Annotated in this window: 53 protein-coding genes and 1 pseudogene (1 of these 54 only partly in view); 31 read left to right on the forward strand and 23 right to left on the reverse strand. The window is 65.3% G+C overall.

Translation table 11 applies throughout. From position 1 onward, the window contains the following. Positions 1-71 precede the first annotated feature (71 nt). From J7I92_RS15220 to J7I92_RS15245, 6 genes are all read right to left on the reverse strand, one after another. Complete coding sequence (locus J7I92_RS15220) at positions 72-917, reverse strand: DUF427 domain-containing protein (protein WP_214841789.1); 846 nt, start codon at positions 915-917, stop codon at positions 72-74. A 78-nt stretch (positions 918-995) separates the two neighbouring features. Then, the gene (locus J7I92_RS15225; protein ID WP_214841791.1) at positions 996-1,601 is read right to left on the reverse strand and encodes a TetR/AcrR family transcriptional regulator; all 606 of its coding nucleotides are present in this window, start codon (positions 1,599-1,601) and stop codon (positions 996-998) included. A 460-nt stretch (positions 1,602-2,061) separates the two neighbouring features. After that, a complete protein-coding gene (locus tag J7I92_RS15230; protein ID WP_214841793.1) occupies positions 2,062-2,736 on the reverse strand; it encodes a haloacid dehalogenase type II in 675 nt (224 codons plus the stop codon). A 34-nt stretch (positions 2,737-2,770) separates the two neighbouring features. Then, on the reverse strand, positions 2,771-4,126 hold the full coding sequence (gene paaK / locus J7I92_RS15235) for a phenylacetate--CoA ligase PaaK (RefSeq protein WP_214841795.1): 1,356 nt from the start codon (positions 4,124-4,126) through the stop codon (positions 2,771-2,773). 7 nt (positions 4,127-4,133) lie between these two features. Further along, positions 4,134-4,601 (reverse strand): hotdog fold thioesterase, encoded by a 468-nt coding sequence (locus J7I92_RS15240; protein WP_214841797.1) that lies wholly within the window; start codon positions 4,599-4,601, stop codon positions 4,134-4,136. A gap of 130 nt (positions 4,602-4,731) precedes the next feature. Then, positions 4,732-5,052 (reverse strand): hypothetical protein, encoded by a 321-nt coding sequence (locus J7I92_RS15245; RefSeq protein WP_214841798.1) that lies wholly within the window; start codon positions 5,050-5,052, stop codon positions 4,732-4,734. A 223-nt stretch (positions 5,053-5,275) separates the two neighbouring features. Between J7I92_RS15245 and pta the strand changes: the two genes are divergently transcribed. Continuing rightward, entirely contained in the window at positions 5,276-7,387 is a 2,112-nt protein-coding gene (pta, locus tag J7I92_RS15250) for a phosphate acetyltransferase (RefSeq protein WP_214841800.1), read from the forward strand. Positions 7,388-7,557: 170 nt separating this feature from the next. On the opposite strand, the gene J7I92_RS15255 is transcribed toward pta, so the two are convergent. Continuing rightward, the gene (locus J7I92_RS15255; protein ID WP_214841801.1) at positions 7,558-8,889 is read right to left on the reverse strand and encodes an MFS transporter; all 1,332 of its coding nucleotides are present in this window, start codon (positions 8,887-8,889) and stop codon (positions 7,558-7,560) included. A gap of 227 nt (positions 8,890-9,116) precedes the next feature. Between J7I92_RS15255 and J7I92_RS15260 the strand changes: the two genes are divergently transcribed. The 6 genes from J7I92_RS15260 (at position 9,117) to J7I92_RS15285 (ending at position 16,216) form a co-directional block, all read left to right on the forward strand. Continuing rightward, a complete protein-coding gene (locus J7I92_RS15260; RefSeq protein ID WP_311380382.1) occupies positions 9,117-9,839 on the forward strand; it encodes a GntR family transcriptional regulator in 723 nt (240 codons plus the stop codon). Between the two features lie 166 nt (positions 9,840-10,005). Beyond that, positions 10,006-11,352, forward strand: a complete 1,347-nt coding sequence (locus tag J7I92_RS15265) for an L-fuconate dehydratase (RefSeq protein WP_214841802.1) — start codon at positions 10,006-10,008, stop codon at positions 11,350-11,352. Beyond that, entirely contained in the window at positions 11,349-12,902 is a 1,554-nt protein-coding gene (locus J7I92_RS15270) for an aldehyde dehydrogenase (NADP(+)) (RefSeq protein WP_214841803.1), read from the forward strand. The genes J7I92_RS15265 and J7I92_RS15270 overlap by 4 nt, the downstream gene beginning before the upstream one ends. Then, entirely contained in the window at positions 12,899-14,104 is a 1,206-nt protein-coding gene (locus J7I92_RS15275; RefSeq protein ID WP_396020397.1) for a fumarylacetoacetate hydrolase family protein, read from the forward strand. Before J7I92_RS15270 ends, J7I92_RS15275 begins: the two co-directional genes overlap by 4 nt. A 14-nt stretch (positions 14,105-14,118) precedes the next feature. Continuing rightward, the gene (locus tag J7I92_RS15280; protein WP_214841804.1) at positions 14,119-15,186 is read left to right on the forward strand and encodes a LacI family DNA-binding transcriptional regulator; all 1,068 of its coding nucleotides are present in this window, start codon (positions 14,119-14,121) and stop codon (positions 15,184-15,186) included. A 34-nt stretch (positions 15,187-15,220) separates the two neighbouring features. Continuing rightward, on the forward strand, positions 15,221-16,216 hold the full coding sequence (locus J7I92_RS15285; RefSeq protein WP_214841805.1) for an aldo/keto reductase family protein: 996 nt from the start codon (positions 15,221-15,223) through the stop codon (positions 16,214-16,216). Between the two features lie 14 nt (positions 16,217-16,230). Here J7I92_RS15285 and J7I92_RS15290 read toward each other — a convergent pair whose 3' ends face one another. Further along, a complete protein-coding gene (locus J7I92_RS15290; protein ID WP_214841806.1) occupies positions 16,231-16,449 on the reverse strand; it encodes a hypothetical protein in 219 nt (72 codons plus the stop codon). A 123-nt stretch (positions 16,450-16,572) separates the two neighbouring features. On the opposite strand from J7I92_RS15290, the gene J7I92_RS15295 reads away from it, so the two are divergent. Next, positions 16,573-17,745, forward strand: a complete 1,173-nt coding sequence (locus J7I92_RS15295; RefSeq protein ID WP_214841807.1) for an acetate kinase — start codon at positions 16,573-16,575, stop codon at positions 17,743-17,745. 93 nt (positions 17,746-17,838) lie between these two features. Here the strand turns inward: J7I92_RS15295 and J7I92_RS15300 are convergent. Further along, a pseudogene (locus tag J7I92_RS15300) lies at positions 17,839-18,162 on the reverse strand (pyridine nucleotide-disulfide oxidoreductase); the annotation flags it as partial. 174 nt (positions 18,163-18,336) lie between these two features. Between J7I92_RS15300 and J7I92_RS15305 the strand changes: the two are divergent. Then, complete coding sequence (locus tag J7I92_RS15305; RefSeq protein ID WP_214841809.1) at positions 18,337-18,894, forward strand: GNAT family N-acetyltransferase; 558 nt, start codon at positions 18,337-18,339, stop codon at positions 18,892-18,894. A gap of 9 nt (positions 18,895-18,903) precedes the next feature. Here the strand turns inward: J7I92_RS15305 and J7I92_RS15310 are convergent, their stop codons facing one another. The 3 genes from J7I92_RS15310 to J7I92_RS15320 all read right to left on the reverse strand — a co-directional run bounded on the left by J7I92_RS15310 (position 18,904) and on the right by J7I92_RS15320 (position 24,354). Next, positions 18,904-21,327: a hypothetical protein gene (locus tag J7I92_RS15310; protein ID WP_214841811.1), complete on the reverse strand. Its 2,424-nt coding sequence runs from the start codon at positions 21,325-21,327 to the stop codon at positions 18,904-18,906. A 6-nt stretch (positions 21,328-21,333) separates the two neighbouring features. Continuing rightward, complete coding sequence (locus tag J7I92_RS15315; protein ID WP_251039979.1) at positions 21,334-21,996, reverse strand: peptidoglycan-binding protein; 663 nt, start codon at positions 21,994-21,996, stop codon at positions 21,334-21,336. Positions 21,997-22,119: 123 nt separating this feature from the next. Beyond that, complete coding sequence (locus J7I92_RS15320; protein WP_214841813.1) at positions 22,120-24,354, reverse strand: S9 family peptidase; 2,235 nt, start codon at positions 24,352-24,354, stop codon at positions 22,120-22,122. A 384-nt stretch (positions 24,355-24,738) separates the two neighbouring features. Between J7I92_RS15320 and J7I92_RS15325 the strand changes: the two genes are divergently transcribed. Next, the gene (locus J7I92_RS15325) at positions 24,739-25,116 is read left to right on the forward strand and encodes a metalloregulator ArsR/SmtB family transcription factor (RefSeq protein ID WP_214841814.1); all 378 of its coding nucleotides are present in this window, start codon (positions 24,739-24,741) and stop codon (positions 25,114-25,116) included. Next, positions 25,113-26,150 carry a cation diffusion facilitator family transporter gene (locus J7I92_RS15330; protein WP_214841815.1) on the forward strand — a complete coding sequence of 346 codons (1,038 nt, stop codon included), beginning with the start codon at positions 25,113-25,115 and terminating at the stop codon, positions 26,148-26,150. Before J7I92_RS15325 ends, J7I92_RS15330 begins: the two co-directional genes overlap by 4 nt. Here the strand turns inward: J7I92_RS15330 and J7I92_RS15335 are convergent. Beyond that, a complete protein-coding gene (locus J7I92_RS15335; RefSeq protein ID WP_214841881.1) occupies positions 26,131-27,114 on the reverse strand; it encodes an arsenic resistance protein in 984 nt (327 codons plus the stop codon). The genes J7I92_RS15330 and J7I92_RS15335 overlap by 20 nt on opposite strands. 297 nt (positions 27,115-27,411) lie before the next feature. Here J7I92_RS15335 and J7I92_RS15340 point away from each other — a divergent pair, with 297 nt between their 5' ends. After that, positions 27,412-27,681, forward strand: coding sequence for a hypothetical protein (locus J7I92_RS15340; protein WP_311380386.1), 270 nt, complete (start codon positions 27,412-27,414; stop codon positions 27,679-27,681). Between the two features lie 152 nt (positions 27,682-27,833). Here the strand turns inward: J7I92_RS15340 and J7I92_RS15345 are convergent, their stop codons facing one another. Both J7I92_RS15345 and J7I92_RS15350 read right to left on the reverse strand, forming a co-directional pair. After that, positions 27,834-28,970 carry an LCP family protein gene (locus J7I92_RS15345; RefSeq protein ID WP_214841816.1) on the reverse strand — a complete coding sequence of 379 codons (1,137 nt, stop codon included), beginning with the start codon at positions 28,968-28,970 and terminating at the stop codon, positions 27,834-27,836. Between the two features lie 52 nt (positions 28,971-29,022). Continuing rightward, positions 29,023-29,631 (reverse strand): low molecular weight phosphatase family protein, encoded by a 609-nt coding sequence (locus J7I92_RS15350; RefSeq protein WP_214841818.1) that lies wholly within the window; start codon positions 29,629-29,631, stop codon positions 29,023-29,025. Between the two features lie 333 nt (positions 29,632-29,964). Between J7I92_RS15350 and efeO the strand changes: the two genes are divergently transcribed. The 8 genes from efeO (at position 29,965) to J7I92_RS15390 (ending at position 38,082) form a co-directional block, all read left to right on the forward strand. Next, a complete protein-coding gene (gene efeO, locus J7I92_RS15355; protein ID WP_214841820.1) occupies positions 29,965-31,149 on the forward strand; it encodes an iron uptake system protein EfeO in 1,185 nt (394 codons plus the stop codon). Beyond that, on the forward strand, positions 31,146-32,507 hold the full coding sequence (efeB, locus tag J7I92_RS15360) for an iron uptake transporter deferrochelatase/peroxidase subunit (protein WP_214841822.1): 1,362 nt from the start codon (positions 31,146-31,148) through the stop codon (positions 32,505-32,507). The genes efeO and efeB overlap by 4 nt, the downstream gene beginning before the upstream one ends. Next, a complete protein-coding gene (locus J7I92_RS15365; RefSeq protein ID WP_251039981.1) occupies positions 32,504-33,157 on the forward strand; it encodes a hypothetical protein in 654 nt (217 codons plus the stop codon). Before efeB ends, J7I92_RS15365 begins: the two co-directional genes overlap by 4 nt. A gap of 246 nt (positions 33,158-33,403) precedes the next feature. Then, positions 33,404-33,991 carry a hypothetical protein gene (locus tag J7I92_RS15370; RefSeq protein WP_214841824.1) on the forward strand — a complete coding sequence of 196 codons (588 nt, stop codon included), beginning with the start codon at positions 33,404-33,406 and terminating at the stop codon, positions 33,989-33,991. A gap of 2 nt (positions 33,992-33,993) precedes the next feature. Continuing rightward, a complete protein-coding gene (locus tag J7I92_RS15375) occupies positions 33,994-34,275 on the forward strand; it encodes a PqqD family protein (protein ID WP_214841826.1) in 282 nt (93 codons plus the stop codon). 33 nt (positions 34,276-34,308) lie between these two features. Further along, entirely contained in the window at positions 34,309-35,511 is a 1,203-nt protein-coding gene (locus J7I92_RS15380; RefSeq protein WP_251039982.1) for a hypothetical protein, read from the forward strand. 28 nt (positions 35,512-35,539) lie between these two features. After that, positions 35,540-37,135, forward strand: a complete 1,596-nt coding sequence (locus J7I92_RS15385; RefSeq protein ID WP_214841828.1) for a polysaccharide biosynthesis tyrosine autokinase — start codon at positions 35,540-35,542, stop codon at positions 37,133-37,135. Positions 37,136-37,143: 8 nt separating this feature from the next. Then, the gene (locus J7I92_RS15390) at positions 37,144-38,082 is read left to right on the forward strand and encodes a nucleotidyltransferase family protein (RefSeq protein ID WP_214841830.1); all 939 of its coding nucleotides are present in this window, start codon (positions 37,144-37,146) and stop codon (positions 38,080-38,082) included. Between the two features lie 58 nt (positions 38,083-38,140). Here J7I92_RS15390 and J7I92_RS15395 read toward each other — a convergent pair whose 3' ends face one another. Both J7I92_RS15395 and J7I92_RS15400 read right to left on the reverse strand, forming a co-directional pair. After that, on the reverse strand, positions 38,141-38,749 hold the full coding sequence (locus J7I92_RS15395) for a hypothetical protein (RefSeq protein ID WP_214841832.1): 609 nt from the start codon (positions 38,747-38,749) through the stop codon (positions 38,141-38,143). Positions 38,750-38,776: 27 nt separating this feature from the next. After that, positions 38,777-39,925 carry a zinc-dependent alcohol dehydrogenase gene (locus J7I92_RS15400; protein WP_214841834.1) on the reverse strand — a complete coding sequence of 383 codons (1,149 nt, stop codon included), beginning with the start codon at positions 39,923-39,925 and terminating at the stop codon, positions 38,777-38,779. A gap of 243 nt (positions 39,926-40,168) precedes the next feature. Here J7I92_RS15400 and J7I92_RS15405 point away from each other — a divergent pair, with 243 nt between their 5' ends. Further along, positions 40,169-40,723, forward strand: a complete 555-nt coding sequence (locus J7I92_RS15405; protein ID WP_251039983.1) for a DUF2243 domain-containing protein — start codon at positions 40,169-40,171, stop codon at positions 40,721-40,723. Positions 40,724-40,799: 76 nt separating this feature from the next. After that, positions 40,800-41,978, forward strand: a complete 1,179-nt coding sequence (locus tag J7I92_RS15410; RefSeq protein WP_214841836.1) for a glutamate--cysteine ligase — start codon at positions 40,800-40,802, stop codon at positions 41,976-41,978. A gap of 54 nt (positions 41,979-42,032) precedes the next feature. Here the strand turns inward: J7I92_RS15410 and J7I92_RS15415 are convergent, their stop codons facing one another. Further along, a complete protein-coding gene (locus J7I92_RS15415; RefSeq protein WP_214841838.1) occupies positions 42,033-42,779 on the reverse strand; it encodes an ABC transporter permease in 747 nt (248 codons plus the stop codon). A 127-nt stretch (positions 42,780-42,906) separates the two neighbouring features. Between J7I92_RS15415 and paaA the strand changes: the two genes are divergently transcribed. From paaA to J7I92_RS15445, 6 genes are all read left to right on the forward strand, one after another. Continuing rightward, complete coding sequence (paaA, locus tag J7I92_RS15420; RefSeq protein WP_214841840.1) at positions 42,907-43,938, forward strand: 1,2-phenylacetyl-CoA epoxidase subunit PaaA; 1,032 nt, start codon at positions 42,907-42,909, stop codon at positions 43,936-43,938. Then, entirely contained in the window at positions 43,935-44,348 is a 414-nt protein-coding gene (paaB, locus tag J7I92_RS15425; RefSeq protein WP_214841842.1) for a 1,2-phenylacetyl-CoA epoxidase subunit PaaB, read from the forward strand. Before paaA ends, paaB begins: the two co-directional genes overlap by 4 nt. Then, the gene (gene paaC / locus J7I92_RS15430; RefSeq protein WP_214841843.1) at positions 44,345-45,265 is read left to right on the forward strand and encodes a 1,2-phenylacetyl-CoA epoxidase subunit PaaC; all 921 of its coding nucleotides are present in this window, start codon (positions 44,345-44,347) and stop codon (positions 45,263-45,265) included. Before paaB ends, paaC begins: the two co-directional genes overlap by 4 nt. Then, positions 45,262-45,801: a 1,2-phenylacetyl-CoA epoxidase subunit PaaD gene (paaD, locus tag J7I92_RS15435; protein ID WP_311380388.1), complete on the forward strand. Its 540-nt coding sequence runs from the start codon at positions 45,262-45,264 to the stop codon at positions 45,799-45,801. Before paaC ends, paaD begins: the two co-directional genes overlap by 4 nt. Before the next feature lie 15 nt (positions 45,802-45,816). Next, positions 45,817-47,043, forward strand: a complete 1,227-nt coding sequence (paaE, locus tag J7I92_RS15440; protein WP_214841844.1) for a 1,2-phenylacetyl-CoA epoxidase subunit PaaE — start codon at positions 45,817-45,819, stop codon at positions 47,041-47,043. A 102-nt stretch (positions 47,044-47,145) separates the two neighbouring features. Further along, on the forward strand, positions 47,146-47,928 hold the full coding sequence (locus J7I92_RS15445) for an enoyl-CoA hydratase/isomerase family protein (RefSeq protein WP_214841845.1): 783 nt from the start codon (positions 47,146-47,148) through the stop codon (positions 47,926-47,928). Positions 47,929-47,954: 26 nt separating this feature from the next. Here J7I92_RS15445 and J7I92_RS15450 read toward each other — a convergent pair whose 3' ends face one another. Continuing rightward, complete coding sequence (locus tag J7I92_RS15450) at positions 47,955-48,914, reverse strand: hypothetical protein (RefSeq protein ID WP_214841846.1); 960 nt, start codon at positions 48,912-48,914, stop codon at positions 47,955-47,957. Positions 48,915-49,093: 179 nt separating this feature from the next. Between J7I92_RS15450 and galU the strand changes: the two genes are divergently transcribed. Then, on the forward strand, positions 49,094-49,987 hold the full coding sequence (gene galU / locus J7I92_RS15455; RefSeq protein WP_214841847.1) for a UTP--glucose-1-phosphate uridylyltransferase GalU: 894 nt from the start codon (positions 49,094-49,096) through the stop codon (positions 49,985-49,987). 6 nt (positions 49,988-49,993) lie between these two features. Here galU and J7I92_RS15460 read toward each other — a convergent pair whose 3' ends face one another. From J7I92_RS15460 to J7I92_RS15475, 4 genes are all read right to left on the reverse strand, one after another. Beyond that, positions 49,994-50,491: a VanZ family protein gene (locus J7I92_RS15460; protein ID WP_311380389.1), complete on the reverse strand. Its 498-nt coding sequence runs from the start codon at positions 50,489-50,491 to the stop codon at positions 49,994-49,996. A gap of 136 nt (positions 50,492-50,627) precedes the next feature. Next, on the reverse strand, positions 50,628-51,230 hold the full coding sequence (locus J7I92_RS15465; RefSeq protein ID WP_214841848.1) for a peptidase: 603 nt from the start codon (positions 51,228-51,230) through the stop codon (positions 50,628-50,630). 169 nt (positions 51,231-51,399) lie between these two features. After that, positions 51,400-53,283, reverse strand: a complete 1,884-nt coding sequence (locus J7I92_RS15470; protein WP_214841850.1) for a DUF4012 domain-containing protein — start codon at positions 53,281-53,283, stop codon at positions 51,400-51,402. Positions 53,284-53,332: 49 nt separating this feature from the next. Beyond that, positions 53,333-54,745 (reverse strand): sugar transferase, encoded by a 1,413-nt coding sequence (locus tag J7I92_RS15475; RefSeq protein ID WP_311380390.1) that lies wholly within the window; start codon positions 54,743-54,745, stop codon positions 53,333-53,335. A 328-nt stretch (positions 54,746-55,073) separates the two neighbouring features. Here J7I92_RS15475 and wecB point away from each other — a divergent pair, with 328 nt between their 5' ends. After that, entirely contained in the window at positions 55,074-56,267 is a 1,194-nt protein-coding gene (gene wecB, locus J7I92_RS15480; RefSeq protein ID WP_214841854.1) for a non-hydrolyzing UDP-N-acetylglucosamine 2-epimerase, read from the forward strand. A 132-nt stretch (positions 56,268-56,399) separates the two neighbouring features. Further along, positions 56,400-57,379, forward strand: partial view of a UDP-N-acetyl-D-mannosamine dehydrogenase gene (wecC, locus tag J7I92_RS15485; RefSeq protein ID WP_311380391.1) — the 5' portion only. 310 nt of this gene lie beyond the right edge of the window; 980 of the gene's 1,290 nt are visible here — the first part of the coding sequence; its start codon is at positions 56,400-56,402; the stop codon falls past the right edge of the window.

The following is a 57,379-nucleotide window of genomic DNA, read 5'->3' on the forward strand; positions in this document are numbered from 1 at the left end:
TCAGCGGGACGCCTTATCTTTGCCCCGTCACCGATTCCCGCACCGGCTCGCCGTCATTGGCTGGCCCCCTGTCACTGACCCGCCTTCACCGACCACGGCGTCACCGGCCGCTCCTGGCGGACGCCGTCCACCGTAATGTCCACACGTTCGTTGAAGAAGCACACCAGCCCGTGGATCTGGGCGGCATCGCGATACCTCTGGTCATACATCCATGCAATGTTTTTCCCGTTCTCGGCAAGCGGGTAGGTCCAGTAGCTTGCCACCCCTTTGTACGGGCACACGGTCTTCTTGGGGCTGGGGTCCATCAGGTCCAGCCGGACGTCCTCCGGCGGGAGGTAGTAGCGCACCGGCAGCATGGTCTCGTACAGCAGCTGGGCGCCGTTCGTGGTGGCCAGTGTGACGTCGTCGAGCCTTACATCCACCGTGAGCGACGACGCCCGGACGTCCACCCGGTGGAACGGATCGCGCGGGTGGCCGATGATCTCCTCGTCGTCCTCCAGCCAGTCGAACGCCTTGAAGTCCAGCACCACATAGCCGGCGATGTCCGGGTCGGTCGGCCGGAAGGCTGCGCGGGGCAGCCTCGCGCCGGAGGTCACGACGTCGAGCTCCTCGCCTGGCGTGGTGTGCTTGCCGAAGCCGGTGCGCGGATCCAGCGACGGCGGGGCGTCCAGCATGATCTTGACCCCGTATTCGGGCACGTCGCCCGCCTGCTGCCCCGGCGGTGCCAGCTCGCCGCGAACGTCGACTTCCGGGACTGCATAGACGGGCGTGATGCGCTTGGGCTCCCACACGAGCAGCGCGTAGAGGGTGTCGACGACGACGTCCCCACCAGCCATGGCACGCACCCTTTTGGCGGTGGGCTGGTAGCGCAACTGGGAGAACGTACCGAAGAGAACTTCGGACAATTTGGTGGCCATGACTACAGGGTGGGCCCCCCTCATCCCGCCGTCAATGACTGCCCGCGCTGCTCGTTTTCAGGTGTGAGAGAAAAGGGCCTAGCGTGCTGCGTTCAGTCCCCTGAACGCCATAGTGATGACGTCGTCAGCCAGTTTTTCCGGCGACAGCGAGCCGCCCGGCTTGTACCATTCGACGATTGAGTTGATGGTGCCGAACAGGAGCCGCGTGACCGTGCGCGGATCGATGTCCTCGCGGAGCGAGCCTTCATCACGGGCAGCGGAGATCAGGGCCGCCACCTTGTGGTCGAAGGTGCGCCGGCGTTCCATGGCGTCGCGCTCGATGTCCGTGTTGCCGCGCAGGCGCAGGAGCAGCGTGACGAACGGAAGCCGCTCCACCAGCACCGAAATTGTTTGCCGGAGCACGAATTCCAACCGGGCTTCGGCAGTTCCGGTCCGGGCCTGGGGCTGGTCGAGAATGGCCTCCAGTCCGCCCAGTGCGTGCTCCAGGGCGAGCTTGAGGAGGTCCCCCTTGGACGGCACATGGTGGTAAATTGCCGACTTGGAGATGCCCAGGTTTTCGGCGAGGATGCCCATGGACGTGGCGTCGTAGCCGTGGCGGTTGAAGACTTCGACGGCGATCTGCAGCACCGACTGCTGGTCGTATCCCGGGCGGCCGCGCTTGGTGGGTGCATCAGTTGTGGACATAACGGCTATTTTCTCATGAACGTTCGGTCAATTGGTGTAACCGGCGTCATATACCCGAAAACCCTTGCTTGAGCGTGGCCCGGGTGCTAGAAAATTTGTAGGAGTAAGTACCGGTCCTGGGACCGGGTTACAGCTTCGATTAGCTTCTAATTCAAGGGGTTTCGGAACCGGGACTTCAAAGACCGGGACGGGATCAGGCACATTGGGCTGCCCTATTTGGCGGTTAGCCATTGGCACGTCGCAGCGCTGTCGCGCATTGGCAGCAGTGCACTGAATGCCTCCCGCAAAGATGGTCCCCGGCTATGCAGCCGGGGACCATCCCCGTGTCCGGAGCCTCGCCATGGACCGCCCAGCAGAGCGCGAACGGACACTTGGGGCCCTGGTCCGGCGGGCCCCAAGTGTCCGTTCGCGCTGGGAAGCAGGCCACAAGTGTCCGTTCGCGCTGGGTGGCGGGGCGGGTTCAGGCTTCCAGGGCTGCCGGGAGTTCGGGTAAGGCGTTTATCGTGATGTCCGGGGACTGGAAGTACGACGGGTAGGCGGCGCCTGTCCGGTTCAGCCATGCCGTCCGCAGTCCGGCCTTGGCCGCCCCGTGGATATCCCAGGGGTGCACGGCGACGAGCAACATTTCCGCAGCGCCCGCTCCGGCCGAAGCCGCAGCATACTCGTAGGCCGCCGGGGCCGGTTTCCATGCCGGGGCGTCCTGGACCGAGAGCAGCAACTCGAACTCGTCCCGGATCCCGCCCTCGTTGAAGAGCCTTTCGGTCATGGCGGTTGCGCCGTTGGTCAGGGTGATCAGCCGGTATCCAGCGCCTGTGAGTGCCCTGACCCCCTCGGGGACATCCGGGTGCAGGCCGAGGTCCCGCATGCCTTTCATCACGTGTTCGACTGCCCGGTCCAGGTCTCCGGTGGTCCCTTCCGCAACCAGCAGTCCGCGGAGGGCCTCCGCTCCCAGGACTGCGAAGGAGCCGTTGTCTCCGCTGGCTGTAAGCGCGAATCCGTCGCGCAGCAGGCTGGCAAACCACAGCTTTACCAGTTCCTTCGGGGCGCCCACTTCGGCGAACCGGTTCCCGAGCGGGGCCATGTCCGAAAGGGTTTCATTCACGTCAAAGACAATGACAGATATGGCCGTGCTCATCGATTCTCCTTCAGCGGTCCGGATTCCCCTGACCCTACCCCTTGGGGCGCATGTCGTAGATCCGGCGGAGCTTGCCGTTTGAACGCTCCAGCGAGCCCGGCTCAACCACGTCCACGGTGCATGAAGAACCCACGTGGATCTTGATCTGTTCGCGCAGGGTGCGTGCCGCCGTCGAGCTTTGCTCGGGGGTGACGGCGTCCCGGCGTTCGATCCGGACGGTCAGCTGGTCCATCCGCTGGCCCTCGGGGCGGGTGAGCTCCAGCTGGAAGTGCGGGCTCAGCTCGGGGATGCGCAGTGCGATCTCCTCGATCTGCGAGGGGAACAGGTTCACGCCGCGCAGGATGATCATGTCGTCGCTGCGGCCGGTGATGCGGCCCATCCGGCGGTGTGCGGGGCGGGCAGTGCCGGGCATCAGGCGGGTGAGGTCCTTGGTGCGGTAGCGGATGATGGGCAGCGCTTCCTTGGTGAGTGATGTGAACACCAGCTCGCCGTGTTCGCCGTCGCCCAGGACTGAGTCCACGCCGACGGCGGGATTGAACGCGTCGATGATCTCGGGGCGGAAGTGGTCCTCCCAGATGTGGCTGCCGTCCTGGGTCTCCACGGCTTCGCCGGCCACGCCGGGGCCCATGACCTCGGACAGGCCGTAGATGTCGCAGGCCTTGATGTTCATGGTGGTTTCGAGCTCGTGGCGCATTTCCTCGGTCCACGGCTCGGCACCCAGGACGGCGTACTTGAGCGAAGTGGAGGCCGGGTCGATGCCCTGCTTCATCATCGCGTCGGCAATCGTCAGCAGGTAGGTGGGGGTGGCCAGGATCGCGTCGGGCTTGAAGTCCTGGATGAGCGTGATCTGGCGTTCGGTCTGTCCGCCGGAGATGGGGATGACGGTGCAGCCGAGGGCTTCGGCACCCGCGTGGGCACCCAGGCCGCCGGTGAACAGGCCGTAGCCGTAGGCGTTGTGAACCTTCATGCCGGGGCGGATGCCGGAGGCGCGGAAGGAACGTGCCACGAGCTTGGCCCAGTCGGCGAGGTCCTTTTTGGTGTAGCCCACCACGGTGGCGCGGCCGGTGGTGCCGGAGCTGGCGTGGATGCGGGCCACCTCGTTCTGGGGCACGGCGAACATGCCGAAGGGGTACTCCAGCCGGAGGTCCTCTTTGGTGGTGAAGGGGAACTGGCCCAGGTCGGACAGCTCGCGGAGGTCGGTGGGGTGCACCCCGGCCTCGTCGAACTTGCGCTTGTACAGCGGGACGCGGTCGTAGGCGTACGCGACGGTGTGCTGGAGTCGGCTGAGCTGCAGCGCCTCCAGCTCGTCGCGCGACATGGTTTCTTCGGGGTCCAGTCCGGCGCCTGTTGGAGCGGTGGGGGTAGGGGTTTCGGGGGCATGCAGGGTCATGGTTTACCTACTTCTTGGAGATGGTGCGGCTGCGTCCGCGGAACTCGGCGATGAGCTCGCCCGGATTGCCGGAGTCGGGGCCGGAATCCGGCTGGGGGGCGGCGGCGAAAATCTGGATGTCGTACAGGCCGCTCCGCCCGGCGGTGGAGCGGCGGTCCGCGACGGCGGTGATCACCTGCCCGCGGTAGGCGGGCTTGAGGAAGTTGATGTCGACGCCGGCGGCAACGGTGATGTTGTTTTCCTCGCCGGGTGCCGGGTTGACCGGGTTGCAGGCCAAGGCAAAAGCGGTGTCGCCGAAGGCGAAGATCATTCCGCCATGGGCCATGCCGAAGCCGTTGAGCATTTCCTGCCGGAGGGTCATGCGGATGGTGGCGTGACCGTCGCTGAGGGCGAGGACCTGGATGCCCATCCACTCGGAGGCATAATCGTTTTCAAGGATGGGGTGGGTGGCCCCGGAGATTGTTGCTTCAGCCATGCGTCATTGCCTCCAGCTTTATTTACCGAATGTTCATTAGGTAATCCCATTTTGGGGCATGCTGTCAAGAGCAGGGGCCCGCTGAGTGCCGGATCGGGGGCCGGATCGAGTGCCGGATCGAGGGGCCCGATCAGGGTTCCGGATCGGGGCGCTCGAACGTCAGGGACCACGGATTGCTTCCGGCACCCGTCTGGACCCAGCCGTCCTGTTCGATCTGGCGGATGAGGTGCTGGACGGTATGGGACATGACGTGCGTCCACGCCGCCTCAGGTGCCGAGGGCGACACGGGCGTGGGTGTGGTGATGGTGTCGCTGGAATACCGGATCTCGCTGCCCACGCGGGCAACGAACCTCAGCAGCGAACTGCCTTTTGGCGAGGAGATGGCGGCGAGCAGGCGGGCCCACCAGGACGTGCCGCCGACGTCCTGGAGCTCAACCTGAAGAGTTTCCAAGGTGTCCTCTGTTTCCTCGTCTCTCCAGCATGACGGATGACACCCGGGCGCGAAAGTGTCAAAGGTCCTGACAGGACGCCCGCCCCGCAGTCACACCCCCGGTCCCGGAGAGAAGGCCCGGAGAGAAGGCGGCGGGCAGAAGCCCGCATGGAGAAAATCGCCGCAACAAGTGAAAGTATGGACGGACGGAAAGCACCACTACGTCACAACCTAAGGGCGGACCATGGCCAAGGGGATATACGTCAGCGCGACCACACCGGGATCCGGAAAGTCGCTCATTGCGCTGGGGCTGGCGGACACGCTGCACCGGCACGCGGACCGGATCGGCTTCTTCAAGCCCGTGGTCCACGGAAACGACGCGGCGGCGGATCCCATGGTTTCCCTGATGAAGGCCAGGTTTGACCTCGACGACCAGCGCTGCCGCGGCGGCCTGACCTTCGCCGAGGTCCGCGGCCTGCTGGCCGAAGGGAAGCGGGCCGAGATCGATGCGCGCTGCGTGGAGATCTTCGCCGAGATGTCGCGCCACTGCGATGTGGTCATTGTCGAGGGCACAGACCTCACAGGCCACGACGCCGCCGTCGAATTCGACCTCAACGCCCGCCTCGCGAACAACCTGGCCGCGTCCGTCGTGGCCGTGGTGGGCGCGAAGGGGCTCACCGTCGAGGAGGCGGCCGACGCCGTCGAGGTTGCCCGCAAGGAACTGGCGGCCGAACGCTGCAGCCTGCTGGCCATCATGGTGAACCGCGCCGACCCGGAAGATGTGGACGGCATCGTCGCCGCCGTGAAGCCCGGCGCGTCCGGCCGGCCCGTGTATGTGTTCCCGGAGCTCGAGGACATTGCCCGGCCCACCACCGGTGAAGTGGCCACGGCCCTGGGGATCCGCCAGGTGGCAGGCCGCTCGGACATGGAACGCGATGTCCACGCCATCCGGGTGGCGGCCATGAACGTGGCCAACTTCCTGCACGTGCTCGACGACGGCGCGCTGGTGATCGTCCCGGGCGACCGTGCGGACGTGATGGTTGCGTGCCTCGCATCGTCGTTCTCGCCCGAGTTCCCGGTGCCGTCGGCGCTGATCCTTACCGGCGGCCTGGCCCCCGACCCGAACATCTACTCGCTGCTGGCGCAGGCGCCGTTCCCCGTGTTCGCAGCCGAGGGCGATACCTACACCACCGCCAAGCGGGTGTCCGAGGTGCGCAGCGAAATCTGGTCCGGGCACCGGCGCAAGGTGGCCTCGGCCGTGGGGCTGTGGGCCAGGCTGGTGGACGAGGCGGAGCTGGTGGAGCGCCTGCACCTGCCGCGGCTGGAGCGGATGACGCCGCTGCGTTTCCTGCATGATCTCATTGAGCGGGCCAGGCTGCAGCGCCGGCACATCGTGCTGCCGGAGGGGAATGACGTGCGGATCCTGCGTGCCGCGGAAATCCTGCACCGGCGGGACGTTTGCGACCTCACCGTCCTGGGCAGCGAACAGGACGTGCGGGAGCTGGCGTCCACCCAGGGCATCGATCTTGCCGGCATCCACATCGTGGACCCCGCCACCTCGGAGCTGCGCCAGCAGTTCGCCGAGAAGTACGCGGAGCTGCGGGCGCACAAGGGCGTGGACCTGGCCCGGGCGCTCGAAGTGATGCTGGACGGCAGCTACTTCGGCACCATGATGGTGCAGCTGGGCGTGGTGGACGGCATGGTCTCCGGCGCCGCGCACACCACCGCCCACACGATCCGGCCGGCGCTGGAGTTCGTGAAGACCCGCGACGGCGTGAAGATCGTCTCCTCGGTATTCCTGATGCTGATGCCGGACCGCGTCCTGGTGTACGGCGACTGTGCGGTTAATCCGGATCCGAACGCGGAGCAGCTCGCTGACATCGCGCTGGCATCGGCCGAAACCGCCGGGCAGTTCGGCGTGGACCCGCGGGTGGCCATGCTGTCCTACTCCACCGGCGGGTCAGGGTCCGGGCTGGCAGTGGACAAAGTCCGGGAGGCCACCGAAGTGGTGAAAACGCGCCGGCCGGACCTCGCCGTCGAAGGTCCCATCCAGTACGACGCCGCCGTGGACGCCGCAATCGCCCAGTCCAAGATGCCCGGCTCGTCCGTCGCAGGGCAGGCCACCGTGTTCATCTTCCCGGATCTCAACACCGGCAACAACACGTACAAGGCGGTGCAGCAGTCCTCGGGTGCGGTCGCCGTCGGGCCTGTCCTGCAGGGGCTCCGCAAGCCCGTGAATGACCTGTCGCGCGGCTGCACCGTGGAGGACATCGTGAACACAGTGGCCATCACCGCGGTCCAGGCCCAGTCCGTGGAACCCGCCGCCGAGCCGGCCGCCGCCGCTGCCCACGCTTAGTCAGCCCACGCTTAGTCAGCGGCACGAGGCGCGTTCGGGCACGCGAAGTGCTGGCGAAATCCGGGCAGGCGCGGAAAGATCCCGGCAGCTCGGGGCTGCCGGGATCTTTCCTGCGCTGGATCGGTGCGCGGGATCTTTAAGGGGCGGGCAACGCCCGGGCGTTCGCCTTGCTAGACGCTCTCCTTCACCTTCAGCGGCTCGATTTTGCCCATGATGAACAGGTAGTTGACGGCGCCGAGGAGTGAGACGGCGCCGATCACGGCCAGCGGTGCCACGAACGATCCGGTCTGGTCAACGAGGACTCCGATCAGGATCGGAGTGAAGATGCCGGCCAGGTTGGAGGCGAAGTTCTGCAGGCCGCCAATGGAGCCCACGTGGCGCGAGCTGGGTGCGACGTCGGCTGGCAGCGACCAGATGCCGGTGGCGGCGACAGTCAGGCTGGAGTAGGCGATCGACAGCAGCGCGAGTGCCATCCAGGCTTCGGGAACCAGTGCCGCAAACATGATGATGGAACCGCCCGCCAGGCCGCCGGCAATGGCGGTCTTTCGGACCTTGCTCACGGGTGAGCCGTTCCGGACGGCGCGGTCAGCCAGGTACCCGCCGAGCCAGCCGAACAGGACCGCGCAGATGCCGGGAATCGCGCCGAACATGCCGAGCTTGAGGAGGTCGAAGCCGCGTTCCTTGACGAGGTAGCTCGGGAAGAACGTGATGAAGAAGTAGATGGCGCTGTTCAGGCAGAAGAAACCGAACATCATGCTGAGGATGGTGCGGTATTTGAAGAGTGAACGCCACGGCAGCTTCGCTGCGTTGGCATCGTCACTCCCCTCACCGCGGGCACCGCCTTCTTCAATGTAGGTCACCTCGGCCGCGTTCGCGCCGGCGTGCTCCTGGGGGCTGCGGTACACCTTCCACCAGACGGCGGCCCAGATGATTCCGGCGAAACCGATGATGATGAAGACCGCGTGCCAGGACGTCAGGGCAACGATGAGCGTGACAACAGGCAGCGCGATCACCGCACCCACACGGGACCCCGAGTCCCAGATGCTCGTGGCGAATGCCCGTTCCCGGACCGGGAACCAGGTGGCCACTACCTTGGCGGCAGTGCTCGGGGCGGGGCTTTCGCCCACGCCCAGCAGGAACCGGGCGGCGAACAGGGACCAGAAGCTGGAGGCGGCGGCGGTGACCATGGTGAAGACGGACCACCAGAGTGCAGCCAGGGTGAATGACCGGCGCGGGCCGACCTTGTCCACGTACCAGCCGGCTGCGAGCTGACAGAAGTCGTAGGCCCAGAAGAAGGCTGCGAAAATCAGGCCCTGCTGGGTGGCGGTGAGTTCGAAATCCTTGCCCATAAACGGCAGGGCAACGCTGAGGCTGGAGCGGTCCAGGTAGTTGATGCTGAGGCCAATGAAGGCGAGCCAGATGATGACCCAGCGCTTCCGGGTCATCAAACGCGGTGGTGTAGGGGATGCCTTTGTGGCGGTCTTGTTGCCGAGCGTAGTCATGCGGTCTCCTTCGACGTGAACATGGCTTTGGGTGCCTGAGGCACCGGCGGGGGAGGGACGACGCCGGAGAGTACGACGCCAAATCATATAGGAATATGCTCAATCATATAGATTTTGTGATCTGGATCAAGTCCCATGCTGAAAATGTCCTTTCTGATGGCTCGGGCGGGGAAGTGGCTTATGATTCCCCAACGACTCCCTTCCGCTTTCGAACCAGAGGTCTGCGCGTGCCCCCACGTCCATCGTCCGATACATCCCGCAGCAAAGTCGCCGTCACCGACGTCTACGCTTCCATGCGCGCCTCCATCCTCGAAGGCGGCATCGCTCCTGGAACGCGGATCAACATTGACGCCGTCGCCCGCAGCCTGGGCGTCTCGCAGACGCCCGTGCGGGAAGTTTTGCAGCGGCTCGAGGGCGACAATCTCGTGGTCTATAACCCCGGACGCGGCTACAGCACCACCCCGCTGCTCGACCTGCCGGAACTGCGCTCGCTGTTTGAGTTCCGCCTCCTGGTGGAGCCCTGGGCTGCGCGGGCGGCGGCTGTGGACCGGCTGGCGAATCCGGCGGCGGCCCTCGAGAAGGAGCTGGCCGGCTTCCGCGACACCATGAAAGCCACCAAGGACCTGCGGCAGGACCTGGTGGCGCATGACACGAGGTTTCACGACACCATCCTGGCTGCCTCGGGAAACCCGGTGGTGCGCAACGCCTTTGCCCAGACGCACTGCCACCTCCACACCTTCCGGCTCTACCCGGCGGACGTGGACGGGGCCATCACGGTGGCTGAACATTCGGCCGTCCGCGAGGCGATCGAGGCCTGTGATCCGGAGCGGGCCGAGGCTGCCATGACCACGCACATCCGAAACTCCTTTGACAGGTTTGCCCAGGCTTTCGAGGGCGAACTCGCTCCCTTGGAGGACGGCGGACCGCCCCGCAGGCACATCGTCAAGTAGACGCCCCACGAATCGCCCCGGCCACCCATGGCCGGGGCTTTTTTGCGCCCCAAGGAGTTTCGGAATGGGGCAGCCGACTTGACCTGGATCACAAGTCATATATGATTATCCAAATTCATATAGGAAAACCTCGTTCAGTTCAGCACGTCACCGAAAGAAGAGATCCATGCCTTCCATCACCTCCATCAAGACCCAGGACGTCCGCTTTCCGACGTCCCTGGAGCTCGACGGTTCCGACGCGGTCAACGTTGACCCCGACTACTCCGCCGCTTATGTCGTCATCCGCACGGACGCGGGCGACGAAGGCCACGGCTTCATCTTCAGCTGCGGCCGCGGCAACGAAATCCTGACCGCCGCCATCGACGCCTACGCCGGCCTGCTGGTGGGACGTGACATCGATGAGCTCATCTACGACCTGGGCGGCGCGTCCAAACTCCTCATCCACGACTCCCAGCTGCGCTGGCTCGGGCCTGAGAAGGGTGTGACGCAGATGGCCTGCGGCGCGCTGGTCAGTGCCCTGTGGGATATCCGGGCCCGCCGGGAGAACAAGCCGCTCTGGCTCCTGCTCAGCGAGATGACCCCGGAAGAACTCGTAAGCGTCGTTGACTTCACCCACATCCGTGACGCCCTCAGCCCCGAGGAAGCGCTGGACATCCTCCGCGCCGGCCAGGACGGCAAGGCCGGGCGCATCGCAGCGCTCAAAGCTGACGGTTTTCCCGCCTACACGACGTCGCCGGGCTGGCTTGGCTACAGCGACGAGAAGCTGGTGCGGCTGAGCAAGGAGGCTGCGGCCGAGGGCTTTTCCATGATCAAGCTGAAGGTGGGCGGGGACATCAACGATGACCGCCGCCGCATGGCGCTGGCCCGCGAAGCCGTGGGCGGACTGCCGATCGCGATCGACGCAAACCAGCGCTGGGAAGTGTCCGAGGCCATTGAGTGGGTCAACCAGCTCGCGGAGTTCAAGCCGTACTGGATCGAAGAGCCCACCAGCACCGACGACGTCCTGGGCCACGCCGAGATCCGGAACGGTGTGACCCCCGTGCGGGTGGCCACCGGGGAGGCCGTGGCCAGCCGCATCGTGTTCAAGCAGCTTCTCCAGGCCGGGGCCATCGACGTGCTCCAGCTCGACTCCACCCGCGTGGGCGGCGTCAACGAAAACGTCGCGATCCTGCTGCTCGCGGCCAAGTTCGGGGTTCCCGTCTGCCCGCACGCCGGCGGTGTTGGCCTCTGTGAGCTCGTCCAGCATTTCTCGTTCTTTGACTACGCCGTGATCGGCCGCAGCCAGGAGAGCCGCATGATCGAATACGTCGACCACCTGCACGAGCACTTCGCTGAACCCGTGCGGATCGCCGACGGCCGCTACGCCGCGCCGGAACTCCCGGGCACGGGCGCCGAGATGCTCAGTGCCTCGCGCACCCGCTGGGAATTCCCCGACGGCGCGGGCTGGCAGGAAGTGGGCAACCGCGCCGCCGTCACGGGCGGGTCCCTCAGCGCGGCAGGAGCCGGCCGATGACCGCAACAACCGAAGCGGCCGCTCTAACCCCAGCGGGCGCTCTAACCCCAGCGGGCGGGGTCACCTCTGCGGAGCACGTCAACGCAGCCGTCGAAGCCGCCCAGACCGCCTTCGAACAGGGCCGCCAGGCGGACCCGAACCAGCGTGCCGCTTGGCTCGAGGCCATCGCCTCGGGGCTGGAGCAGGACGCCGCAGCCCTCGTGGAGATCGCCGTCCGGGAGACGCACCTCGGTCCCGCCCGCCTGGAGGGTGAGCTGAAACGTACCGTCTTCCAGCTGCGGCTCTTTGCGGACGAAATCCGCCTCGGCGAGCACTTTGACGCCACCATCGACCATGCTGATCCCGCCTGGGGCATGGGACCGCGGCCGGACTTGCGGCGCTACAACGTTCCGCTCGGTGTGGTCGGCGTCTTCGGGGCCTCCAACTTCCCCTTCGCGTTCAGCGTGATGGGCGGCGACAGCGCCTCGGCCCTGGCTGCAGGCGGCGCGGTGGTGCACAAGGCCCACGACGCGCACCGCGAGCTGGCGGCCCGCACCGCCCGGACGGTGACGTCCGCGCTGGAAGCTGCCGGGGCGCCGTCGGGCCTCTTCTCACTGGTGACGGGGCGCCAGGCCGGCGAGGCCCTCGTCGACCATCCGCTGGTGAAGGCCATCGGCTTCACGGGCTCGACGGCGGGCGGACGGGCGCTGCTCAACCGCATCGCCGCCCGGCCGGAGCCCATCCCCTTCTTCGGCGAACTGGGCGGCATCAACGCCGTCTTCGTCACCGGCAAGGCCTGGGCAGCCCGGCGCGAGGAGATCCTCACCGGCTATGCGGGCTCCTTCACCCTCGGAATGGGCCAGTTCTGCACCAAACCCGGGCTGCTGTTCGTCCCGGCGGGGCAGGCTGCAGAAACCCGCGGGCAGCTCGAAAAGGCGCTGGCAGGCGTGGCGCCGGCCAGGCTGCTCAGCGAGCGGCTGCATGCCGGTTACGCCGACGCCGTCCGCGGGCTCCGGGACAGCGGCGGCGTGGACGTTCTGGTCGAGGGGGACTTTGCCGAGGCTCCCGCGCCCACCGTCCTGCGCACCACGGCCGCGGCAGTCCGGAAGAACCCGGACATCCTGCGGCAGGAGATGTTCGGCCCGGCGAGCCTCGTGGTCGAGTACGGCGACGAGTCGGAACTGCCCGGACTCGCTGGACTGCTGGAAGGGCAGCTGACCACCACGCTGCAGGCCGAAGAGGACGACGACGTCACCGAGCTTGCCGCCCGGCTGACGGACATCAGCGGCCGCGTCCTCTGGAACGGCTGGCCGACCGGCGTCACCGTCAGCTACGCGCAGCACCACGGCGGACCGTATCCGGCCACGACGTCGGCCACCACCTCGGTGGGGACCGCGGCCATCCGCCGCTTCCTGCGGCCGGTGGCGTTCCAGTCGTTCCCCGCCTCCCGGCTGCCGGAACCGCTGCAGGACGGCAATCCCTGGGACGTCCCGCAAAGGGTCGACGGCGTCTGGCGGCGGCCGTCCGGCGCCCGCCACGAGCAGACCTCCGGCAAGGAGGACCAGCGGTGATTGCCCCGACCACCACAACAGCTGACGTTCTGCCGGAGGACCATGAGCGGGCACTGCTCATCGGACGCGTCTGGGATCCGGCGACAGGAGGCCCGCTCGTGGTGGCCCTCAGTCGCGGGACGGTCTTTGACCTGCGCCGCCTGGCCGGCACGGTCTCGGAGCTGCTGGAGCTGCCAGACCCGGCGGCCGCCGTCCGCGCAGCCCTTCTGGATCCGGAACTGGCCGAACCGCGGTGGGCGGCTGCCGACGTCGTGGGCGCTTCCCTGGCAGGGGAGGCCTCCCGGCCGCACCTGTTGGCACCCGTTGACCTTCAGGTCATCAAGGCCTGCGGCGTGACCTTCGTGGACAGCATGATCGAACGGGTGATCGAGGAGCGCTGCGCCGGCGACGCCGGACGGGCCGCCGAAATGCGCGAGCTCGTGGGCCGCGCACTGGGCGGGAGCATCGGCAAAATCCGGCCCGGTTCGCCGGAAGCAGCCGAGGCCAAGAAAGTCCTGATCGCTGAGGGCCTGTGGTCGCAGTACCTGGAGGTGGGCATCGGTCCGGACCCCGAGGTGTTCACCAAGGCGCCCGTCCTGTCCTCGGTGGGGCTCGGTGCGGGGATCGGCATTCCGTCCTTTTCCTCCTGGAACAACCCGGAACCGGAGCTGGTGCTGATCGTCACCTCAACCGGCAAGGTGGTGGGTGCGACCCTGGGCAACGACGTCAACCTCCGCGACGTGGAAGGCCGCAGTGCACTCCTGCTCGGCAAGGCCAAGGACAACAACGGCTCCAGCGCACTGGGGCCGCTGATCAGGCTGTTCGACGGCGGGTTCACGCTGGAGACGCTCCGCGACGAGGAGATCCTGCTGCGCGTGGAGGGGCCGGACGGCTTCCAGCTGGATGGGCGGAACACCGTGGCAAGGATCAGCCGGCCCTTTGAGGAGCTGGTGGCGGCCACGCACGGAAAGCACCATCAGTACCCGGACGGTTTCGCCCTCTTCACCGGAACGCTGTTTGCGCCGACGCAGGACCGGGACGAACCGGGACAGGGCTTCACCCACAAGCACGGGGACGTGGTGACCATCCGCAGCCGCCATCTTGGCGCGCTGGTCAACCGGGTGGGCGCCTGCGAGGAGCTGCCGGAATGGACCTTCGGTTTGCGCCAGCTGTTCGCTTACCTCGAGGCTACGCAAGCGCTTGCGTTAACGCCGCGCGGGTAATAACGTGAACCCTCGTGAGTGCAGGGATCGACGAGGTAGCTGAGCGAGCAGGGGTGGCGACCTCAACAGTGTCGCGCGCCCTCCGCGGTCTCCCGGGGGTTTCCAAAGCCACCAGGGTGAGGATCCGGAAGATCGCCGCGGACCTGGGCTACCAGGCTTCCCCCAGTGCGTCCCGGCTGGCGACGGGAGTGACCGGAACCGTCGCCGTCGTCGTTCCCGACGCCACGAAGTGGTTCTTCGGCCAGGTGATCTCCGGCGCCGGTTCGGCCATCCGTGCAGCAGGCCGGGACGTGCTCCTGTACGAACTGGGCGACAGCGAGGGCCGCCGCCGGTTCTTCAGCCAGCAGGTGCTCCGCGGCCGCGCCGACGCCGTGATGGTGCTGTCACTGAGCCTGACGCAGCAGGAGGCCGGCATGCTGCAGGCCCTGAACTTGCCGGTGGTCCTGCTGGGCCACAGCTCGGAATACTTCGGCAGCGTCAGGGTGGACGAACGAGCGGCGGCACGGACCGCCGTCGGGCACCTGGTGGACCTGGGTCACCGCCGGATCGGACTGATCGGCATCGATGATGAACGGGAGGCCACCGCCGGAAGTGCGGCCCCGCCGTCCCGCGTGGCCGGATCCCGGCAGTCTTTGCTCGCAGCCGGGATCCCGCTGGAGGACGCGCTTCAGCAGTTCGGCCCCAACTCGGTGGACGGCGGCGCCGCCGCAATGGAGCGGCTGCTGTCCGCTCCGGTACCGCCCACCGGCGTCTTTGTCAGCTCCGATGAAATGGCGTTCGGGGCCATGGAAGCTGCGCGCGCCGCCGGCCTGGACATCCCGCGGGACATGTCGCTGGTCGGTTTCGACAACCACGATCTGGCCCGCGTCATGGACCTCACCACCATCGACCAGGACGTCCGGGGGCAGGGCGCGGCCGCGGCGGAACTGCTGCTCCGAGCCCTGGAACCACCGGGCTCCGGCGCGGCAAGGCAGACGAGGATCATCAACACGCACCTGGTAAAGCGGGGCACTACCTCCGCCCCGGCCACCGCGGCCACCCGCTCCGCCCGGCCCAGCCGAAAAACCCGGCAACAACCGTAACCAGTCCGCCAGCAACTACGAAGGAAGACAACTGATGGAATACCGCAAGCTCGGCTCATCCGGCATGTACATTAGCTCCCTGGCCTACGGCAACTGGGTCACCCACGGTGAACAGATCGACCAGGAGGCCGCAACAGCCTGTGTCCGCAAAGCACTGGACCTTGGCATCACCACGTTCGACACGGCGGACGCCTATGCGGGAACACGCGCTGAATCGGCCCTCGGGGAGGCGCTGCGCGGAACCCGGCGCGAGAGTACGGAAATCTTCACCAAGGTCTACTTCCCCACGGGAGAAGGCAAGAACGACCGGGGCCTGTCCCGGAAGCACATCATGGAATCCATCAACGGATCCCTGTCCCGGCTCGGCACAGACTACGTCGACCTCTACCAGGCGCACCGGTACGACTATGAAACGCCGCTGGAGGAAACCATGCAGGCCTTCGCGGACATAGTCCGCGCCGGCAAGGCACTGTACATCGGCGTCTCCGAATGGACCGTGGACGAGATCCGGGCGGGCGCCGCCCTGGCGAAGGACCTGGGAATCCAGCTGATCTCCAACCAGCCCCAGTACTCCATGCTCTGGCGGGTCATCGAGGAAGAAATCGTGCCCACCAGCGTTGAGCTGGGCATCGGCCAGATCTGCTGGTCGCCGCTGGCCCAGGGCGTCCTCACCGGCAAGTACCTGCCCGGGCAGGCCGCCCCCGCACAGTCCCGGTTCGCCGCGGAGGACGGGTCGCTCAAAGAGAACCGCTACCTCACCGAGGACGTCCTTGAGCGCGTGCAGAAGCTCAAACCCGTTGCCGAGGAGGCAGGCCTGTCCATGGCCGGACTCGCCGTGGCCTGGGTTCTGCAAAACAGCAACGTTTCCGCCGCCATTGTGGGCGCATCCCGGCCCGAGCAGCTCGAAGACAACGTCAAGGCCGCCGGGGTAACACTCGACGCATCACTGATGGACAGAATTGACGAGCTGATGCTTCCCGTGGCTGAACGCGACCCGCAGAAGGTCGAATCGTTCAAGGAACGCGTCTAGCCCGGACAGGATCCTTACTCGGGCGGGGCGTCGGGCGCGGTGAGGTCCAGGTCTTCCGGATTCTCAGGCGGCTCGGGAGCTTCTCCCGTTTCGCGGGCCTTGATGTGGCCGGTGTCGTCCAGGGCCGGGTTGGCACCCTCGACGCCGGCGGGGTCCGGCTTCTTGGACCCGCCGCCGGGCTTTGTGCTCTCAACAGGCGCAGTGCCGCCCGGCTCGGTTGGGGTATCAGTCATGGAAAGGCCTTCCGTGCGTTGTCCAGCTGGTCCGCCGACTCTAAGCGCCTGCAGAACCTTTCGCAATGGCGCTACGATCGAACTTCCACCGACCACCGCAGCAGCCACGGCTTAGGAGGCCCAGTGCTCGTCCTCGTCATCAACTCCGGCTCATCCTCGCTCAAGTTCCAGGTGCGGGACGTGGCATCCCACAGCATCCTCACCGAGGGACTGATCGAAAAGATCGGCATGGGCAACGGCGGGGAAGGCGACGGCGAGATCGAGGGCCCGCGCGACCATGCGGAGGCGCTGGAGCAGGTGGACGCCGCCATCCACGAGGTGCTGGGCGACCGGAAGCTGGACGCTGTGGGCCACCGCGTGGTGCACGGCGGCGAGCGCTTCGGCGAGCCCGTGCTGATAGACAACGAGATCACCCGTGCCATCGAGCGGCTCAACCCGCTGGCCCCGCTGCACAATCCCGCCAACGTGCTGGGCATCCGCGCCATCGCCAGGAAGTGGCCGGACATGCCGCAGGTTGCCGTGTTCGACACCGCCTTCCACCGCACCCTGCCCGAGCAGGCGTGGCGCTACGCCGTGCCGGACTCGCTCTACACGAACCACGGCATCCGCCGCTACGGCTTCCACGGCACCTCGCACGAGTACGTGACACATCAGGCGGCTGCGCTGCTGGACCTTCCCGTGGAAGAGTTCGACGGCGTGATCGCCCACCTGGGGAACGGCGCCTCCGTCACCGCCCTCCGCGGCGGAAAATCCGTGGACACGTCCATGGGCTTCACCCCGCTGGAAGGCCTGGTGATGGGCACACGCTCGGGCGACCTGGACCCGTCCATCCTGGTGTTCCTGGGCCGGACCGGCTGGTCAACCGAGGACATCGACTCCCTGCTCAACCGCGAATCCGGGCTCAGGGGACTTGCCGGCAACAACGACATGCGCTCGGTCGTGGAAGCCTCTGAAGCCGGTGACTCCCGGGCTGCCACCGCGCTCGCCGTCGCGTCCTACCGGCTGGCCAAGTACATCGGCGGGTACCACGTGGCAGTCGGCGGGGCGAAGGCCCTGGTGTTCACGGCCGGCATCGGCGAGAACTCGCACCAGTTCCGCACGCTGGTGGGGGAGAAGCTGGGGGCGCTGGGCATAGAGCTCGACGCCGGGCTGAACAGTGAGCGGTCCAAGGAAGCGCGCGTTATTTCCACCGCCGCGTCGCTGATCCCCGTCCTGGTGGTTCCCACCGACGAGGAACGCGCCATCGCGGAGGCGACGGCCGCCGTCGTAAATTCCTCCGGACGCTCTCTCACTTAACGTCGCCTAAATCCGGACGCTCTCTCATTTTACGTCGCTCTAATCCGGACGCTCTCTCACTTAACGTCGCCTAAATCCGGACGCTCTCTCAGATCAGGCCCTGCCTTTGAGGATCAGGTTCCAGTACACCTGCGGGAAGATGTCGCGGTCCACCACCCAGGACGCGCGGCTCTCCTTCCAAGTGGGGACTTTCGGGATGGTGGGCATCGGCTGGTACTGGTCGTCGAACTCGGCGAAGACCACGGTTGAGCGGGAGACGGTGAACGGGCACTCCGCGTAGCCATTGTATTTCTCCGGGGGAAGGTTCCCTTTCCGGGCTGCCATCAGGTTTTTGGCCAGCACCTTGGTCTGCTTGCGCAATGCCCCGCCGCACTTGGAGTTGGTGGTGGCGGCGGCGTCGCCCAGGGACCAGACATTCGTTCCATTCCACGGCGGTTCCCTTTTTCAACGGCATGACTGCTCCTTCGGTTGGATCCCGGGTGGAAACGGAGTGCCACGTAATAGTAAGCAGGATTAGTTTCCCCGGTCACGGGTTCGGGGTCCCGGCTTGGTGCCGACTCGCGCGGTCAGCTCAGCGGGTACGCTCAGACCATGCCGGACATCAGACTGCCGATCCGCACCGCGCGCCTGGTCCTGCGCCGCTTCGAGGCCGCCGACCTGGAAGCCTTCCACGCGTACCACTCGCAGCCCCGGACGGCACGGTTCCTGCCCGGTGAGGCCAAGAGCTACACGCAGTGCATGGAGCGGGTGGGCAAGTACGCCAACTTCGTGTTCCAGAAGGAGGGCGACTGGGTGGCGCTCGCCGTCGAGGTGGCGGATGCGCCCGGCCTGATCGGCGAAGTGGTGCTCAAGTGGCTCCCGGGCTACGGCCAGGCGGAGGTGGGCTGGAGCCTGGCTCCGGGTGCACGGGGGCACGGATACGCCACCGAGGCAGCCGAGGCCATGCTGCGGCTCGGGTTCGAAGCCTTGGCCTTCCACCGGATCGATGCCAAGCTGGACGAGCTGAACACAGCCTCGGCTGCCATCTGCGAGCGGCTGGGCATGCGGCTCGAGGCCAGGCACGTGGACAAATGGCGGTACAAGGGGGAGTGGGCAACCGAGCTTGTCTTCGCCATGCTCCGCGACGAATGGACGGACCGGGGGCGGTGACTGGGCGCCCTAGCCGCCGGTCGGGGCGGGAAGCGGCGTGGTCTCCGCCTTGGGCGGCGCTTCAGTGGGAACGTACGACGGCGACGGGTCGCCGGGCGCAGGCTCATCGGCCGGGGCAGTTGCAGCCCCAGTGCCCGCTGTCAACGTTTCTACCGGGGCAGGTACTCCCGCCCCCGGCGTCGCGGGATCAGGTACGCCGCTGCTGCCCGCTGGTGCGGGCGTCCCGGCCGGGCTGGGCGTTCCCGAAGGCGTGGGCGTTCCGGTGGAGGTGGTGGTTTGCGTGGCGCTGGGGTCGGCCTTGATGATGGCCGTGATCTGATCCTTGTACGCGGACAGTTTGGCCTGGATTTCCGAGAGCGGCACGTTCCGGATGTTGCGCCCGTACTCGGCAATTTCAGCCCAGAGAGCTGCCAGCCGGGCCATGCTGTCCCCGCCCAGCGGGCCGTCCAAGGTAAGCACCAGTTGGCTGGCCAGCGCGTAGGTAAGGCAGTCCAGGCAGTTGTAGTTGGCGGCGGCGGAGAGGTTTTCCGGGACAATGACGTCCGCCTGCCCCACGATGAGGATCACCTGGAAACCCACCGCCACCGCAGCACATCCGGTGCAGCTGGCGAACGCATAGGCCTCGTTGGTGGTGTCCACGGATTCGCCGTCCTCGGCCCATACCAGTGCGAACGCCACGCTGTACGTGACCGAGCCGTCCGTGGTGTTCACCGCAAGGGCCTGGTTGCCGTCTGCCTCAGGGGCCGAGGGACGGTCGAACGGGAACACCCACGACGGCGCGGCGGAGCCGGCGGCAGCCGTGGCGCCGGAAGCGGAAGTATCCGACGAACCCGAGGAGCCTTCCACGGGCACCAGCACCATGCTCAGCTGCGGGTTTTCCCGCGTCGGCTTGGGCGCGCCTTCCGGCCACAGTGCAACAGTGCGTCCACTTCCGCCTTCCCGCAGGACCCGGTCCCCTTGCGGGAGAACCGACGTCATGACGTCCGCCAGCGTCCCGCGTTCGTACGGCTGGACCGGCCGGTAGGTCCCGCCGTCGGGCCACCACGCCCAAGCTAAACCGGCCAGCATCGCCCCGACGGCAGCCATGGCGGCAGTCCGCTGAACGGCTTTGCCGCTGGTTCTCTGCCAGAGTCCCACGACCAGCTGGCGCAGCAGCCGCAGCAGGATATAGAGCATTCCGATCATCGGAAGAGCCACAGCCGCGATAGCCAGGACACGCACGGCGGCACCGGCCAGGTCCCCGGTGGAGAGGGTCGCGGCGAGCATCTCCTGCTGCTTAGCGGCGCTGGCCCACGCGGTGGCCAGCAGCCGCGGCAGGGAAACCACCATCGTGATCAGCGTGAACAGTAGGAGCGGCACCGTGACCAGGACCCAGCTGGCCACCACGGCGCAGGCCCACGGCTTCAAAACCTTGTTCTCGGCGCGGCCCCATCGCCACGGCAGCAGGCCCAGGAGAGTGGGTTTGATGTGCTGGAAAAGGTCGGGGACACCGGTGGCGTCCGCCAGGATGTGGTACCCGTCGTACTTCACCAGGGGGAGCAGTTGGCGCACCATCTGCAGGACCTGCGTCACCACCACCAGCAGCAGCGCGTCAAAGCCGGTGGCCCACCACAGCCCCATAATGGCTACCGCGACGATGGCATTGAAGTACAGGCCCCCGAGGTCGGTACGGAGCCGGCCGCCGCGGCCCAACCGGTAGGAGTCGGTGACGTCCGTGAAGAACGCAGGCCAGACGAGGTACAGTCCGGCGCCCATCGCCCCCGGCGTTGCGCCGCCCTTGCGCGCGGCGGCGGCATGGCCGAACTCGTGGAAGCCCGCGGAGAGAATCGTGACGGCAAAGATCAGCAGGACCAGCGCGGGGTTCGCAAACGCCTCGTGGGTGGCCGAGCCCAGGCCCTTCACCATCAGCAGCCACCAGCAGGCCGCCAGGAACGCCGCGGTCACGGCCACCACTATCAGGGGATTGAACAGGGCGGCAAAAGGGGCAGTGATCCTGCGGGTGCGTTCCGGATCGGTCACCGTGTAGCGGAAGCGCATGCCCAGCAGCGGGTCGGCCTTCCTGACCTCCGGCTGGGAGCCGTCGGCCAGGCGCAGCAGCCCCATCGGCAGCAGTTGGGAGTAGATCAGCGTGCGGACGTTCTCCGCGGTGACGAGCCTGCCCGAGCCGGCGCCGGCGTGCTGGGCGATCTCCTCCACATTCCGTGTCCCGTCCGCAGCCTCCAGGACAAGGAAGAGCAGGCGCGTCAGCTGAAGGGTCTGGCCATCCGCGCGGCGCACCAGCGAGGGCGCCTCCCGGTAGCCGGATCCTTCGGACTGGCCGATGAGCTGCACGCCCTCGGCGCGGACAGGAACCTGGAGCGGGTGCTCGGCAACGACGGCAGAGGACGACGGCGGGACCGCCTTCAGGGGCGGCCCGCCGTTCGCGTGGGTCATCTGTGCTTACTGTTCGAGGTTGGGCTGCTGGTCGGCAGAGGCGTTGGCTTCGCCCTCGATGTGCTGTGAAATGATCGCGTCCTGGTCGGCAACCGCATAGGCCTGGCTGTCGATGGAGCCGATGTTCGCGGCCACGGCGGCGTCGATCGGGGCGGCAACGTTGGCGTTGGCAGCCACCGCACCGTTGATCGGAGCGGCGATGTCGGCGTCGGCGGCGAGGTCGACGTTGACGTTGAGCAGGTCCCCGTCGAGGGCCGCTGCGGGATCGACCGGCAGCGCACCGACGTCGGGCAGGCTTTCCTCGGGAACGGTGCTGTCGGCTGGCGCAGTGCCGTCGGTGGTTCCGGCGTCAACGGTGTCGTTGCCCTGGTCGATCGTGCTGTCCTGGGTGGATTCGGCGTTCGCGTCGGCCACGATGCCCTGGTCGATGCTGACGCCCTGGTCCGCCAATGCCTGCGCGTCCGAGCCGAAGGAGAGGATGTTGGCGGAGCCGGCTGCGTCGATCGGTGCGGCAACGTTGGCGTTGGCTGCCACTGCCAGGTCGATGGGTGCAGCCGCGTCAATGCCCAGGTCCAGATCCGCGTTCAGATCCAGAACGGACGCAACTTCCTTGTCCGGCAAAGCAGTCGCCTGTTCAGACATCAATTCGTCGTCAGTCAGTGGACGCATTTCCTGTTCCATGCTCGGGAGACCTCCAGTCAGGCACCGGGGCGGCCTGCCCCCAGTGGACAGCCCGGCGCCTGACAATACTAAGCATGATTATCTTTTTTGGGTAGCGTTGACGCCCAACCCCTACTTAACCCCCGCCCCGGGGAGCAGCTCGGTGGCATCCACGGAGTCGGCCACGAAGGCGTAGTCCCAGGCACGCTCGCGCCACTGCACGTACCGGCCGGACGCTCCGCCGTGGCCGCCGTCCATCTCGATCTTCATCACGATCGGCTCCGCGCTGGTGGACGAAGACCGGAGGACCTGGACCCATTTGGCAGGCTCCACGTAGAGCACGCGCGTGTCGTTGAACGAGGTCACGGCCGCGATCTTCGGATACGCCAGCGCGCCGACGTTCTCGTACGGCGTGTAGGACTTCATGTAGGCATACACCTCGGGGTCCGTGATCGGGTTGCCCCACTCCTCCCATTCGAGGGCGGACAGCGGCAGTTCCGGATCCAGGATGGTGGTGAGCGCGTCCACGAACGGCACGGCCGCCACGATCGCGGCGTACTTTTCCGGGGCCAGGTTGGCCACCGCGCCCATCAGGAGTCCCCCGGCGGAGCCGCCCATGGCCGCAATCCGCGACGGATCAACCCAGCCCGAACCTGCCAGCCAGTCGGTGGCGGCGACGAAGTCCGTGAAGGTGTTCTTCTTGCGGAGCTTCTTGCCGTCCTCGTACCAGTGCCGGCCCAGCTCGCCGCCGCCGCGGATGTGCGCGATCACGAACACAATTCCGCGGTCCAGCAGCGACAGCCGCGGAATGCCGAAGCCCGGGTCCATGCTCAGCTCGTAGGAGCCGTACCCGTACACCAGGCCGGCCGCCGTCGAATCCTGCTTCACGGAGGCGTGCCGCAGCACGGACAGCGGGATCCTGGTGCCGTCCGCCGCTGTCGCCCATTCACGGGTGGCGACGTAGTCGGCGGGGGAGTAGCCGCCCAGCACCGGGCTTTCCTTGCGGAGCAGCAGCTCGCCGGCCGGCTGCGACGCGGTGGGCAGCACAAAGTCGTACACGCGCGACGGCGTGAAGTAGGACGTGTAGCCCATCCGGATCACCGGGGCCTCATAGTCGGACCCGGCCACGCCGGCCGTGTACAGCTCCTCCTCGAACGCCGGCTCCACGGGGTCGCCCTGCGCGGGCGTGCCCAGGCCGTCCAGCGCAATCACCTGGACGCGCTCGATGGTGTCCTTGCGGATTGACACCACCACGTGCGTGGAAGTCACTCCCGCGCCGTTGACGCGCACCTGGTCGGAATGCCCGACGACGGTGCTCCACTCCTGCTCCGCCAGCGGCTTGGTAAGCTCGGCCGGGTCCACCAGCGACACCATGGAGTTGATGGCGTTCCGGTTATGCGTCACGAGGAGCTTCTCGGTCTTCCGTCCGTCCGGACCCTCCAGCAGGAAGGGCTCGGCCTCGTAGAGGACGTGCTCGTCGCGGGAGATCACGGTGAACAGCCCGGCGTCGTAATCGTCAAAGCGGAGCAGCCGCGTCTCGCTGTACTCCGAGCAGCCGATGCTCAGCACCAGGTGGCGCCGGTCAGAGGAAAGGTCGAAGCCCAGCCACATGGCGACGTCGTCCTCCTGGTAAATCACCTCATCGTCGGTGACGGGCGTCCCCAGCACGTGGGCCTTCACCTGGTAGGGACGCCACGCGTCGTCCACCACGGTGTAGAACAGGCGTGTGCCGTCGGGGGAGAAGGAGACGCCGTAAAAGATGTTCTCGATGACATCCGGCAGCAGCTCACCGGTGCGCAGGTCCTTGAAGCGCAGCGTGAAGCGCTCGTCCCCGGCGTTGTCCACCGCGTAGGCGTACAGATTGCCGTCCACCGTCACGGCGGTGCCGCCCACCGCGATGAACGGCTGGCCCTCCGCTTCCACGTTGCAGTCCAGCAGGACTTCCTCACCGGACAGTTCGACGCCGGCCTCCACCGCCGGGGGCGTCCAGTCCGCCACTGCATCCCCGGTGTCCCGGGCCTTGACGCGGCACTGGATGCCGTATTCCTTGCCCTCCACCGAGCGGGTGTAGTACCACCAGCCGTCCTTGCGGTTCGGAACAGACAAGTCTGTCTCCTGCGTCCGCCCCTTGATCTCCTGGAAGATGGCTTCCCGCAGCGGTTCCTGGTGTGCGGTGACCGCCTCCTGGTAGGCATTCTCGGCCTTGAGGTGCTCCACCACGTCCGCGGAGTCCTTGGCGCGCAGCCATTCGTAGTTGTCCACGAACGTGTCGCCGTGGTGGCTCCGCTCAAAAGGGACCTTCCGGGCTACGGGGGCGGCGGCCGCAGGGGTCTTGTCGGCTGGGTGCTGCACTGGAGTCTGGGTCATTGACCCAATATATAAAGCTATTCCGCCGCGGGCACCCGCGTTCGCTACCGGGGGATAGAGTGCTGCGGTCCTGCCCTGCGTAGCCCCTGCCTCCGGCGCCGTCGGCCGCCACCCAAAGACAGGTAGCCACCACTCACGCCGGGGATGCGGGTGCTGAATATTCTTGAGGCATCGGTTGGCGGTCGAACCTCTGGGGGAACACCCGGCCGAGATCCTGGCCCGGACAGTGTTCCGGGCCGGACTGAGCTGGGCCGGCGGTGATAAGCCTTCTGAGACCGAGGCTTCCCCAGGCACCGCCGGCCCTTTAGCTCAGTCCCGTCCTCCCAGCGGTGGTTCCCAACCCTACAGTTTGCTGCGAAGTAGCCGCTATGAAAGTATCTGCGTATGAATGCAGATAGTAGTGCTTGCACTCTCGGCCCCGACAGCCAGTATGTCGAGCTTGCGGTTGAAGTCTTTGCGATGCTGGCGGACGCTACCCGGGTGCGGCTGATCCTGGCCCTTCGCCGCGGCGAACTTCCCGTCAACGCCCTTGCCGAGAAGACCGGGAAGTCGGCCGCCGCGGTGTCCCAGCATCTGGCCAAGATGCGGCTTGCCAGAATGGTCGCCACCCGCCAGGAGGGCACCAGGGTCTATTACCGGCTTCAGGACGGCCATGCCTGGCAGCTCGTTGCGGACGCCATTCACCAGGCTGAGCATGCCCTCGGCACTGCGCCCCACCACGGCCTTGCGCCTCACCCGATCCCCGGAGAGGCGCTGTCATGAGCCATCCCGTTCCTCCGGCCGGGCACGACGTGCATTCCCACCCGCATCCGCATGACCACGACCATGATCACGACCACGGTGACCACGGGCACGACCACCACCATGCCGCCGGATTCAAGGGGTGGCTTCACGAGCTGTTTGTACCGCACTCCCATGACTCAGCTGATTCAATCGACTCCGCGCTGGAAAGCAGTGCCCAGGGCATCCGGGCCGTCAAGATTTCCCTGCTGGGGCTCGGTGCCACGTCCATCTTCCAGCTGCTCATTGTCCTAATCAGCGGCTCCGTGGCGCTGCTGGCGGACACCGTCCACAACTTCTCGGATGCGCTGACGGCGGTGCCGCTCTGGATCGCCTTCCTGCTGGGACGCCGGCCGGCAACCCGCACCTATACGCACGGCTTCGGCCGGGCCGAGGACCTGGCGGGCCTCTTCATCGTCGCGATGATCGCACTCTCCGCAGTGGTTGCCGCCGTCGAATCCATCCGGCGCTTCTTCGAACCCCAGCCTGTCCAGAACCTGGGCTGGGTACTCGCCGCCGGGCTAGTGGGCTTTGCCGGAAATGAACTGGTTGCCGTGTACCGCATCAGGGTGGGCCGCAGGATCGGCTCAGCGGCGCTGGTGGCCGACGGAATCCATGCGCGTACTGACGGCTTCACGTCCCTGGCTGTCGTTGCCGGCGTTGTGGGCATCTGGCTTGGCTTCCCGTTGGCGGACCCCATCGTGGGGCTGCTCATTTCCGCGGCCATCGCGGTGCTCCTCTGGGGAACCGTCAGGGACATCGGCCGCCGCCTCATGGATGGCGTGGACCCTGCGCTCACCGACAAGCTCAACGCCCTGACAGAAGACGTGGCTCCCTCCGGAACCAGTGCGCGGCTCCGGTGGTCCGGCCATAAGCTCCATGTCGAAATCAGCGTGCCGGTTACCCCGGCAGGCAGCATGGGCGAGCTGGCCGAACTGAGCGGCCGGCTGGAACAGGCGGTGCGCCATGCCCTGCCCAACGTCGGAGCGGTGACAGTTATACCGCGGTTCGGCTAGGAACAAGGCGCGGCAGGAACCGCACGTAGGCCACCATGCCCAGCAGCTCCACGAGCGTCTGGGTGACCACCACGAGTGCGGCCAGCGCCAGCGGTTCGGGAAGCGCCAGGGCCAGCGGGAGGACCACCAGCGAATTGCGGGTGGCGCCGCTGAACACCACGGCGAGGGTGGCCGGGGGATCCAGGCCGGCAGTTCTGGCGGCGAGGAGGCCCAGGGGTGCCATCACCAGCAGGAACGCGGCGTAGAGCGGCACCACCGCCAGCAGCGATCCCAGTTCCTGGCGTACGCCCACGATCTGGGAACCCACCACTACCGCCAGTGTTGCCATCATCAGCGGAACCATCAGGGCCTGCATGGCTGCCATGACCCGCTGGCCCAGCCAAGGCTGGCCCAATGCGCCCCGCCGGGCAAGCCTTCCCCGCCGGGCAAGCCGCTGCGTCAGCGCGGCCAGGGCCAGCGGGACAACGATGAGCCCCACCAGGGCCTGGACGAACGGTGCCGGGTCGATCGCGGACACCAGCCCCGGCCCCACGAACACCAACAAATAGAGGGGCAGCAGGAGCATCTGGGCGAGCATCAGCACCGGCGCCGCGGCGAGTAGCCTGTCGCTGGCACCGCCTGCCAGGCCGGTGAACACCATCACGTAGTCGATGCACGGCGTCAGGAGCACCAGCAGCACACCCACCAGGAGGTCCCGGTCTTCGGTAATGAACCGGCTGAGCCCGAACACCACCAGCGGCACCACCGCGAAGTTGAGCACCAGCACCGTGGCCATGAACCGCACGTCGCGCGCAGCCTGCCCCAGCGACGCGAACGGGATTCCCAGGAACGTGGCGTAGAGCAGAAGGCCCAGAACAGGATTGATGGCGAGTTCCAGGGCGCCGGCCGTGCCGGGTGCCAGGAAGCCCGCGGCGCTACCGGCGATGATGGCGGCCAGATACAGGCCGATCTGGTGGCGTTCCATCCACGCCACGAACGTCCTGATCCTCACCGATCCATCGTAGGCGACCGCCCGCGCGGAGGCCGCGGAACGCAATACCCCATGACCGGACCGGGCTCAACAGCCCGCGCCGTTCATAACGCCGCTCTCTCCGGATGTGACGCAGGGTGTTGCGTACGTCACATTCTGCACATAGGCTGACTTGCGGTCGCAGCGTCGCGGCCATGCATTGAATAGGGGAAACACTTGAACGACAAACTCAGGGTTTTAGTTCGGCTCGATCTCGATTGTGGAGAAGCAGAAGTAGCAGCACAGGGTCATGTGACCGCCCAGAGCATCCAGGCTTTGTATGTGGTTGTGAAGAGGGCCAACCACCTGAAAGAAGGACTCCGCCTGGTGGTGGATGTCAGCCACGCACGTGTTGAACCGGCTGCAATGGAGCAGCTGCAGGCATGTTCGAAGTCCCACCACCTGCCGGCGTCGATTGACCCCCTCCAGTCGGAGTGCAACATCAGCGTCCTGGCTCCCGCCCATCCGGGTACGGAGGCAGGAGCCAAGGTGAAGCGCCGGGCCATGAGCCTGGCCGCCTAAGCGCCACAAGCCGCTGCCCGCACCAGCGGACAGCGGCATCCAATCACTGTCGTCCACCAAACGCCTCCGGGCGGAACTTAAACATGTTGCTCCACGAACCAGCTGTGTAGGCACCTAATCGCCTGCAGTTATCGTTCCGTGTTCCATCCTGGTCAGTTCCCGCCCTGAAAACCGTTCGCCGCCACGTAGTCCGCCAGCGTCCCGTTGGCGAGTGCTGCGGAGATGGCGCCTACCACCGCGGGATTCTGCAGGATGATCGACTGCCCGGTGGTGCTGAAGCTGAAGCCGGCGTCGGGCATCCGGAAGAAGATCGCATCCTCAGGCCCCACATCGCGGAGGCTGAAGCCCAGCCGCACCATGGCCTCCGGGCTAAGGGCAGGGTCCACCAGTGTGCGCGGCCGGACGGCGTTGACCACGTTCATCACCGTGGAGGGGTTGGTGAGTGTCCCGGTGCTCATGAACTTGCTGATCACGGCTTTAAGGAAGGCCTGCTGGTTGCGGACGCGCTGGTAGTCGCCGTCGATAAATGCGTAGCGCTCACGGACGAACTGCAGCGCCTCGGCACCGGAGATGTGGTTGACGCCGGGCGGGAAATAATGCCCGGAGTCAGTGTTGGACGTGAAGGGAACTGTGACATCCAGGTCCACCCCGCCCAGCGCGTCGGTGGCATCCCAGAACCCTTTGAAGTCCACCAGGACCGTGTGGTCGATGTGGGTGTTGAACAGGGTTTCCACCGTCCGCGTCATCAGCGGAACGCCGCCCAGTTCCAGTCCCGCATTGATCTTGCCCTGTCCGTAACCGGGGATGTCCACCCACGTGTCGCGCAGGATGGAGATGCCATAGATCTTCTGCCGGTCCGCCGGGATGTGGATCAGCATCAGCACGTCAGCGCGCTGGTCGGCCCGGCTTCCCGCGGCGGCCTGGGCTTCCTCGGCGCGGAAATCGCCGCGGCTGTCGCTGCCCATCAGCAGGACATTCAGCGCAACGGGCGGCGGTTCCGGCGCCGGCGGCGGAGCGGGTGCCGGGGCGGGTGCGGGGGTCGACGTCGACGGTGCCGCGGTGGCACCTTCCGCCGTCGCGGCTCCGCTGGCGGTGGGGGTGGGCGGTGCGCCGCCGCGTCCCACTTGCGAGAAGGCGTACATGGTGCTGCCCAAAGCGATCGCCAGGACCAGGGCCAGGACCGCTTTGAGCCAGGTGGGCTGCTGGCGCAACCAGGCTGGAAGCCATGCGAAATTCCCCCACGGCGGCTTGTCTGCAGCCGCTCCTTTCGGTTCAGACTGGTTGTCCATACACGAAAGGTACTCCTGCCGGCGCAAGAAAGAACGACGGCGGGCCCCGAAGTTATGAAGGCGTGTTGAGCCGGGAATACCGCAGGATAGTGAGGATCGCGGGGGCCAGTTCGTCTTCCATCTGGCGGTACACGTCGGCGCTCCGTTTGTACGGGTCGATCACTTCGTTGTCGGAGCTGTCCGCTGCCAGGGCGAGGTGGCGGACGGAGGCGAGGCGGGCCGGCAGGCCCCGCCACAGCGTGCCGGCGTCGTCCGCCTTGCCGTTCGATTCAACTGCGCTGTCACGTTTCTCAAGGGCCTCCAGCATCCGTGCGAACTCCCGGATGGTGAACGTGCGCTTGAGCAGCGAGGCGTCCAGCTGCAGCACTTCGCCGCGGTGCTGGGACGTCATGGTCAGCACGATGTCCGTGCCGCGGAGGATCTTCGGGTTCAGCTGCCGGGCGGCGAAATCCTGGTCCGTGCCGCCGTACATGCGCACAATGTCCGCGGAGAGCGGCTGGATGGGGTGGCCCACCATGGCGCGGGTGCCGGCGCTGCGGACTTCGAAGCCGCCGGGCAGGACCTGGTCCAAGCCGGCCTGCAGCAGGCGTTCGGCCACGGGGGAGCGGCAGATGTTCCCCGTGCAGACTGTGAGGATCCGTACGGGCGTTGGCAATTCCACGTTGAGGGGCTCTTTCCGGGTGGCTGTCAGATCGGGCTGATCCCTGACGTTCAAGTTAACACGAAGACGAGTGCGAGTTGGCCCAACGTCGGGGTGAGTCACCGGACGGCTCTCAGCTTTAGAAGCTATCTGCACTGGGGTTGGACGAGGGAGGCAACCCAAACCGGTGGAGTAATTTTCGTCCGGAATTAGGACATGAATCTTTTCGCTAATCCGATTCTCCGTGTAGAGTCCGTTGCTTAGGTGAGCCTAAGGATTCCCCCAAGTGCCGGCCGCTCCCCATCTCCACGTGACACCCCTTCGCACCCCCAATAACGCACCCAAGGAATCTACATGCCTGGTTTGACCCTGCCCAGAATCGGCAGAAACGCCGGTTCCCGTCTCGCCGTCGCGGCGGTCGCAGCCATCCTGACGCTGGCGTCCTGCACTGCTAACGCCAAAGCCCCCGGTGCCGCGGACGGACCCATCCAGGTGAGCAGCTCCGCCACGGAATGCAAGGTGTCCACCGGAAGCAAGCCAAGCGGCAACCTGACGTTCGCCGTCAAGAACGATGGCATTGAAGTGACCGAGTTCTACTTGCTGGCCGAGGACGGCCTGCGCATCATCGGAGAAGTCGAGAACATCGGCCCCGGCATTGCTCGCAACCTGGTTGTCACGGCCGATGCCGGCAAGTACTTCACGGCCTGCAAGCCCGGCATGCAGGGCGACGGCATCCGCGCAGCTTTCGAAGTCACTGAATCCGGGACCAACCCGAGTGTGGATGCCGACCTCCAGAAGCTCCTGGACACCGGATCCCGGCAGTACGTTTCCTACGTGAAGGACCAGACGGAGCAGTTGATCACGGGCACCAAGGCGTTCGCGGCGGCTTTCGAAGCCGGTGATGCCGCCAAGGCCAGGGAACTCTACGCCTCGACCCGCATGCACTGGGAAAGGATTGAACCAGTGGCGGAGTCCTTCGGGGACCTTGACCCGAAGCTGGATGCCCGCGAAGCCGACCTTGAGCCGGGCCAGGAGTGGACAGGCTGGCACCGCGCCGAAAAGGACCTGTTCCCGCCGGCCGGCTACACGGGCATGACTGACGCCGAGCGCAGCGCAATCGCCAAGCAGTTGGTTGCCAACACCGAAGATCTCGTGCAGCGTACCCGCACCGTGGAACTGACTCCTGACAAGCTAGGCAACGGCGCCAAGGAACTCCTTGACGAGGTGGCCACCGGCAAGGTCACGGGCGAAGAAGAAATCTGGTCCCACACCGATCTCTGGGACTTCCAGGCCAATGTAGACGGCGCCAGGATCGCCTACGAAAGCCTGAAGCCGGCACTCCTGCAGAAGGACTCCGAACTTGCCAAGTCCCTCGACGAGAAGTTCGCGGCCCTGCAGACCGAGCTGAAGAAGCATGCCAAAGGCGACGGCTTCGCCTACTACACCGAGCTCAGCCAGGACCAGGTCCAGCAGCTCGCGGCCTTGGTGGATTCCTTGGGCGAACCGCTGTCCAAGCTGACCTCGGCCGTCGTGCTGTGAGCGGCTGCCCTTACGGCGGCAGCCACGAACTCCCCGCCGAAAACCCCGCCAATCCGCCGCAAGCCAATGCGGCCGGCGTCGACCGTCCGCGGCTGTCCCGCCGCGGGCTGTTCGGCCTTGCCGGAGTGGGCGGCGCGGGGGCGGTAGCGGGAATCGCCGCCGGCCTGCTCGGCCACGATGCTCTAGCGGCCGATGCAGCGCCGCCGGCATCCAGCGATACAGCGGTGCCGTTCTTCGGCGACCGGCAGTCCGGCATCATCACCCCTGCGCAGGACCGCCTCCACATGGCCGCCTTCGACGTCACCACCGACAACCGCGAAGCGCTCATTCAACTGCTCAAGGACTGGACGGCTGCGGCGGCAGCCATGACGGCGGGCCGCACCACAGGCGATACCGGCGCCGTCGACGGCCCCTATGACGCACCTCCGGAAGACACAGGCGAGGCACTTGACCTCGACGCCGGTCGCCTCACCCTGACGTTCGGCTTCGGGGCCACACTGTTCGAAAAGGATGGAAAGGCCCGTTTTGGCCTTCAGGACCGGCGGCCGGACGCGCTGATCGACCTGCCCCACTTCCCCGGTGACGCTCTGGAAGCTGGACGCTCAGGCGGCGACATCGTCGTGCAGGCCTGCGCCGACGATCCCCAAGTGGCCGTGCACGCCATCCGCAACCTGGCACGCATCGCCTTCGGCAAAGCCCGCGTCCGATGGTCCCAGCTAGGATTCGGCCGCACGTCCTCGACGTCCCGTGCCCAGCAGACACCGCGCAACCTCTTTGGATTCAAGGACGGCACCAACAACCTCAAGGCCGAGGACACCGCCCTCCTCAATGACCACGTCTGGGTCGGCTCCGGATCCGGTCCGGGCGAGGCTTGGATGTCGGGCGGCAGCTACCTGGTGGCGCGGCGCATACGTATGCACATCGAGATCTGGGACCGCACATCGCTCGGGGAGCAGGAAGGCCTGATCGGGCGTACCAAGGGCGAAGGGGCGCCATTGTCCGGCGGCAGCGAATTTACGGTCCCGAACTTCGCTATCCAGGGCAAGGACGGCGAACCACTGATAGGGATGGACTCACACCTGCGGCTAGCCCATGCCGACCACAACGACGGCGTGCGGATGCTCCGCCGCGGCTACAACTACACCGACGGTTCGGACGGACTCGGACACCTGGACGCCGGACTGTTCTTCATCGCCTACGTCAAAGACCCCCGGACCCACTACGTACCCATGCAAATGTCCATGGCCAAAGAAGACGTCCTGGCTCTGGAGTACCTCAAACACACCGGGTCGGGCCTGTTCGCGGTGCCGCCTGGCATCAAGCAAGGCGGCTACATCGGCGAAGGACTCTTCGCATGAGCCGGGCCGTCGTCGATCCCGGCGGCGGCACGGGCAGCACAGGGCTGACAAGGCCTGCGACGGCTGACCCGCAGCCCCACGGCGATGGGACGCCGGAGGCGCCGAGGCCAGGACGCGGAAGGTACGTCGCGCTGGCGGCCCTTTGCCTGCTTGGCTGGGCAGGTTCCCTGGCCGTGGGCATGAGCGTGGACTACGGCGTAGATATGCACCGCGTGGGACTCGCCTGCCATATCCTGGCCCTGGTCCTGTCCTTCGGGGCCATTCTGGTCGTCGACTGGGTGGGTTTCCTCTGGCTTCTGGGCAAACGCGACCTACATGACACGCGCCGACTCGAAACCGCCGCCCAGCCCCTCATCTGGGGTGGCCTTGCCGTCCTCCTGATCTCCGGCGCTCTGATCAAACCGGATGTCAGCAATCCGCTCACCCAGATCAAGCTGCTCTGCGTGCTGCTCCTCATGCTCAATGGCATCGCCCTTGCCCCCACCATGAAGCGCCTCCATGCCCTGCCCGCCGGCACACACTTCACCGCTGTCGCCAAGAGCCTGAGGCGCCGGCTCCTGATCGCCCTCTGCATCTCCCAAGGCTGCTGGTGGACCAGCATCCTCGTCGGCCTGCTCAACAGCACACTGCGCCGCTGGGCAGGCGACTAGCAGCACCGTGGAGGACAACAACGTCTGCGAGGTCGCACGCGCTCACAGCCTGGGCTGGACGGGTCAGACTAATTGCGACTTCGGAAACTGACAACTGCATGCGAAGCAAACCTTGAGCGAATCTTGCAAAACGGTTGCAGGAACCTTAAGTGTCGTTGTGGAGAGTAGGCGGAGCCGGTGCAGAACCGGCCACAGAACACGTCCGGCCCGGAAGGTCCGGCACAGCCGAAATCCAAGGGGGCGCAATTGTCCGAGGTTATGAACGCAGAGGTCACGAACAGCGAAGAGGGCGGTTTCAGCCGCCGCAGGGTTGTTAAGGGAGTGGCCTGGTCGGTGCCCGTAATCGTCACAGCCATCGCGGCGCCTGCCGCGGCGGCATCGGGTATCAGCGCGACTGCCACGGTTGTAGGCGCCGGCTCAGCGGTGGCCTTTGTCTCCTCCGGAGGTACCGGTGCCGGAACAAACCGCACCGGCACAGGTCCCACGGCGTTCCAGATCCATAACGCCGGGAGTGCCATTACCGGCACCATCACCGGCACCGTCAGCATTACTCCGGTGGGCACGGTGCTGGCCGGAATCGGCATCCAGTCGGTTGCGCCGGCGGCGCTGGCGTCGTCGTCGTACACCGCAAGCCATGCTTACAGCGCGACTTTCACCTATACCGCAGGGATTGCCGCCGGCCAGGCGCTGAACTTCCCGATCCAGTTCCAATACGAAGCCGTGAACCCGGCACCCAAGAAGGGCACCGGGTATTCCTTCTCGCTGACCATTACCCTGACGCTGCCTGACGCCACCACCCGCTCGCTGGCCGCCAACCCGACAATCACCTTCTAGCCATGGTCTGGAAACGTGGCGGTCTTGTGGCAGAAGTACGGACAGAATCGGCGGGCAGGGTGGCGCTGCTTCACCTGGATGCGACCCAGCCTGTGGTCCTGGACGGGACAGCCGCAGCCATCTGGGAGCTGATTGACGGGCGCCGCGACCAGTCGGACGTCATCGCCGAACTGGAAGCGACCTTCGAGGACGCCGCCGGGCAGCTGGCGCACCAGGTGGACGGCTTCCTCGCAGGCCTTGAAGCGCAACATCTGATCGAAGCGTCGGGTAGCTCCGAGCAATAAGCAGCACTAACCGGCATCGACTAGGGGGAAGTCATGAGTGGTGGGGATCCGGAGGGCGACTGGGACGCTCTCCATCTCGAGGAATTGTTGAGCGTTGGGGATCTGCTCTGCCTGGAGATCCTGGGCACGCAGTTCGCCATCCGTTGGGGCAGTTCAGTGACAGCGGAGCAGCAGCAGCACATGCGCTCGGCCTGGGCGCGCTGTGCCGGCAGCGGTGCACCTGCCATCCCGCCGCTGCCCAAGCAGCCCACCGAGTCCGAGCCGTTCTCCGCCTCCGTCGCGTATTTGTCACAGACGTACGACGGCGGCACGCTGGCACTGCAAGCCGCCTCGTTTGAGGAGCTGGCTGAGAACCTTACCTCCCGGCTCACCGTCGCGGCCATCCTGGAGAACGCCGGCGAGCTCATGATGCTGCACGCGTGCGGAGTGGCGTCTCGGGAGACGGGAGCCGTGGCGGCGCTCGTGGCCAAGTCCGGCACCGGAAAAACGACCGCAGCCTCGGTGCTGGCCCAGACCTACGGGTATGTCTCGGACGAAACCGTGGCAATCGGGCCGGACGGTTCGGTGGTTCCCTACCCCAAGCCGCTGTCCGTGAATCAGGAGCCGGGGGAACCCAAGCGCCAGGTGGGCCCGGACGAGCTGGGCCTCCAGCCGGCACCGCCCAAGCCGTTCCTGCAGTCGATCGTGCTCCTGGACAGGGTTGAGGCGGACTACCCGGCAGCCCCCGTCCTCCGCCAGCTGCCCCTGGCGGACGCATTGCTGGCGCTCATCCCGGATTCCTCCTCGCAGGCTGAAGTCGATGAGCCGCTGCAGTCGCTGTGCCGCCTGATCGACTTCGTCGGAGGAGTATGGCAGGTCACCTATTCCGAGGCCGCGGACCTGCCGGAGGCGCTGGAACCGCTGTTCCGGAAGCGCCGCCGTTCCCGGCCGAGGTGGGCGGCACCGGAGATGGAAACCCAGGCCGGCCCCATCCCGAACGGCTGGTTACGGCGGGTCCAGCCGAAGGATGCCGTGATTGTCGACGGCGATCTGCTGGTGATGCTGGACACGGAGATCGTGCGGCTGAGCGGGATCGGCCCGGCCCTCTGGGAGGCCGCCGCCACCGCTGTCCCGCTGGATGAACTGGCAGAAAAAGTAGGCGACGTGCACGGCCGGACGGAGGGTTACCAGGCCGCCGTCGGGGTGGCCGTGGAGCAGCTCATCGCGAAATCAATCTTGGAACCGGGCGGCGAGTAGCCGCCAACGAAGTGTGGAAGGAACCACCATGAGCGTCACCACTGCGGCCGGCGGAGAAGCACCCGCGGGCCTGGACCTGGCCGACTACCTGCGGGTGGTCCGGGTGTACTGGAAAGCGATCATCGCCTTCACCCTGCTGGCCACGCTGACGGCGTTCGGCTGGACGGTGCTGCAGCCGAAGATCTACTCCTCCGATTCCAGCGGCATTGTGGTGACGCCGGGCTCCGACAACGTGAGCCTTTCACTGGCCGGTGACAGCCTGGCCAAGGCGAAGGTCAAGAACTACGAGTCCGTGGCCAAGTCCCGGCTGGTGGCCGACCGGGTCATCGCCTCCCTCGGCCTGAAGACGACGGCGGACGCGCTGCTTGGCACCATCAGCGTGAAGGTTCCGCTGGACACCGCCGAGATCCGCGTGACCGCCCAGTCGCCTGATCCTGCGACGGCCCAGCGCGTGGCAGACGCCTGGGTCAACGGCCTGGCTGCCCAGGTGGAAGCGATCGAAACAGCGACCCCCGCCGGTTCGGCAGGAACAGCCGCCGTAACGCCCGACGCCGGAACTTCCGCCGGATCCTCCGCCGTCGCTGACGCCCCGGCAGCGGTTCCTTCCGCGGTCAGGGTCCTCCCGCTGGGCAAGGCCGTGCTTCCCACCAGCCCGGTTTCCCCCAACGTCAAGCTCACCCTGGCCCTCGGGGCACTCGTGGGCCTGGCCCTCGGAGTGGCCTACGCGCTGGTCCGCAGGCACCTGGACCGCCGCATCCGCAACGCCGGAGAAATCGAGCGCCTCTTCGAGGTCCCCGTGATCGGCACCCTCCCAGTCGACCACCGCCTGGACGGCAGGAGCACCGTCCTGGAGGCCGGAGCGTCCGTGCAGCTCCACGACGCAGCCGCCGGCAGCGCGATGGCCGAGGCCCTCCGGGAACTGCGGACCAACCTCAGCTTCCTTGACGTGGACCAGCCGCCGCGGATCATCGTGGTTACCAGCTCCCTGCAGGCGGAAGGCAAGTCCACTGTGACGGCCAACCTGGCGGTCACCATGGCGGCCGCGGGAGAGAACGTCGTAGTGGTCGACGGCGACCTCCGCCGGCCCACACTGGTGGACGTGTTCAACCTGGTTCCGGGAGTCGGGGTCACCGACGTGCTGACCGGCACCGCTGAACTGGAGGACGTCCTCCAGCCGTGGGGTGCCCTGCCCAACCTGTCCGTGCTCGGCTCCGGCCGCATTCCGCCGAACCCCAGCGAGCTGCTGGGCTCGCGGGCCATGAAGAACATGCTCAACGCACTGGCCCAGAATGCAACGGTCCTGATTGATGCCCCGCCGCTGCTTCCGGTCACGGACGCCGCCGTGCTGTCCCGCGTTGCTGACGGAGCCATCGTGGTGATCCGCACGGGCAAGACCACCCAGGAGCAGCTGGAACAGTCCCTGGGCAACCTGGAAAAGGTCAAGGGCCGCATCCTGGGAGCCGTCCTCAACTACGTGCCCACCAGCGGATCCGACGCCTCCTCGTACTACGGGACCTACACGTCGGCGCCGGAATCGATCTCAGTGCCCGACCCCGCAGCAGTACCCGACCCCGCAGCCCTGCCGGAACCCGCGCTCGCCGGCGGCCGCCGGGTCCGGGAGTAGGTGCCGCCATGCAGAAGCCGGCCGATGAAACGCAGCTGAGCATTCCCGAAGCCGTGCTCCTGGGCCATGCCCTGGTGGCACGGGTGGCGGACAGCCTGGGCATCCGGGCGTTCTTCATCAAGGGGCCGGCGAGTGTGATCCAGGGGCTCCGCCTGCCGAAGATTTCCACCGACGTGGATGTCCTGGTGTCACCGGCGGACCTTGGCCTGCTGCTCGCGAGCCTGCACGAACGTGGTTGGCGTGAACGCACGGCCGACGCGGACGTCAGCGTGTTCCCCAAACATTCGGTCACGGTGAATCATCCGTCCTGGCCGTGCCACATCGACATCCATTTCCGGTTTCCGGGAATGGAAAGGGACCCGGCTCGTTCCTTCGAAGCCATGTGGGCACGCACGGAAACCCTCGAACTTGCAGGGCAGGAGGTGCGGATTCCGTCGAAGGCGCTGGGAATCGCACTTCTTGCCCTGCATGCCCTCCGGGCCCCCCACCTGCAGGCCTCCCGTCAGGAACTCACGTTCCTGAGCGATCTGACGGAACGGGATTCGCTTACGGCCACCCTTGTGGAGATCGCGGAGGCCACGGACGCACTGGCCGCGCTGCGGCCGTTCCTCGAGGAACTGGTGACGGGTACGACGACGGTGCTGCCGCCGTCGTTCGAGTGGCCGGTGCCGTCCACGGAGTGGCGGAACCGCCTGTTCACCAGGGAACCGGGCAGCGCACGGATTATTGCCCTCCTGCAGGCACCGCTGCGGGACAGGCCGCGGATGCTTCGCAGTGCGCTGCTCCCGCCGGACACCGTCTATCTGTCACAGGACCCCTACGCCGACCTGTCTCCAAAGGGCCGGCTCCGGGCCTACACCGCGAGGTGGGCGCGGTTCCTGCGCTCGGCCCCGCGGCTGGTGAAGGACCTGGCTGCCCACCGGAAGAGCCGCCAAGCAGGCGGCTGACCGCCGTCGGGCTTCACACGGCTAAACCTCACGCCGTCGGACCTCGCGCCGTCGGGCGTCACTTCCGCCTGGGCGCGGGCCGCCGTAACGCCCTCACCGTCAGCGCCCTCACGGCAGCCACGGCACCCAGTCCCGCCAGTACCCACGGTCCGGCCACCAGGACCGGATCGATCCACTGGTGGCTGACGTCGGCGCGCCGTTTGCCCGCCCGGGAGCGGAAGCCGTGGCGGGTGAACTCGCTGAGCACCCCGGTTTCCGTCAGGGGGTTGTCCGGGTGCAGGGTGGCCAGGGAACGCAGGTGGTGTTCCCAGGCGTCCACCCGGTCGGCGGCGATCAGCAGCAGCCAGTGTGCGGCACGTGCCTCGCTGTACTTCTTATAGGCGTACTTCCGGATGGCCCCCGAGGCGCCCTTCGGCGGCGTCGAGGTTCCGAAAACCGGCGGCAAAATCGCATGCTCAATGGAGCGTTCCCGGGGCCACTTCTCCTGCTGGCGCTCCGGGAAATCCCAGTGCGCGCCGGTCTCGATGCCCGGGTGCTCGCGCGGGAAGGAGGGCCGGTCCTTCGGATCGAGGTCCGCGCCCCAGCCCGGAATACGCGCCATCAGGGCCGCTGCGGATTCCTTGGGCATGGGCTTGCCCGCCGTGTAAGGCGATGCTGGCTCAGTCATGGTGCTCTTCCCTTCAGTCAGCGGTCTTCAGTCTGCGGTGGAGATGATGAGCGGCTTGATGCAGCCATCCAGCTTTGCGGAGAACATGTGGTACCCCTCGGCGATATGCTCCAGCGGGACGTGGTGGGTCACGATGTCGCTGGGCTTGAGGTACCCGTTCCGGATGTGTTCAAAGAGCCGCGGCCACTGCCGTTTCACCGGACACTGGTTCATCCGCAGCGTCAGGCCCTTGTTCACGGCGTCGCCGAACTTCACAGCGGTGAAAATCGGCCCGTAGGCGCCCACCACGGACACCGTTCCGCCTTTGCGGACGGAATCGATCGCCCAGTTCAGGGCCACCGGCGATCCGCCCTGCAGCTTCAGTTTCGTCGCGGTCACGTGCTGGAGGAAGTTTCCGTCCGCTTCGGCGCCCACCGCGTCAATCACGACGTCGGCGCCCAGGTAGTCGGTGGCTTTCTTCAGGTGCACCACGATGTCGCCGTACTCGGCGAAGTTGTACGTCTCGGCATGGGCAAAGGTCCGGGCCTTCTCGAGCCGGTACTCCAGATGGTCGATCACGATCACCCGGCCGGCCCCCATCAGCCAGGCGGATTTCGCGGCGAACAGGCCCACCGGGCCGGCCCCGAACACCACCACGGTGTCGCCTTCCACGATGTCGCCGAGCTGCGCGCCGAAGTAGCCGGTGGGCAGGGCGTCGGTGAGCAGCACGGCGTCCACTTCGTCCATCCAGTCCGGGATCTTTGACGGCCCCACGTCCGCAAAGGGGACCCGGACGTATTCGGCCTGGCCGCCGTCGTACCCTCCGCAGGTGTGGGAGTAGCCGTAGATGCCGCCCACCGCCGTCGCATTCGGGTTCACGTTGTGGCAGTTCGAGAACAGGCCGCGGGAGCAGAAGTAGCAGGACCCGCAGTACACGTTGAACGGGACCATCACGCGGTCGCCCACCGCCAGGTTCTGAACCGAGGAGCCCACGTCGTGGACCACGCCCACGAACTCGTGTCCGAACGTCATCCCCACCCGGGTGTCGGGCATCATGCCGTGGTAGAGGTGCAGATCGGAGCCGCAGATCGCCGCCGTGGTGACGCGCACAATGGCGTCGTTCGGGTGCTCGATGGGCGGGATGTCTTTTTCTTCGACCCGGATTTTGTACGGGCCGCGGTAAACCATTGCACGCATGCTTGCCGCCTTTGGAAGCTGGCCGGCGGTGCTGCGGGTCCGCTAAAAACGGGAACCCAACCCCGCTGCTTGAGGTTCCACCGCGTTGCTCAAGGCTTCCACCTGAGGCAGGCAAGGTCAAGGGTCTGCCGCTGGTTAAGCCGCCGGTGCCGTCCAGGGCGCTTAGGGATTCCGACGGCGGGTAAGGAACAGGGTAGGAGGTCCACCGGACGAAGCTGCACTAAACGAAAGGGGAGCGGAACATTGCCACGGAAAAGCTACACCTCGCCGGCCACTCCGCCAGCGGCCGCCCCGGCCGTCGCCCCGGCCGCTGCGCCGGCCTTTGTGTTCGGGATGGGCATCGGCGGCTTTGTGGACGGCATCGTCCTGCACCAGCTGCTGCAGTGGCACCATATGCTGAGCCGCACGGAAAGCGGCGACACCAAAACCGTGGCCGGCCTTGAACTGAACACCCTGGCGGACGGTCTGTTCCACAGCGCCATGTGGGTCCTGGTACTCGCGGCGGCCGTCCTCACCGTGCGAGCACGCCGGCAGGGACGGCTGTCCCCGCGCTGGAATTTCCACGCCGGATTGGTCCTGTGCGGCTGGGGTGTCTTCAACGTCGTCGAAGGTCTGGTCAACCACCAGCTGCTCGGAATCCACCATGTGCGGGACGATCTGGGCGGTCCGCCGGGATGGGATCTCGCATTCCTGGGCCTGAGCCTGGTGCTCATCGCGGCCGGGTGGTCTCTGTACCGCACCGGCAAAACGCTGGAAATAGCAGCACCGGTGGCGCAAGCTGATAAGCAGGCTGATTAGATTCCGCAGCCGGGAACGGCGCCGCAACCGCTGACCTGCCTTTGGGACGCGCTTACGCCGGGGGAGGACGACGACCATGAACAGGTCAGGAACGGAACGCACCAGGGGCGCTACCGCCAGCACCGACTGGCGTCCGCGGACGTTCGGCATCGAGGAGGAGCTGCTCCTTGTCAGTCCCGCCACGGGGGAGGCCGTTCCCAGTGCCGGCGAAGTCCTCGGGGGATACAAGCGGCCGGCGGACCCGGCCTCCGTGCCCGTGCTGACGGCCGAGTTCCAGCAGGAGATGATCGAGGTGGTCACCCCGCCGCATTCCACGATGGCCGGGCTGGAAGCGGACATCGTTGCGGGACGGGCCATCGCCGACGCCGCCGCCCGGGACGTGGGGGTCCGCGCCGCTGCCCTGGCCACCTCCCCGCTTCCCTGCGATCCGCATCCGGTCAGGCTCCGGCGCTTCGCGGCCATGGCTGAGGAGTACGGGCTGACAGCCAGGGAGCAGCTCACGTGCGGCTGCCACATCCACGTTTCCGTGAACTCGCCGGAAGAGGCCGTGGGCGTCCTGGACCGGGTCCGCGTCTGGCTGCCGGTGCTGAGCGCACTGAGTGCCAACTCGCCGTTCTGGCACGGGCGGGACAGTGGCTACGCCAGCTACCGGTCGCAGGTCTGGAGCAGGTGGCCCTCCGCGGGGCCACTGGACATCCTCGGTTCTCCGGAGGCCTACCACCAGCTGGTGCATGACATGGTGAGCACCGGCGTCGTTATGGATGAGGGCATGGTGTACTTCGATGCCCGGCTGTCCCGGCACTATCCAACGGTGGAAATGCGGATAGCGGACGTCTGCCTTCGACCGGAGAACACCGTGCTCCTGGCGGGCATCGCGCGGGCGCTGGTGGAGACGGCGGCGAGGGAGTGGCAGGAAGGCGTGCCGCCGGTGGACGTACCGGCCGCCCTGCTGCGGCTGGCGAGCTGGAAGGCGGGACGCTGGGGGCTCCGGGGTGAGCTGCTGGACCCGGTCAGCCACCGGCCGGTGCCTGCCGTGGAAGTGGTGAACGCGCTCCTCCATCACATCAGGTACGCCCTGGACGACGCCGGGGACCTGCGGCGGACCGAAGAGCTGACCGACCAGCTGCTGTCCGCCGGCACCGGTGCCACGCGGCAGCTGGAAGTCCTCCACCGCACCGGGGGCCTTGAGGACGTGGTTGCCGACGCCGTCAACTGCACGGTGTGGGTCCCGGCGCCCGCCGGCGAGGCGGGCTAGCGCCAGCGCGACGCCGTCCGGCCACCGGCCATCGGCGCTTCGGCGACCGCGAGCTTAGAGCGGTTCGGGGCGCACCCGGACGGCACCAAGGGAGCGAATGAGTGCGACGGCGGTGATGGAGCCGGCCGCCATGATGGATGCCAGGACCACCACCTGGAACCGGCCCGCCTCAAGCGGCGATGCACCGCCGAAGATGGCGCCCACGAACGCGCCGGGAAGGGTGACCAGGCCGGTGGTTTTGGTCTGGTCGGTGCTGGGGATCAGGGCGCTGTGCACCGACTGGCGGGCCTGCATGAGGGTGGCCCTGCGCGCGGTTGCCCCCAGCGCCAGCCATCCTTCCACCTGGTCCCACTGCTCGCGGACGGCTTCGAAGAAGCGGCGCCCGGCAAGGACGGCGATGCTCATGCTGTTGCCGATCACGATGCCGCCGATGGCCAGGACGTAGCGCGGACTGAACTCGATGGCCCCGGTGCCGAACACCACGGCGAGCGTCACACAGATGCCGGCGGCCATGGTGGCGGCCACCGCGCCGAACCGCTGCCAGGACCAGACCAGCCGACGCGCTGCCGTTACGGTGGCCACGGTGAACATCACCAGCAGCGCCAGTCCAACCCAGACCGGGTCGGTGATGATGCCGCCCAGCACCAGGCTGATGAGCGCCAGCTGGACGGCACCGCGAAGGATCGCCGCGGCCGGTGCCAGGAACTGCGGCGTACGCGAACCCCAGAGTGCTGCCACGGTGAGGAGGATCAGGATGGCGAGGGCCGCGAAGGTGGGTGCCTGGGCGGCGAGGAAGGCCATGACGCCAGCTTAGGGCCTTCCCATCCCACTCGCGGATAACCCTGCGCACGCTTGACGCATCTCGCGGCTTCCGCATATCCTGAACGAACGGTCGGTAATTATTTATCGGATATGCATAGGAGCAACCATGGCATCGCAGACCCTCCAGTCAGTGCCCGCTGAGCCGGTACCCGAACGGGACGCAGGCAGCGCCGAAGAGGCAGCCCGGCTCGAGGCGGAAGGTCAGGCGTATTTTGACCGCGTCATGGCGCAGGACTCGCGCATCGAGCCCCGAGACTGGATGCCGGCTGCCTACCGCAAGACCCTCATCCGGCAGATCTCGCAGCACGCGCACTCGGAAATCATCGGCATGCAGCCGGAGGCCAACTGGATTTCGCGCGCCCCCAGCCTGAAGCGCAAGGCCATCCTGATGGCCAAGGTCCAGGACGAGGCCGGCCACGGCCTGTACCTGTACTCGGCGGCCGAGACCCTGGGCCAGACCCGCGACCGGATGATGCAGGACCTGATGGACGGCAAGGCCAAGTACTCCTCCATCTTCAACTACCCCGCCCGCACCTGGGCGGACATGGGTGCCATCGGCTGGATGGTGGACGGCGCCGCCATCGCCAACCAGGTGCCGCTGTGCCGCGCCTCCTACGGCCCCTATGGCCGGGCGATGGTCCGGGTCTGCAAGGAAGAATCCTTCCACCAGCGCCAGGGCTTCGAGATCCTGCTGGAACTCTCCCACGGCACCCCCGAGCAGAAGCAGATGGCCCAGGAGGCCGTGAACCGCTGGTATGCCCCGGCCCTGATGATGTTCGGCCCGCCGGATGACGATTCACCCAACTCCAAGCAGTCCATGGCCTGGAACATCAAGCGGTTCAGCAACGACGAACTGCGGAGCCGCTTCGTCGGCATGATGATGGAGCAGGTCAAGGTCCTGGAGCTCACCCTCCCGGACAAGGACATCCGTTTCAACGAAGGGACCAAGAAGTGGGAGTACGGTCCGCTGGACTGGGACGAGTTCCACGAGGTCCTGAAGGGCCGCGGCCCCTGCAACGCCCAGCGCCTGGAACGGCGCAGGCAGGCGCACGACGACGGCGCCTGGGTCCGCGAGGCAGCCGCGGCGTATGCGGACAAACAAATTCGTAAGCAAGCAGAGAAGGAATACGCAGCATGAGCCCCCACGGCAACCCCGAAGCCCCGGCCAGCTCCGCTGCCGAAGTAGCCACCGAAGCGGCAAAGGTCCCCGCCGGCCCGGCCACTCCCGCGGCGGCGGCAGCCGAGGCGAAGGCCGAAGCAACGGACCGCAACGTCTGGCCCATCTGGGAGGTTTTTGTCCGCTCCAGCCGCGGCCTGTCCCACGTGCACGCCGGATCCCTGCACGCGCCGGACGCCGCCATGGCGCTGCGCAACGCCCGCGATCTGTACACGCGCCGCAACGAGGGGGTGTCCATCTGGGTTGTTCCGGCGGACGCCATTGCCTCCAGCGACCCGGACGCCAAGGGCGCCTTCTTCGAATCGCCGCAGGGCAAGGACTACCGGCACGCCACGTACTACACCAAGAGCGAAGGAGTGAAGCACCTGTGAGCACTCCCGAGACCAAAGAAGCACACACCGAAGGCCACGGGGACATCTCCGTCGGCGTCAGCGGTGCCGGCGCCAGCGGCGACGGTTCGGCCAGCGCCACCCGCATCACGCCGGGCAACGCGCTCCGGCCGGAGGACATCGCGCTCCAGGTCAGCCGCGGCACGGCGAAGCCCAGCGAGGACGCCGCGGAGTTTGCCCTGCGCCTGGGCGACGACGCCCTGGTCCTGGCCCAGCGCCTGGGCCACTGGATCTCCCGCGCCCCGGAGCTGGAGGAGGACGTGGCCCTGGGCAACATCGCCCTGGACCAGCTGGGGCATGCGCGCTCCTTCCTGAGCTACGCCGGCGGACTGAACGGCAAGAGCGAGGACGATCTTGCCTACTTCCGCGGTGAGGAGGAGTTCCGCTCGCTTGAGCTGTTCGAGCAGCCCAACGGGGACTTCGCCGTCACCATCGCCCGGCAGTTCGTGGTGAGCTACTACCAGTTCGAGCTCTACCGCCGGCTCACCGAATCCACGGACTCCACCCTGGCCGGCATCGCCGCCAAGGCCGTCAAGGAAGTGGACTACCACCGGGACCACAGCGCCCAGTGGGTGCTGCGCCTGGCCCTCGGCACGGACGAGTCCCGGCAGCGGATCATCCACGGCTTCAAGGTCATCTGGCCCTACGTTGACGAGCTGTTCCGCGACGACGAACTCACCGGCCGCCTCGCGGAGTCCGGCGCCGGCGTCGAGCCTTCCAGCCTGCGCGCGGACTTTGACCGGCTTACCGGCGAGGTCCTGGCCGAGGCGGAGCTTGAGGTTCCGCAGGTTCCGGCCGCGGGCGGCGGCGGACGCCAGGGCAAGCACTCCGAGCACCTGGGCTACCTGCTGGCCGAGATGCAGGTCCTGGCCCGCCAGTTCCCCGGAGCGAGCTGGTGACTGCCGTGGTGGAGCATGTGACGGAACAGCAGAAGGCCTGGGACCTGGCCGCCACGGTGTGCGATCCGGAGATCCCGGTGCTCACCATTGCGGACCTGGGCATCCTCCGGGACGTGCAGGTGACAGAGGAGAAGAACGACGACGGCGGCACGGCGCCCGCCGTCCACGTCACCATCACGCCCACCTACTCGGGCTGCCCGGCGATGGACGCCATCCGCGACGACCTCAACGCGGCCTTCGCCAAGGAGGGCTACCCGGCCGTGCACGTTGACCTGGTGCTCTCGCCGGCCTGGACCACGGACTGGATGACCGAGTCCGGCAAGGCCAAGCTGGAGGAGTACGGCATCGCGCCGCCGTCGGGCCACTCGAATGCACTCCGCCATGCCGGCCCCGTCCGGCTGAGCCTGGCCGTCAAATGCCCGCAGTGTTCATCGCTGAACACCAAGGAACTCACCCGCTTCGGTTCCACCTCCTGCAAGGCGCTGTACGTCTGCCAGGACTGCAAGGAACCGTTCGACTATTTCAAAGTTTTGTAAGGAACAGGTGCTCCCATGACTGTTGTCCGCCAGACCGCCGCCGAGCAGGCGGCAGCCACCGGCCGCCGTCGTGCGTCCTTCCACACGCTGGCCGTGGATGAAGTCCGCCGGCTTACGGACGATGCCATCGAGGTGACGTTCGCCGTCCCCGCGGAGCTGGCCGGCCAGTACGACTACCTGCCGGGCCAGTACGTTGCCCTGCGCACCACCATGCCGGATGAGAACGGTGTGCCGCACGAGGTGCGCCGCAGCTACTCCATCTGCGCGGAGCCGAGGAGCTTCGCGGACGGCACCAGCGAGATCCGGGTGGCCGTCAAGAAGGACTTGGGCGGGCTGTTTTCCACGTGGGCGAACGCCGAATTGAAGGCGGGGGACACCCTGGATGTGATGAGCCCCATGGGCGCGTTCGTCTCCAAGCACGGCCGGGACGGCAATCTCGTTGACCAGAACATCATGAACTCCATGAACCATCCCGAGGAGCTGGCGGGGGAGCCGGGGAACTTCGTGGCCATCGCCGCAGGGTCCGGCATCACCCCGGTGATCGCCATCGCCCGCACGCTGCTTGCCGCTCACCCGGAGACCCGCTTCGACCTGATCTACGCCAACAAGGCCGCCATGGACGTGATGTTCCTGGAGGAGCTGGCGGACCTGAAGGACAAGTACCCGTCGCGCCTGGCCCTGCACCACGTTCTGTCCCGCGAGCAGCGCATCGCGCCGCTGCTGAGCGGAAGGATCGACGCCGAGAAGCTCCAGGCGCTGCTGGGCACCGCCATCCATGCGGACGACGTGGACGAGTGGTTCCTGTGCGGGCCGTTCGAGCTGGTGCAGCTGTGCCGGGACACCCTGGCGGCCCGCGGCGTGAAGCCCGAGCACATCCGCTTCGAGCTGTTCACCTCGGGCAAGCCGGACCGCCCCGAGGGCAATATCGGCCGGCCGGTGGTTACCGACGAATCCCAGGACACGTACAAGATCACGTTCAAGCTGGACGGCCTCGAGGGCAACGTGGCCAGCCCCACACATGCCCGCGAATCCATCCTCAACGCCGCCCTGCGCGTGCGCCCGGACGTTCCCTTCGCGTGTGCCGGGGGAGTGTGCGGGACCTGCCGGGCCAAGGTGGTCACGGGCAAGGTGACCATGGACGAAAACTACGCCCTGGAGCAGGATGAACTGGACAAGGGCTACGTGCTCACCTGCCAGTCCCACCCCACCACCGAGGAAGTCACCGTCGACTTCGACGTCTAAGCATCACTACCAAAAACTAGAACTGGGCCCACGCCCGCAGGGTTCCCTGGCCGAGCTTGCGAGGTTAGGGTGCGGGTGGGGACGGCCACGAACAGGAGCCCCATGATCTCCCTCTCCATCGCCAGCGGCATCGCCGAGGTTGTGCTGGACGCACCGCAGAAGCTGAACTCGCTGGACGAGCAGGCGCTCAAGGATTTAACCCAGGCGTACGACGACGCCGCTGCCGCCGCCTCGCGCGGGGAGGTGCGGGCGCTGCTGCTCAGGGGAGAGGGACGGGCCTTCTGCGCGGGCCGGGACATTGCGGGCGTGACACCTGAGACGGATGACGTCCAGGGGTACCTGGGCGGCCTGGTGCAGCCGCTGCTGCAGAAGATGAGCTCCTTCCCAGCTCCCACGTTCGCGGCGGCGCACGGCGCCTGCCTGGGCGTGGGGCTTGGCCTTCTCCTGGCCACGGACGTGGTGTACGTGGCGGAGGACGCCAAGTTCGGCTCCCCGTTCGCAAAGCTGGGCGCCACGCTGGACTCCGGCGGGCACTGGTACTTCACCGAGCGGCTGGGCATGCACCGGACGCTGGACCTGATCTACACGGCCGAGCTGATGACCGGTGCCGAGGCCGTGGCGCAGGGAATGTTCAGCCGGGCCATGCCGGCTTCTGAGCTGCTTGAGTCCACCCGCGTTATTGTGGGGCGGGTGGCCTCGGGCGCCACGGGGGCGTTCACCGCCAGCAAGGAGCTGGTGGCGCACATCCGCGACCAGCGGCTGGGGCTGTGGGCGTCCATGGAAGAGGAGAACGCCGAGCAGGCCCGGCTGTGCAAGTCCCAGGACTACGCGGAGGGCTTCAAGGCATTTCAGGAGAAGCGCACTCCGGTGTTCAAGGGCCTTTAGCCGCGGCGCCTGACCCGCGACGGCGGCTAACCTGCGGCACCTGCCGCGGGGTCGTCCTTCATGGTGACGCTGTCCGACAGATCCGACCAAAGCTCCAGTTCTGTCGGCAGGTTGGCGGGGCAGGCAAGGGTGAGTTCCATCAGGCCGTCTGCGGCGGGCATGGAGCGCACCGCGATCCGGTACACCAAGTCCACGTCGCTCCTGTTCTTGAAACGAAGTTCGGCTTCCTGGAGTTCGATCCCGTGGCCATCGGGGTTCCGCAGCTTGGTGTAGTGCGAGTCGGCGTCGGTCACCACAGTTACGGCCGAGCCAGCGGACGCTTTGACCCCTTCAATCTCGGACTGCATTGTGGCCATGGTGGCTATTTCATCGGTGAGGGCTTCGGTGGGCGGCAGGATTGCCTGGTGGGTGGTGAAGAGGCAGGGGTTGTCACTGCTGCGGTACTGGATGGTGCCACCCTTGGCGTCTGACACGGTCCAGCCGTCCGGGATTGCGGTGGACCAGACCGGCGGCGCCGTGAAGTCGGCCTCCTCGAAGAGGTAGATGGCCTCGTCCATGGGTGCTGCCGAAGAGTCGTCGGTCGTGGCCTCCTCGGCTTCCGCTGACTGCGAGCTGCCAGCTGTCTCCGAGCTCGCGGCGGTCTCCGTAGGGGCCGGGACAACTTCCCGAGCTTTGGCTGATCCGATGCCGCCCAGGACCATCACACCAGCCACTGCCAGTACTGCCGCGCCGCCCACGCCGCCGGCAACCCATCCCCAGACGGGGATGCCGCGCTTCGGCGGGGTCTGGCCGTACTGTGCTGGGTCGGGCTGGCTGTATTGTCCGGGCTCGCCGTACGGCTGCTGGCCGAAGTTGTACTGGTCGGCCCGCGGGGGATAGGGTGGCTGCTCGAAACCCTGCTGGCCCTGGTGGTTTTGCTGGCTTGGCTGTTGCCATCCGTTGTGCTCTGGCTGCTGCGGTACGCCGGGCTGTTGGTCGTTGCTCATGATGTCCCCCAATGTGTTCGTGAAAGCTGCAACCAGCAGTATTTCCGAAAAGAGGAAACCCCGCGATGGGTAGGAGTGCCCATGCGTTCCGGGGCGGTGCCTTTCGAAACCGTCGAAACCTGCGTCGAAATCTTGGACCGCGATTGCCAGTTTCCTCCAACGATTTGTATGGTTCAGCTATGACTTTGGGGAAAACCGTTAAAAAGGCCGTCATTCCTGCTGCCGGATTGGGAACTCGTTTCCTGCCCGCTACCAAGGCAATGCCGAAGGAAATGCTGCCCGTTGTGGACCAGCCGGCAATTCAGTACGTGGTGGAGGAAGCCGTCAAGGCTGGCCTTACGGATCTGCTGATGATCACCGGCCGCCAGAAACGGGCCCTGGAGGACCACTTTGACCGGGCCCCCTACCTGGAGCAGACGCTGGAGCGGAAGGGCGACCAAGATAAGCTGGAGGCCGTCCAGCATGCGTCCAACCTGGCGCCGCTGCACTACCTGCGCCAGGGCGATCCCAAGGGCCTGGGCCACGCGGTGTTGTGTGCCCGCCAGCACGTGGGGGACGAGCCGTTTGCAGTCCTGCTGGGCGATGACCTCATCGACGAGCGTGACGAGCTACTTAGCACCATGATCGATGTGCAGGCCAAGACCGGCGGCTCAGTGATTGCGCTCATCGAGGTGGACCCGTCGCAGATTAGCGCTTACGGCTGCGCGGACATCACCCCGGTCGACGGCGAGAACTTCTTCCATGTGAACCGACTGGTGGAGAAGCCTTCCGTGGAGGAGGCGCCGTCCAACCTGGCCGTTATCGGCCGCTACGTTCTGCACCCGGCCGTCTTCGACGTCTTGGAGAAGACGGAACCTGGACGCGGTGGGGAGATTCAGCTGACGGATGCACTGCAGATTCTGGCCAAAACGGAGGGCGATGGGGGCGGCGTGTACGGTGTCGTGTTCCGCGGGCGCCGATACGACACCGGTGACAAGTTCAGCTACATCAAGGCGGTCATTTCCCTAGCCTCGGAGCGGGTGGACTTCGGTGAAGACCTGAAGGCGTGGATGAAGGAATTCGTCAACGACTGATTGCTTTCACAATCCCTCGGCGGACGGGCTCGATGCTGAAAAGCGTTGGGCCCGCCTCTTTTTAAGGAATCGAAGGAATTTTCCGGCCAAAAGGCATCCTATGACTGCACCGGCAGTGTTTGTGACAAGATCCAACGGGCTTGCGAAGCGGTCGTGAAGAAACAGGGCCTGGCCCAGTTCCATGCAACTCGACACCAGCAAGCCGAATGCTGAGACCTGCCACCACTGTTTCCGCGGGAAGGCAAGGAAAGCGACAATTCCTAAAGGGACAAACATCGCCACGTTGGCAGAAGCTTCAACGAAACTGTAGTTGACCCACGGTGGCAGTCCCCGCCAGTGGAGGAAAAATAAAGTAGCTGCCAGCTGGCCTTGCACGGGTTTGTCCACGGGGCTCGGCCAGAAACCCACGATAGCTAGGAACGCCATCATCAGTGCAAGCACTGCCCGCCATACGTCGGGCTTGTGTAGGAGCATCATGGGACCTGTCAGCGTGGTCTGCGTCAATATTTTCCCCCTTGGCTCTTATGACTACCACAAGCACCCGGATCCCTTGTAAGAATTCCCCGTTAAATGCAGAAGGTGGGTGGCTCTCCGGTTTCCCGGGAGCGCACCCACCTTCTTTGGTGCTTGTTACTTAGCCTTAGGCTGCGGCCTCAGCCTTGGCGCGGCGGCGAACCACAACTACCGAGGTTGCGCCGGCAGCCAGTGCGCCTGCGCCCACCAGCGACCAGAGAAGCAGGCTTGCGTCTGCGCCGGTCTCGGCAAGGCCACCATTGTTGTTAGCCAGCGGGGCGCCACCGGTGCCAGCAGCCGAAGCCTCGACGGTCACCGTTGCGCTGTAGGTCCTGCCGGACGTGGCTCCGGTCGCCGTCACCGTGTAAGTCCCGGCTTCGCTGATGCTAAGCGGGAAAGCGAAGCTACCGTCCGATGCTGCGGTGGTGGAGAAGCTCTGCGGCGCCAGCGGCAGGGTGATTTTGACCGGTACCGCCAGGCTGGGGCCGGCGGCAGTGCCGGTGCCGGCAGCAGACGGCGCCCCGACCGGGGTAACGGTGATGGTGATCGGTTCGTTGTTGAAGAAGGCAGCTGCGCGCCCCCGGAAGGTGAATGTCTCGCCCGGGCCGGGCGAGGCATTGTCTACCGCAGCCACTGCGGCAGGTGCCGGGTACTGGGCTGCGACGGCCGGAACGGCGCCGATGAGTGCGATGGAACCTGCAAGTGCTAGTGCTGCCAGTGATTTCTTCATGAGTCCCCCTGAGACCGTAATACGATTTGTCACGTGATTTGGTGGAGATTTCCGATCCCTCGAGTGACCGTAGGTTGAAATCTCATTGTCGTGCCCAAAGAGAGAGTAGCACCCGTGACCAGTGTTACCAAAGTGAATCAAGTCGCTTTACATACTATTAACGTAAATTCTATTTCGCGTTCGGGCACACCGCTGGTTTCATGGTGAGGACAACGTCTTTGAGGGACTGAATGGTGGGCGTAACGACCACAGTGGGTTCAGTATGTTGGACGATCTTCCCGAAAGTCAGTTCGACGCTTTTGCTCTGGCCAGGAGCGAGGGACATCGTTACGGCTCCCACGGGCCTGTTGCTGTGGCGGTGTGCGGCAATGTCCGTTTTGTTTCCATCCACTGCCGCTGATTCGACATTCGCCTGAACAGGGCCGTAAGCGATCACATTTGTCTGCACGGTACCCTCAGGTACCCCGAACACACCTCCTCCGGTGACGTAGTCGGGCAACGTCGATTTCGCGTCTACAGGCGCTGTATTGGTGCTGGTCACCCGGACCGTCATCCGGCTATAGCCGTCACGAGGGCATTCCTCAAGTAATTGGACGGTGCGTTTGACATAGAAGTCCATTTTTGCGCCGGTTCCGTCGTTGAAGTAGACGCCAAACTGGGCGGCCGATACGCTTTGGCCAGAAGTCGCACCGCTCATGGCATAGTTGGAGATCACTTTCTGGATCTCAGGGTCGGCGGACCAAAGTAGGATCCGCCGTTCATCGGCTGCACGTGAAATGCCTTGAACTAGTCGTGCCGGGTCTCCGGTGCCACTGGAAAATGCACCGTAGACCTCCTTGGCTACATTGGCGAAGTAAGCGTCTTGAACGGCTGTGTTGTCAATGGCCTTATAGACGTCTGAGAGCAACGTGCTAACAACATTCGTTCCCGTCAGTTCACTTGGTAGGCGTCCATTGCTGAGCAGTGTGTTTTCAGGCTCATGAAGTTGCACGGGCCCGGTCGCATCCAGAACGTAGCTGAGACCCACTGGGTCGATGGATAGAACCCCGTCTACTTTTTCACCAGTTCGTTTTTCCCACATTTGTCGAGCAGTGCTCGCGGCCGTGGGGAAGTCCGGAGTTAGGTTGACGTCCTGCATGAACTTCCCAATCCGACTGGAATAGATCGCTTCTTGTTCACGGTCTACAGTTAGAGGAGGTGCAAAAGATCCCAACTGTCCAGCACTTGATTGGGAAGTGAGAGACATTTTGCCGCTCTCGACGGTAAGGACCGCCAGGGCACCGGGAATGCCACCTGTCGCTCGTATCTCCGCATTATTCTGCATCAGTAGCAAATAGTGTTTTGTGCCGTTCATCCCGAGCATTTCGGGCGCCAGGGTTGTTACGTGCGCAGCCGCATCTATGTCTACCCTCAGATTAGTAAGTTGTTCTCTCGCCTCTGCGAGCGGCTCTGCGATCTGAGGGAGCAGGCCACCTCTATCGATACTGTCTAGGCGATCGGAGGATGCACGTATGGCGTGGGCGGCGGAAACAATTCGTGGCTGTGCTTCTTTGAGGGAGGTTAGATCCACACCCTCACCGCTAGGCATGACCTTCTTCCAATCCAGAGATCTAAACACCCCGACGAGAGGGTCCGCTCCGAGACGGATAACGTCATCGACGACTGTGGAAATTTCCGCCGTAGCACGGAAGTTACTTCCAGCCCAAGGGAGAGCTCCAGCCAAAGTCCAGAGCGGATCACTACTCGCGGCACGTGCCGTCTCAGTGTGGGATTTCAACTCAGATACGGTCCCAGCCGCGGCCTCCGCATCGTCCCGAGCAACTTCGTCCTTCAGCCTTGGAAGAAGTTGTGAAGCCGCCTTCAGTTCTTTTTGGACTGTTTGCGCCTTCCCCGCAAGCCATCCCGCAGTCGCCAAGAGGACAATTAACACGCCTGTGATGCAAATAAGCGGAAATAAGAACTTCGGCGCTTGATCTGCCTTATCTTTGATGTCCGTTCCTATCCGCCTTGGTTTGATTGGACCCTCTGGTGTCCCGTGATGTTTATAGGTCATGCGTGGCGACGTTCCTTCCCCGAAGAACTAGGAAATGCAAAGCCAATATTTAGTACGCACCTGTGCTGCGAAAAACCGCTCTAACTGTGCGAAGGATAATGATAAGATCCCCAGCGAGGGACCAGTTTTCGACGTAGTACAAATCCAGCCGTACTGAGTCTTGCCATGAGAGGTTTGAGCGTCCGCTCACCTGCCATAGGCCAGTCAGCCCTGGTTTAACGAGCAATCGTCGCCTTACATCGTTCTCGTAGGACTCGACCTCTCGCGGAAGAGGGGGGCGGGGCCCTACCAGGCTCATCCGTCCAGCTAAAACGTTGAAAAGCTGGGGCAGCTCGTCGAGGCTATATTTCCGGATTACAGCACCTACACGCGTCACCCGAGGATCATCCCTGAGCTTGAACAGCACCCCGTTTCCCTCGTTCCTGTCTTCGAGGCCCTTCAGTTGCTGTTCTGCGTTCACGACCATAGACCGGAATTTGAGCATTCGGAAGTGCCGGCTTTCGATCCCGACACGCTCTTGCTTGAAAATCACCGAGCCCTTGCTGTCGGCCTTTATGAGGATTGCGATGATAATCATCAGCGGGGAACTCATGATGATTAATAGAGCGGAGGCAGCAATGTCGAACAACCTTTTGGCCACGCGTTGCCCGCCTTCGAGGCTGGGAGTAGTGACATGGATCAAGGGAAGGCCGGCGACCTGTTGAGTGTGAATGCGGGGGCCGGCGATATCTGTCAGAGCGGGAGCCATTATCAGCGCGACGTTGCGAGCCGCAAGAGCCCAGCCGAGCTGTCGGATGCTGTGAGGGTGTAGTTGAACGCCTGCGCTAGCAGCAACAGCATCGGCGCCACAGGTATCAATTGCATCGAGGATCGACTTTGTGTCGTGCCCCGTGCCCAGAATAGGAAGTCCCGACTGCGGTTCCACGGTGAGTCCTTGACTGCCACCTGGAGAGAAAGCCGCAATAGGGAGATAACCGGCGTGCTTGGCAGTTGCGAAGGAAGAAGCTAAATGAGCTACGGCGCTTGGATCGCCGAGAATCAACAAGCGAGCCATACTGTTGCCGCGGCGCCGTTCGACGTTCAAGTGCTGGCGAATTAACCACCGTGCAACAAGTAGCCCTGCTAAACCAACGGGGAGGGCCACTCCCACATACCCCCGGGCAGTCTCGATGCGGAATACGTAAGAGACGATGGCAACAAAGCCGAATAGCCATAGCGATGCGGCGGCAACTCTCTTATATTCGTCTGCCCCGGCGCCAAGGACCCTGCTTTGCCGGCTGTTCCAGGCTCCGAGCATTATCCACCATGCGACTATCAAAGCCACTGACACCGACAAGTAAGTGGCTTCCTGCCCGGAAACCAAAACATCGGATTCGAATCCGAACCTGACGATGAACGCTCCGACGACGGCCCAGATAACTACGAGAGCGTCGACAAAGCCTAGGAGACGCGACGATCTCACCCGCCAATCAGATCCTGTCCCCAACTGCTCCCCATTTACTTAGAAACTTTCAGATGCCGGTGAACTAGGACATTCCCATGATGATCGCCCTGGCCATGATACATCCGTGGAAACTAACAGATATACTCGGCATGCAGGAGCAGTGGTTCCTCGGGTGTGTGTCCAGAGTTCCATGACCTCACCACGTGAAGTGGGCAACCTTTACGAACTGAACTGAGGTCAACAGAACACCTTATTACGCCTCACTTGCTGGGGCTGCGGTTCTGCCTGAGATCGTGCACTAAGATCATGGCTGAAAGATACTCGAACTTGTTGTGGGGGAACTCGAATGCCACTCGTCATGCCCATCTATGGGACCCGTCCGGAAGCCATTAAAATGGCCCCCATAGTCCGTGCGATACGGGATACGACCGATCTGGACTGTCGAGTAGTCGTTACCGGTCAGCACCGTAGCATGTTGGACCAGGTCAACGACTTGTTCGACATTACGGTTGACGACGATCTCGATATTTTCCAGCAGGGTCAGACACTAAACGGCATCCTGTCCAAAACAATCGCAGGCATTGATGCTCTCTTGGTGGAGCACAAACCTGACATTGTTCTCGTGCAGGGCGATACCACGACGTCCACCGCGGGTGCCCTCGCAGCCTTCTACCACCGCATACCCGTCGTGCACGTGGAAGCTGGTCTGAGAAGCGGCGATATCAACTCGCCATACCCAGAGGAAGCGAATCGTCGCATTACCTCGCAGATAGCCTCCCTCCATTTAGCACCCACGGATCAAAGCCGGGACAATCTCCTCGCAGAGGGCATCAGTTCCAAGGACATTGTGGTCACAGGAAATTCAGTAATCGATGCTCTGCTAGAAGTAGCCGGTAGAAGTGTAACTTTCACTGATGAGCGGCTTAATATGTTGCAACCGATGGAACGCCGCGTTGTTCTCGTAACAACGCACCGCCGGGAAAACCAGGGATCCATAATGACTGGCATTGGTCGTGCCATTGCGAAATTGGCAGATAAATTTCTGGATGTAGACTTCGTGCTCCCTCTACATAAAAACCCTGCAGTGCGAGACGCAGTGATTCCGGAGGTGGAAGGCTCCCCCAACGTTATTGTCACGGAGCCCCTCGGCTACGCGGAGTTCACCCGGCTCCTGGGGCTGTCGTGTGTCGTTCTAACCGACTCTGGAGGCGTCCAGGAAGAGGCGCCCAGCCTCGGAAAGCCAGTGCTGGTAATGCGTGAGAACACTGAGAGACCTGAGGCTGTGGAAGCCGGAACGGTCAGGCTCATTGGAACGGCGCCTGATTCAATAGTGAATGGTGTTTCCCAGTTGTTGGAAGACAGCACCGCATACGACAGCATGGCCGCGGCGGTCAATCCATACGGCGACGGTCAGGCTGCGCCTAGAACCGTAGCGGCGGTTCGGAATCTCTTGAATATGGGAGATCGACTTCCCGAGTTTGTTTATCATAGGTCGGCTCAGCGAGGTGCACCTTCACTTGAACCTGCTCTCCAGAGTTGACCCCAAGAGGGGGCAGGGTCCGGAATATCATCGGAGTGACCCCTGATTCCACACATTGGCACGTTGATTTGTGCCATTGCCTTCCGTGCTTACGTAAGAATCACTAACAAAAGAAGACTGGGGAAATTGCTCGTGAACGTTGAGATGGAGGAGCGGACTCCTCGACCCGAAAAGATAGTTGTCGTCGGACTTGGATATATAGGTCTGCCTACCGCAGCGGCGCTTGCCGTCGGGGGACACGTCGTAGTGGGTGTCGACCTGAACGAGGCCACGGTCGAGTCGGTGGCCCGTGGTCAGGTTCCATTCGTTGAGCCGGACCTGCAGGAGACACTGGCGCAGGCTATTTCCCTCGGTCGACTTACAACATCTACTACGATTCCGCCGGCTGATGTATATATTTTGGCCGTTCCGACGCCCTACCTGGAGGATCACACTGCGGATCTGTCTTATGTTGAGGCCGCGTCCCGGCAGGTTGCTGCTGCCTGCCGGGGTGGTGAGCTCGTAATTCTTGAATCGACTTGTCCCCCGGGCGCTACGCAGTTTGTCGCCGACGTGTTCAGTGAGACTCGACCGGATCTTGCAGTGAATAATGAGAACTCGAGCTCCGCTATGCAGTTCGTACACTGCCCCGAACGAGTACTTCCAGGGCGCATTATGATCGAGATTAAGACTAACGCTCGGATAATAGGAGGTCTCACAACTTCCGCTGCTGAACGCGCAAAGCGTATTTATGAATCCTTCTGCTCAGGCCCGATTCGGCTGACTGACGCTAAGACTGCAGAAATGGCGAAACTAGTCGAGAATTCATTTCGGGATGTTAATATCGCATTCGCAAATGAGCTGTCACTGATCTGCGAAACGCTCAAGATTAATGTTTGGGAGCTAATTGAACTGGCCAACCAACATCCGCGCGTGAACATCCTACAGCCAGGGCCGGGGGTAGGCGGTCACTGCATCGCTGTCGACCCGTGGTTTATAGTTGCCTCAGATCCGATCAACTCCAACCTGATCCGGACTGCGCGGGAGGTCAATGACCGAAAGCCTGCATTTGTTGTGCAGCAGTTGATGAATGCAGTTGAGGAGAAAGCCGTTCCGGTCGTTGCCATTCTTGG

It is taken from the genome of Arthrobacter sp. ISL-72, assembly GCF_018613755.1.
Taxonomy (GTDB): domain Bacteria; phylum Actinomycetota; class Actinomycetes; order Actinomycetales; family Micrococcaceae; genus Arthrobacter.

Coding starts and splice junctions, on each gene's coding strand:
- J7I92_RS15305 (WP_214841809.1), top strand. CDS start 18,337: ATGCCGGACATCAGACTGCCGATCCGCACCGCGCGCCTGGTCCTGCGC.
- J7I92_RS15320 (WP_214841813.1), bottom strand. CDS start 24,354: ATGACCCAGACTCCAGTGCAGCACCCAGCCGACAAGACCCCTGCGGCC.
- J7I92_RS15335 (WP_214841881.1), bottom strand. CDS start 27,114: ATGGAACGCCACCAGATCGGCCTGTATCTGGCCGCCATCATCGCCGGT.
- J7I92_RS15265 (WP_214841802.1), top strand. CDS start 10,006: ATGCCTTCCATCACCTCCATCAAGACCCAGGACGTCCGCTTTCCGACG.
- paaE (WP_214841844.1), top strand. CDS start 45,817: ATGACTGTTGTCCGCCAGACCGCCGCCGAGCAGGCGGCAGCCACCGGC.
- J7I92_RS15400 (WP_214841834.1), bottom strand. CDS start 39,925: ATGCGTGCAATGGTTTACCGCGGCCCGTACAAAATCCGGGTCGAAGAA.
- J7I92_RS15220 (WP_214841789.1), bottom strand. CDS start 917: ATGGCCACCAAATTGTCCGAAGTTCTCTTCGGTACGTTCTCCCAGTTG.
- J7I92_RS15255 (WP_214841801.1), bottom strand. CDS start 8,889: ATGACTACGCTCGGCAACAAGACCGCCACAAAGGCATCCCCTACACCA.
- J7I92_RS15415 (WP_214841838.1), bottom strand. CDS start 42,779: ATGGCCTTCCTCGCCGCCCAGGCACCCACCTTCGCGGCCCTCGCCATC.
- paaA (WP_214841840.1), top strand. CDS start 42,907: ATGGCATCGCAGACCCTCCAGTCAGTGCCCGCTGAGCCGGTACCCGAA.
- J7I92_RS15270 (WP_214841803.1), top strand. CDS start 11,349: ATGACCGCAACAACCGAAGCGGCCGCTCTAACCCCAGCGGGCGCTCTA.
- J7I92_RS15450 (WP_214841846.1), bottom strand. CDS start 48,914: ATGAGCAACGACCAACAGCCCGGCGTACCGCAGCAGCCAGAGCACAAC.
- J7I92_RS15310 (WP_214841811.1), bottom strand. CDS start 21,327: ATGACCCACGCGAACGGCGGGCCGCCCCTGAAGGCGGTCCCGCCGTCG.
- paaK (WP_214841795.1), bottom strand. CDS start 4,126: ATGACCCTGCATGCCCCCGAAACCCCTACCCCCACCGCTCCAACAGGC.
- pta (WP_214841800.1), top strand. CDS start 5,276: ATGGCCAAGGGGATATACGTCAGCGCGACCACACCGGGATCCGGAAAG.
- J7I92_RS15385 (WP_214841828.1), top strand. CDS start 35,540: ATGAGCGTCACCACTGCGGCCGGCGGAGAAGCACCCGCGGGCCTGGAC.
- wecB (WP_214841854.1), top strand. CDS start 55,074: ATGCCACTCGTCATGCCCATCTATGGGACCCGTCCGGAAGCCATTAAA.
- J7I92_RS15470 (WP_214841850.1), bottom strand. CDS start 53,283: ATGACCTATAAACATCACGGGACACCAGAGGGTCCAATCAAACCAAGG.
- J7I92_RS15315 (WP_251039979.1), bottom strand. CDS start 21,996: ATGCGTCCACTGACTGACGACGAATTGATGTCTGAACAGGCGACTGCT.
- J7I92_RS15345 (WP_214841816.1), bottom strand. CDS start 28,970: ATGGACAACCAGTCTGAACCGAAAGGAGCGGCTGCAGACAAGCCGCCG.
- J7I92_RS15285 (WP_214841805.1), top strand. CDS start 15,221: ATGGAATACCGCAAGCTCGGCTCATCCGGCATGTACATTAGCTCCCTG.
- J7I92_RS15445 (WP_214841845.1), top strand. CDS start 47,146: ATGATCTCCCTCTCCATCGCCAGCGGCATCGCCGAGGTTGTGCTGGAC.
- J7I92_RS15225 (WP_214841791.1), bottom strand. CDS start 1,601: ATGTCCACAACTGATGCACCCACCAAGCGCGGCCGCCCGGGATACGAC.
- J7I92_RS15230 (WP_214841793.1), bottom strand. CDS start 2,736: ATGAGCACGGCCATATCTGTCATTGTCTTTGACGTGAATGAAACCCTT.
- J7I92_RS15365 (WP_251039981.1), top strand. CDS start 32,504: ATGAGCCGGGCCGTCGTCGATCCCGGCGGCGGCACGGGCAGCACAGGG.
- J7I92_RS15390 (WP_214841830.1), top strand. CDS start 37,144: ATGCAGAAGCCGGCCGATGAAACGCAGCTGAGCATTCCCGAAGCCGTG.
- J7I92_RS15395 (WP_214841832.1), bottom strand. CDS start 38,749: ATGACTGAGCCAGCATCGCCTTACACGGCGGGCAAGCCCATGCCCAAG.
- efeO (WP_214841820.1), top strand. CDS start 29,965: ATGCCTGGTTTGACCCTGCCCAGAATCGGCAGAAACGCCGGTTCCCGT.
- galU (WP_214841847.1), top strand. CDS start 49,094: ATGACTTTGGGGAAAACCGTTAAAAAGGCCGTCATTCCTGCTGCCGGA.
- J7I92_RS15410 (WP_214841836.1), top strand. CDS start 40,800: ATGAACAGGTCAGGAACGGAACGCACCAGGGGCGCTACCGCCAGCACC.
- J7I92_RS15330 (WP_214841815.1), top strand. CDS start 25,113: ATGAGCCATCCCGTTCCTCCGGCCGGGCACGACGTGCATTCCCACCCG.
- paaB (WP_214841842.1), top strand. CDS start 43,935: ATGAGCCCCCACGGCAACCCCGAAGCCCCGGCCAGCTCCGCTGCCGAA.
- J7I92_RS15325 (WP_214841814.1), top strand. CDS start 24,739: ATGAATGCAGATAGTAGTGCTTGCACTCTCGGCCCCGACAGCCAGTAT.
- J7I92_RS15465 (WP_214841848.1), bottom strand. CDS start 51,230: ATGAAGAAATCACTGGCAGCACTAGCACTTGCAGGTTCCATCGCACTC.
- J7I92_RS15240 (WP_214841797.1), bottom strand. CDS start 4,601: ATGGCTGAAGCAACAATCTCCGGGGCCACCCACCCCATCCTTGAAAAC.
- J7I92_RS15375 (WP_214841826.1), top strand. CDS start 33,994: ATGGTCTGGAAACGTGGCGGTCTTGTGGCAGAAGTACGGACAGAATCG.
- J7I92_RS15380 (WP_251039982.1), top strand. CDS start 34,309: ATGAGTGGTGGGGATCCGGAGGGCGACTGGGACGCTCTCCATCTCGAG.
- J7I92_RS15290 (WP_214841806.1), bottom strand. CDS start 16,449: ATGACTGATACCCCAACCGAGCCGGGCGGCACTGCGCCTGTTGAGAGC.